The 57,671-nt window shown below is 42.7% G+C and carries 52 protein-coding genes (1 of these 52 running past the window's edge); 19 read left to right on the top strand and 33 right to left on the bottom strand.

Translation table 11 applies throughout. The annotated features are described in order from the left end of the window. Nucleotides 1-673: the 5' portion of a DUF3014 domain-containing protein gene (locus IRQ78_RS16445; RefSeq protein ID WP_166341538.1), read on the bottom strand. Its footprint begins 191 nt before the window's first position; only the first 673 of its 864 coding nucleotides appear in the window; its start codon is at nt 671-673; its stop codon lies off the left edge, out of view. 134 nt (nt 674-807) lie between these two features. Here IRQ78_RS16445 and IRQ78_RS16440 point away from each other — a divergent pair, with 134 nt between their 5' ends. After that, nucleotides 808-1,953, top strand: a complete 1,146-nt coding sequence (locus tag IRQ78_RS16440; RefSeq protein WP_138599329.1) for a patatin-like phospholipase family protein — start codon at nt 808-810, stop codon at nt 1,951-1,953. Nucleotides 1,954-1,960: 7 nt separating this feature from the next. On the opposite strand, the gene IRQ78_RS16435 is transcribed toward IRQ78_RS16440, so the two are convergent. Next, complete coding sequence (locus IRQ78_RS16435; RefSeq protein WP_407681625.1) at nt 1,961-3,925, bottom strand: monovalent cation:proton antiporter-2 (CPA2) family protein; 1,965 nt, start codon at nt 3,923-3,925, stop codon at nt 1,961-1,963. A 147-nt stretch (nt 3,926-4,072) separates the two neighbouring features. Here IRQ78_RS16435 and IRQ78_RS16430 point away from each other — a divergent pair, with 147 nt between their 5' ends. Next, entirely contained in the window at nt 4,073-4,969 is an 897-nt protein-coding gene (locus IRQ78_RS16430; RefSeq protein ID WP_054553099.1) for a GGDEF domain-containing protein, read from the top strand. Between the two features lie 25 nt (nt 4,970-4,994). On the opposite strand, the gene IRQ78_RS16425 is transcribed toward IRQ78_RS16430, so the two are convergent. The 6 genes from IRQ78_RS16425 to lpxB all read right to left on the bottom strand — a co-directional run bounded on the left by IRQ78_RS16425 (nt 4,995) and on the right by lpxB (nt 12,950). Next, a complete protein-coding gene (locus IRQ78_RS16425; protein ID WP_194442696.1) occupies nt 4,995-5,339 on the bottom strand; it encodes a hypothetical protein in 345 nt (114 codons plus the stop codon). After that, nucleotides 5,332-6,642, bottom strand: a complete 1,311-nt coding sequence (gene tilS, locus IRQ78_RS16420; RefSeq protein WP_194442695.1) for a tRNA lysidine(34) synthetase TilS — start codon at nt 6,640-6,642, stop codon at nt 5,332-5,334. Before tilS ends, IRQ78_RS16425 begins: the two co-directional genes overlap by 8 nt. Before the next feature lie 91 nt (nt 6,643-6,733). Beyond that, a complete protein-coding gene (gene accA, locus IRQ78_RS16415) occupies nt 6,734-7,690 on the bottom strand; it encodes an acetyl-CoA carboxylase carboxyl transferase subunit alpha (protein WP_054553102.1) in 957 nt (318 codons plus the stop codon). A gap of 16 nt (nt 7,691-7,706) precedes the next feature. Further along, the gene (dnaE, locus tag IRQ78_RS16410) at nt 7,707-11,198 is read right to left on the bottom strand and encodes a DNA polymerase III subunit alpha (protein ID WP_054553103.1); all 3,492 of its coding nucleotides are present in this window, start codon (nt 11,196-11,198) and stop codon (nt 7,707-7,709) included. After that, a complete protein-coding gene (gene rnhB, locus IRQ78_RS16405) occupies nt 11,198-11,803 on the bottom strand; it encodes a ribonuclease HII (protein ID WP_194442694.1) in 606 nt (201 codons plus the stop codon). Before rnhB ends, dnaE begins: the two co-directional genes overlap by 1 nt. Next, complete coding sequence (gene lpxB / locus IRQ78_RS16400) at nt 11,793-12,950, bottom strand: lipid-A-disaccharide synthase (RefSeq protein ID WP_054553105.1); 1,158 nt, start codon at nt 12,948-12,950, stop codon at nt 11,793-11,795. Before lpxB ends, rnhB begins: the two co-directional genes overlap by 11 nt. Before the next feature lie 421 nt (nt 12,951-13,371). On the opposite strand from lpxB, the gene IRQ78_RS16395 reads away from it, so the two are divergent. From IRQ78_RS16395 to cydC, 5 genes are read left to right on the top strand one after another with little or no spacing between them, the layout of a single operon-like run. Beyond that, a complete protein-coding gene (locus IRQ78_RS16395) occupies nt 13,372-14,958 on the top strand; it encodes a cytochrome ubiquinol oxidase subunit I (RefSeq protein WP_194442693.1) in 1,587 nt (528 codons plus the stop codon). Continuing rightward, nucleotides 14,955-16,094 (top strand): cytochrome d ubiquinol oxidase subunit II, encoded by a 1,140-nt coding sequence (cydB, locus tag IRQ78_RS16390; RefSeq protein ID WP_138599323.1) that lies wholly within the window; start codon nt 14,955-14,957, stop codon nt 16,092-16,094. Before IRQ78_RS16395 ends, cydB begins: the two co-directional genes overlap by 4 nt. Nucleotides 16,095-16,106: 12 nt before the next feature. Continuing rightward, nucleotides 16,107-16,259 carry a cytochrome bd-I oxidase subunit CydX gene (gene cydX / locus IRQ78_RS16385; protein WP_054553108.1) on the top strand — a complete coding sequence of 51 codons (153 nt, stop codon included), beginning with the start codon at nt 16,107-16,109 and terminating at the stop codon, nt 16,257-16,259. Beyond that, nucleotides 16,249-18,009, top strand: coding sequence for a thiol reductant ABC exporter subunit CydD (cydD, locus tag IRQ78_RS16380; RefSeq protein ID WP_194442692.1), 1,761 nt, complete (start codon nt 16,249-16,251; stop codon nt 18,007-18,009). Before cydX ends, cydD begins: the two co-directional genes overlap by 11 nt. Further along, the gene (cydC, locus tag IRQ78_RS16375; RefSeq protein ID WP_194442691.1) at nt 18,002-19,762 is read left to right on the top strand and encodes a thiol reductant ABC exporter subunit CydC; all 1,761 of its coding nucleotides are present in this window, start codon (nt 18,002-18,004) and stop codon (nt 19,760-19,762) included. The genes cydD and cydC overlap by 8 nt, the downstream gene beginning before the upstream one ends. Here cydC and IRQ78_RS16370 read toward each other — a convergent pair. The 14 genes from IRQ78_RS16370 to rpsB form a co-directional block, all read right to left on the bottom strand. Then, entirely contained in the window at nt 19,759-20,127 is a 369-nt protein-coding gene (locus IRQ78_RS16370; RefSeq protein WP_054553111.1) for a septal ring lytic transglycosylase RlpA family protein, read from the bottom strand. The genes cydC and IRQ78_RS16370 overlap by 4 nt on opposite strands. A 109-nt stretch (nt 20,128-20,236) precedes the next feature. Then, complete coding sequence (gene lpxA, locus IRQ78_RS16365; protein ID WP_054553112.1) at nt 20,237-21,007, bottom strand: acyl-ACP--UDP-N-acetylglucosamine O-acyltransferase; 771 nt, start codon at nt 21,005-21,007, stop codon at nt 20,237-20,239. Nucleotides 21,008-21,009: 2 nt separating this feature from the next. Next, nucleotides 21,010-21,462, bottom strand: coding sequence for a 3-hydroxyacyl-ACP dehydratase FabZ (gene fabZ, locus IRQ78_RS16360; RefSeq protein WP_054553113.1), 453 nt, complete (start codon nt 21,460-21,462; stop codon nt 21,010-21,012). Between the two features lie 10 nt (nt 21,463-21,472). Continuing rightward, nucleotides 21,473-22,513 (bottom strand): UDP-3-O-(3-hydroxymyristoyl)glucosamine N-acyltransferase, encoded by a 1,041-nt coding sequence (lpxD, locus tag IRQ78_RS16355; protein ID WP_054553114.1) that lies wholly within the window; start codon nt 22,511-22,513, stop codon nt 21,473-21,475. Nucleotides 22,514-22,522: 9 nt separating this feature from the next. Beyond that, the gene (locus tag IRQ78_RS16350) at nt 22,523-23,041 is read right to left on the bottom strand and encodes an OmpH family outer membrane protein (RefSeq protein WP_054553115.1); all 519 of its coding nucleotides are present in this window, start codon (nt 23,039-23,041) and stop codon (nt 22,523-22,525) included. Between the two features lie 12 nt (nt 23,042-23,053). Next, nucleotides 23,054-25,525, bottom strand: a complete 2,472-nt coding sequence (gene bamA, locus IRQ78_RS16345) for an outer membrane protein assembly factor BamA (protein ID WP_054553116.1) — start codon at nt 25,523-25,525, stop codon at nt 23,054-23,056. A gap of 105 nt (nt 25,526-25,630) precedes the next feature. Continuing rightward, nucleotides 25,631-26,983: a sigma E protease regulator RseP gene (rseP, locus tag IRQ78_RS16340; protein WP_054553117.1), complete on the bottom strand. Its 1,353-nt coding sequence runs from the start codon at nt 26,981-26,983 to the stop codon at nt 25,631-25,633. Between the two features lies 1 nt (nt 26,984). Then, nucleotides 26,985-28,184, bottom strand: coding sequence for a 1-deoxy-D-xylulose-5-phosphate reductoisomerase (gene ispC, locus IRQ78_RS16335; protein ID WP_194442690.1), 1,200 nt, complete (start codon nt 28,182-28,184; stop codon nt 26,985-26,987). Then, nucleotides 28,181-29,047: a phosphatidate cytidylyltransferase gene (locus IRQ78_RS16330; protein WP_054553119.1), complete on the bottom strand. Its 867-nt coding sequence runs from the start codon at nt 29,045-29,047 to the stop codon at nt 28,181-28,183. Before IRQ78_RS16330 ends, ispC begins: the two co-directional genes overlap by 4 nt. Nucleotides 29,048-29,069: 22 nt before the next feature. After that, a complete protein-coding gene (locus IRQ78_RS16325) occupies nt 29,070-29,849 on the bottom strand; it encodes an isoprenyl transferase (protein WP_054553120.1) in 780 nt (259 codons plus the stop codon). A 104-nt stretch (nt 29,850-29,953) separates the two neighbouring features. Further along, on the bottom strand, nt 29,954-30,511 hold the full coding sequence (gene frr / locus IRQ78_RS16320; RefSeq protein WP_054553121.1) for a ribosome recycling factor: 558 nt from the start codon (nt 30,509-30,511) through the stop codon (nt 29,954-29,956). A gap of 14 nt (nt 30,512-30,525) precedes the next feature. Next, a complete protein-coding gene (pyrH, locus tag IRQ78_RS16315; protein WP_138599317.1) occupies nt 30,526-31,275 on the bottom strand; it encodes a UMP kinase in 750 nt (249 codons plus the stop codon). A 151-nt stretch (nt 31,276-31,426) separates the two neighbouring features. Further along, nucleotides 31,427-32,278, bottom strand: a complete 852-nt coding sequence (tsf, locus tag IRQ78_RS16310; RefSeq protein WP_138599316.1) for a translation elongation factor Ts — start codon at nt 32,276-32,278, stop codon at nt 31,427-31,429. Between the two features lie 103 nt (nt 32,279-32,381). After that, entirely contained in the window at nt 32,382-33,110 is a 729-nt protein-coding gene (rpsB, locus tag IRQ78_RS16305; protein ID WP_054553123.1) for a 30S ribosomal protein S2, read from the bottom strand. Between the two features lie 247 nt (nt 33,111-33,357). Between rpsB and map the strand changes: the two genes are divergently transcribed. The 5 genes from map (at nt 33,358) to IRQ78_RS16280 (ending at nt 42,111) form a co-directional block, all read left to right on the top strand. Beyond that, a complete protein-coding gene (gene map, locus IRQ78_RS16300) occupies nt 33,358-34,167 on the top strand; it encodes a type I methionyl aminopeptidase (RefSeq protein WP_228482666.1) in 810 nt (269 codons plus the stop codon). A gap of 12 nt (nt 34,168-34,179) precedes the next feature. Beyond that, nucleotides 34,180-36,798, top strand: coding sequence for a [protein-PII] uridylyltransferase (glnD, locus tag IRQ78_RS16295; RefSeq protein WP_054553125.1), 2,619 nt, complete (start codon nt 34,180-34,182; stop codon nt 36,796-36,798). Between the two features lie 9 nt (nt 36,799-36,807). After that, nucleotides 36,808-37,635, top strand: coding sequence for a 2,3,4,5-tetrahydropyridine-2,6-dicarboxylate N-succinyltransferase (gene dapD / locus IRQ78_RS16290; RefSeq protein WP_054553126.1), 828 nt, complete (start codon nt 36,808-36,810; stop codon nt 37,633-37,635). A 277-nt stretch (nt 37,636-37,912) separates the two neighbouring features. After that, nucleotides 37,913-41,023, top strand: coding sequence for an efflux RND transporter permease subunit (locus IRQ78_RS16285; RefSeq protein WP_194442689.1), 3,111 nt, complete (start codon nt 37,913-37,915; stop codon nt 41,021-41,023). Then, the gene (locus IRQ78_RS16280) at nt 41,020-42,111 is read left to right on the top strand and encodes an efflux RND transporter periplasmic adaptor subunit (protein WP_407681624.1); all 1,092 of its coding nucleotides are present in this window, start codon (nt 41,020-41,022) and stop codon (nt 42,109-42,111) included. Before IRQ78_RS16285 ends, IRQ78_RS16280 begins: the two co-directional genes overlap by 4 nt. 124 nt (nt 42,112-42,235) lie before the next feature. On the opposite strand, the gene IRQ78_RS16275 is transcribed toward IRQ78_RS16280, so the two are convergent. Continuing rightward, a complete protein-coding gene (locus tag IRQ78_RS16275; protein WP_194442688.1) occupies nt 42,236-42,634 on the bottom strand; it encodes a hypothetical protein in 399 nt (132 codons plus the stop codon). A gap of 105 nt (nt 42,635-42,739) precedes the next feature. After that, nucleotides 42,740-43,087 (bottom strand): hypothetical protein, encoded by a 348-nt coding sequence (locus IRQ78_RS16270; protein ID WP_138617120.1) that lies wholly within the window; start codon nt 43,085-43,087, stop codon nt 42,740-42,742. 145 nt (nt 43,088-43,232) lie between these two features. Between IRQ78_RS16270 and IRQ78_RS16265 the strand changes: the two genes are divergently transcribed. Next, nucleotides 43,233-43,475 (top strand): type II toxin-antitoxin system Phd/YefM family antitoxin, encoded by a 243-nt coding sequence (locus tag IRQ78_RS16265; protein ID WP_138617117.1) that lies wholly within the window; start codon nt 43,233-43,235, stop codon nt 43,473-43,475. 211 nt (nt 43,476-43,686) lie between these two features. On the opposite strand, the gene IRQ78_RS16260 is transcribed toward IRQ78_RS16265, so the two are convergent. The 9 genes from IRQ78_RS16260 to pspA form a co-directional block, all read right to left on the bottom strand. Continuing rightward, a complete protein-coding gene (locus tag IRQ78_RS16260) occupies nt 43,687-44,256 on the bottom strand; it encodes a hypothetical protein (protein ID WP_194442687.1) in 570 nt (189 codons plus the stop codon). 120 nt (nt 44,257-44,376) lie between these two features. Then, complete coding sequence (locus tag IRQ78_RS16255) at nt 44,377-44,721, bottom strand: 4a-hydroxytetrahydrobiopterin dehydratase (protein ID WP_194442686.1); 345 nt, start codon at nt 44,719-44,721, stop codon at nt 44,377-44,379. Between the two features lie 9 nt (nt 44,722-44,730). After that, a complete protein-coding gene (gene phhA / locus IRQ78_RS16250; protein WP_054553132.1) occupies nt 44,731-45,528 on the bottom strand; it encodes a phenylalanine 4-monooxygenase in 798 nt (265 codons plus the stop codon). Nucleotides 45,529-45,754: 226 nt separating this feature from the next. After that, nucleotides 45,755-46,936, bottom strand: coding sequence for a methionine gamma-lyase (megL, locus tag IRQ78_RS16245; RefSeq protein WP_063529998.1), 1,182 nt, complete (start codon nt 46,934-46,936; stop codon nt 45,755-45,757). A 134-nt stretch (nt 46,937-47,070) separates the two neighbouring features. Beyond that, the gene (locus IRQ78_RS16240) at nt 47,071-48,105 is read right to left on the bottom strand and encodes a YcjF family protein (RefSeq protein ID WP_194442685.1); all 1,035 of its coding nucleotides are present in this window, start codon (nt 48,103-48,105) and stop codon (nt 47,071-47,073) included. Next, a complete protein-coding gene (locus IRQ78_RS16235) occupies nt 48,102-49,514 on the bottom strand; it encodes a YcjX family GTP-binding protein (RefSeq protein WP_194442684.1) in 1,413 nt (470 codons plus the stop codon). The genes IRQ78_RS16240 and IRQ78_RS16235 overlap by 4 nt, the downstream gene beginning before the upstream one ends. A 62-nt stretch (nt 49,515-49,576) precedes the next feature. Beyond that, complete coding sequence (gene pspC / locus IRQ78_RS16230) at nt 49,577-49,978, bottom strand: envelope stress response membrane protein PspC (RefSeq protein WP_054553136.1); 402 nt, start codon at nt 49,976-49,978, stop codon at nt 49,577-49,579. Next, nucleotides 49,975-50,208, bottom strand: a complete 234-nt coding sequence (gene pspB / locus IRQ78_RS16225) for an envelope stress response membrane protein PspB (RefSeq protein WP_036969793.1) — start codon at nt 50,206-50,208, stop codon at nt 49,975-49,977. Before pspB ends, pspC begins: the two co-directional genes overlap by 4 nt. 57 nt (nt 50,209-50,265) lie before the next feature. Beyond that, entirely contained in the window at nt 50,266-50,928 is a 663-nt protein-coding gene (pspA, locus tag IRQ78_RS16220; RefSeq protein ID WP_054553137.1) for a phage shock protein PspA, read from the bottom strand. A 188-nt stretch (nt 50,929-51,116) separates the two neighbouring features. Between pspA and pspF the strand changes: the two genes are divergently transcribed. From pspF to IRQ78_RS16190, 6 genes are read left to right on the top strand one after another with little or no spacing between them, the layout of a single operon-like run. Then, a complete protein-coding gene (gene pspF / locus IRQ78_RS16215) occupies nt 51,117-52,190 on the top strand; it encodes a phage shock protein operon transcriptional activator (RefSeq protein WP_054562065.1) in 1,074 nt (357 codons plus the stop codon). A gap of 15 nt (nt 52,191-52,205) precedes the next feature. Next, entirely contained in the window at nt 52,206-53,813 is a 1,608-nt protein-coding gene (locus IRQ78_RS16210; RefSeq protein WP_194442683.1) for an ABC transporter substrate-binding protein, read from the top strand. Continuing rightward, nucleotides 53,813-54,847 (top strand): ABC transporter permease, encoded by a 1,035-nt coding sequence (locus tag IRQ78_RS16205; RefSeq protein WP_054553140.1) that lies wholly within the window; start codon nt 53,813-53,815, stop codon nt 54,845-54,847. The genes IRQ78_RS16210 and IRQ78_RS16205 overlap by 1 nt, the downstream gene beginning before the upstream one ends. Continuing rightward, entirely contained in the window at nt 54,834-55,727 is an 894-nt protein-coding gene (locus tag IRQ78_RS16200) for an ABC transporter permease subunit (protein ID WP_054553141.1), read from the top strand. The genes IRQ78_RS16205 and IRQ78_RS16200 overlap by 14 nt, the downstream gene beginning before the upstream one ends. 2 nt (nt 55,728-55,729) lie before the next feature. Next, nucleotides 55,730-56,722 (top strand): peptide ABC transporter ATP-binding protein, encoded by a 993-nt coding sequence (locus tag IRQ78_RS16195; RefSeq protein WP_054553142.1) that lies wholly within the window; start codon nt 55,730-55,732, stop codon nt 56,720-56,722. Continuing rightward, nucleotides 56,722-57,483 carry an ATP-binding cassette domain-containing protein gene (locus IRQ78_RS16190; RefSeq protein WP_054553143.1) on the top strand — a complete coding sequence of 254 codons (762 nt, stop codon included), beginning with the start codon at nt 56,722-56,724 and terminating at the stop codon, nt 57,481-57,483. Before IRQ78_RS16195 ends, IRQ78_RS16190 begins: the two co-directional genes overlap by 1 nt. Nucleotides 57,484-57,671 lie beyond the last annotated feature (188 nt).

Raw genomic sequence — 57,671 nt, 5'->3', positions numbered from 1 at the left:
CAATCGCCTCTTCTAACGTGCCTGTGAATGCATCACCTTCGTAACCAATTTCTGCATAAGCTTCACTGATAAGGGGTTTATATTCATCATACATACGAATAACTTGAGCAGCGCTTAAGCTAGTAAATAGTTTTACGTAAGGTGTATAGCGCTCATAGCTATTTGGGTCGATTGTTAAGATATCGCCCTCAATAACTTTAAACGACTCTTTAGGGCGTTCTACAGGTGCATGGCTAACTGCCACTTTACCTTTTGCGATGTTATCAACGTACACAACACCACGGCGAATAAGATCATCAGTCACCATTAAGCTCATCACTTGGTCGCTTAGTAACTCATCCATACGAGCAACAACCACTTCATCGCTTTCATTTAACGTTGGTAGTGGCTCAACTTCTGGAACTGGCTCTGGAGTGCGCTCTGGTGCAGTATCTACAACAACGGGCTCAGGCTCTGTCACTTCAGGTTCTGGGTCAGGCTCTGGCTCTTGATACTCAACAACTGGCGCTTGTTCGCTAACAATATCTTCAACAACTTGCACTGGTTTATCTTCAGGCTTCAATAAAATAAACGCTGCCACACCCGCAACAAGGATAAGCACAACCACCGCAAAAATCAGGTTGTTATTTGATGAACCCTTTTGTACTTCAGGTTCTGACGAATGCTCTGACATAGACACTCCCTTAAAAATAAAACAGATAAAAATACGAAAAAACCATTTAGCCTTGAGCTAATCTTTGCTTCTTCTAGCTTAAAGACTTACAGTTGATAAATAAAGTAAAGACGCACAACTATTTAAATGCAACCATGAGCAGTAAGTTAAAAAAAACACAACACTCTAAAATCGCTTTATTACTAACAGGTGGTGGCGCGCGAGCGGCTTATCAAGTTGGTGTGCTTAAAGCGATAACTCAAAGCATGCCTCGTACAGCACCGCTGCCCTTTACTATTATTAATGGGACATCAGCTGGCGCAATTAATTCCGCTGCATTAGCATGTTATGCATCCTGTGCACATTTAGCATGCAAAAAACTTGAATGGGTGTGGAAAAACTTTTCGACTTCTCAGGTTTATAAAAGCGACTTTTTAAGTGTGTTTTTGCATATTACCCGCAACATGCTTACAAGTTTTCAATCTGAACATATAAATCACCCACCAGCGAGTTTGCTGAACAATAAGCCGCTGCGAAAACTGTTGCACGAAATACTCGATTTATCACGTATCGAACGAAACCTGCATAAAAATTACCTAGATGCAGTATCGATTACTGCTTCGAGCTATACCACAGGTGACTCTGTGGCATTTTTTCAGTCACTTACACAAAAGCCGTGGCGCAGAGCAAAACGTGAAGGACAGGCAACCCGCATAAATGTTGAGCACTTAATGGCGTCGAGTGCCATACCTATGGTGTTCCCAAGTGTGAATGTGTATAACCACTATTTCGGCGACGGCTCTATTCACCAACTTTCGCCACTGAGTCCGTCGGTTCATTTAGGTGCTGAAAAAATCTTTATTATTGGTGTTGATGAACCAAAAGAATTGCATCCGCCGGGTTATCAGCCTCATTACCCTGGCCTTTCGAATATTGCAGGCCACTTACTCGATAGCGTCTTTACCGACACGCTACAGTCTGATTTAGAGCGTTTACAACGTATCAATCGCACGCTGAGCCTATTACCTGCCCGTGACAAACACCAAGAGCTTAAACAAATTGAAACTTGCGTGATCAATCCATCGCAAAACTTTAATGCAATCGCAGCTCAGTTTTATGATGACATGCCTATGGCAATCAAAGTGTTACTACGCATGATAGGCGTGAAGAAACGTTCGCAATCGAGTTTAACGAGCTACTTACTGTTTGAAAAACGTTATACCCAAAAGCTCATTGAAATTGGCTACCAAGATGGCCTTAAAAAGCTACCTGAAATTCGTAAATTCTTAGAGCTGGAGTAGCTAATAGCTACTCCATACCGTCGAGTAAAAACCGTTCTACCCGCTCTACTCGGCGAGGCTTACCTTGCAACACTAAAATATCACCTGCCAATAAAATAGTTTGTGATGAAGGTGCGTCAATTTCACGGTCTTGTCGGCGCAGCGCTCTAACCGACACACGGCGCTGCTCAAGTTTAAGCTCACTAATTTTCTGATTAACCGCATAAGCGTGTTCTGGCAGAGCTATAACATGTAAATACTCAAGCCTATCTGAACTGGCCTCTTCACCATCGAGTTTATCGCCAGTGAAAAAGCCATTTAAGAACTTATAACGGTTGCGCCGCTCTTTACTAACACGGCGTATGATCCGTGTCATCGGCACACCAGACATATAAAGTACATGCGAAACTAACATTAAACTTGCTTCAAGGGTTTCTGGTACCACCTCAGTAACACCGAGTTCTTTAAGCGTTTCCATTTCGGTATCATCGCGCATTCGTACCAATATCTTTACATCAGGTGCTATTTGTTTGATGGCATCAACAACTATTTGCGTTTGCTCAAAATCAGTAAAGGTAATAATCACCAACCTTGCACGCTCAACGCCCGCTGATTTTAAAATATCTTTTTGATTCACATGGCCAAATATAACTGGTTCACCAGCCGCTTTCGCTTCTTGCAATAAGATAGGGTTACTTTCGACCGCGACGTATTCAATTGCTTCTGGCTTTAAAAAGCGCGCAACAGTTTGCCCAACACGGGAGAAACCACAAATAACGACATGATTTTGATACAAAGGACTACTTGTCGCAGGCTGCTGCCAGTACTGTCCTGTATGGCTTAAAAGGCCAAGTTTTTTGAGAATAAGCGGTGTTTTTTCAATTAAGTAAGGCGTTAGCGCCATCGAAAGCACGCCAACTGCAATTAAAAACGAAGCTTGCTCTGAGCTTATTAACAAATGCTGAGAAGCAAGTGCAATTAACACAAAACCAAATTCCCCCATTTGCCAAAGCATAATACCCGCTGATACCGCATCTTGCTTTCGCTCCCCCATCACTTGCGCAGCAATCGCAAGCACCGCTATTTTAAATAGCAATAAACCAATTAATACCGCGATGATCCAGTACCAACTATTAAGTACATAAAGCACATCTAGCTGCATACCAACAGTCACAAAGAATAGCCCCATTAATATATCGCGAAATGGTCTAATATCGGCTTCTAGTTGGTGACGATAATGGCTTTCTCCTAACATCATGCCTGCTAAAAATGCGCCTAACGCCATCGATAAACCAAATAGGTAAGTCAAGCCTGCGGCAAACAAGGCAACCAATAAAGTCGTTAGCATAAATAGCTCATCGGTTCTTACCAGCGCTATTTCGCTAAACACTTTAGGCAAAATCCATTTACCTATGCCGAACAATAAAATACACACTAAAGCACCTTTAGTAAGTGCAAAAGCCAATGCACCGGCAATTTCTTCAGAGCCACTTTGGGCTAGCAAGGGGTAAACAATGAGCAGAGGGACAACAGCAATATCTTGAAACAGCAACACCCCTATTGCCAACTGGCCGCGGCGCTGGTTTAAATCTCCAGATTCTTTAAGTAGCTTCACCACCACCGCTGTTGAAGACAGCGCCATTAAACTAGCAATAGTAAAACCGTTTAAAAGGCTGTGCTCTAGCAGCAGTAAAATTAGCATAAACACTATGCTGGTCACCACGACCTGTAAGGAGCCAAGGCCAAATACAATATTGCGCATTGCCATTAAACGCGGCAATGAAAACTCAAGCCCTAAGCTAAACAGTAAAAACACAATGCCGAGCTCAGCAACAAAGTGCATTTCATGGCTTTGCGCCATCCAGCCAATACCATGACTCCCTGCCAGTACACCTGTCGCAAGATAAGCAAGAATGGGTGGTAAACCAATTCGCTTGAAAAACCAAACAAATAATACGGCAGCGACGAGCAAGCCAAACACTTGGATCAGCATATTTTGCAAGCAATCAACTCCCTAGACTTGGTGACAAAACTGGTTTCTCTTTTAAATATAGCAACCATCTGTTTTTCGGCCAGTTTAAAAATATGGCACAAATCTCGCTACATGGGGGTATCTAAACACTCCGGGGGGAGAATTATCATGGAAAATGTCCATATTTTGACGCAGCGGGTGTCTGCTCGAGGCGAGTTTCTGCCGTTTTCGGCAGAGCATTACCGAATAAATGAAACAAATAGTCCACACGATTTGGTCGCAAAGTTACAAACCACGTTATCAATCGAAGAAATTTTGACTATTTTTGCCGAGCACGCAAAGCAACTAATCAACTTATCTGGCTTACAGTTCCAATCTGCACTCGGAGTGTCACAAAGCGCAGGCAGCGATACCAGCCAAACACCGTACTCTTTTGATTTAGATATCGAAAGTGAACGCTTAGGGCAGCTAATTTACTTTAGTCAGTTCCCTATGGGTAAAGCGATTGAAGCAAAATTAAAGCAGCTTCATACTGCCCTCGTTTACCCATTACGTAATGCGCTTATGTACACCCGCGTATTACGTTTAGCGACTAAAGATGCGCTAACAGGCTTAAATAACCGTAGTCAATTTAATGACAGCTTGGCACAAAAGCTAGAACGTTGCCGCCGTCAACATCGCCCATTTAGCTTAATGTTGCTTGATTTAGATAACTTTAAACAAGTAAACGATAACTTTGGTCATAAAATTGGCGATGATGTGTTACAAGAATTTGCTAACGTACTGCGCAGTAGTGTGCGCGGCACTGACTCGATTTTCCGCTTTGGTGGAGATGAGTTTGCATTATTAATCGATGACCCTGAGTTTACCACCAATAAGGTGATAGCTGATCGCATTATGAGCTTAGTTGCTAACTCAGGGTTGATGGCTCAATATGATGTAACATCAAGCATTGGTTATACGCTAGCCAACAACCAAGACTGCGAAAACGAAGTGTTTGCCCGTGCTGACAAGGGCCTCTATAAGGCAAAAGCAGCAGGAAGAAACTGCGCAAGAGCTTACTAATTGAGTAAAAGCCTAGCATCCCCCGCTAGGCTTTTTTGTTTATAAGTTTATAACCAAATAATACTAACCAAAAACCAGCGAAGAAGCCGCTTAATAAGTAAAGCAAGGCAGCCATAGTGGTAAGGGGCGATACCATCACTAATGCCAGCGGCGTAAGCACGCCCAATATAAAGAAAATACCGCCTTTGCCTGACCAGTAACCTAGCAGCAATAACGAGCACACTAGGCCGCCAGCTAGTGCATAAAAAAGTGTATTTATTGTCAGCTCTGCATAAGCAAAACCAGCAATAACAGCCACTAACACCGACAGCAAAAAGCCAAGTGGTGCTTTATTAACTAGTGATAAACCAACATGTGGTTGTTCACTCATAAAGTGTCTCCCATAGAATTCCATCATCAACACTGTGCTGCTCACTAACAAAGTAGCCAACAACTTGCACAAGTTGATCGTTATAAAAAATAAGTGGTGTCTGCGCACGTAACCAAGGAGCTACTTTGGCATCTTTAAACCAATGCTTTAAGGTGTTTGAGCCTGGTTTATGCAATGGTTTGATACGCGCTTGCGGCCTATTAAATTCAACCCGTACATGCTCATCCTGCTGTGGCTTTCTAATACCCTTGCCCTGTTTCACGGTCAGCTTTCGGCCATCTGTCAGTACAATGCTCTGCAAAGTTATATCCATCGCCTCAGGTATTGCCTGCTCTTTCACAAAGTACCAATGCTGCTGATGACGACGAACATCACCGCTTTGCAAACAAATTTTTAGCTGGGCATCGGCTTTGGCCGTTAAACCTTGCTCAATAATTTGCTGTAGTTGATTTTCTGAAGGCAGTTGATGGGTAAACTGATTCAGCCACGCACGCACAAGGTTTGCTTGTCTAGGCTGGCTAAAGGGCGCAATTGCCAGGCAACTTAAGCCACCCTGCGCATTTTGACACTGTGCAAGGTCACTTTGCGTATATTCATCAAGTAGCGATTGCTGTTTCTGCAACAGTCGAATACTACGCGCTGCACTTTTTTCAAACCCTTGAAAACGCTCCGTTAAAATCGGCAGAACCTGATGACGTAAAAAATTACGGTCAAAGCGTTCATCAACATTTGAATCATCGGTGATATGGGTAATAGCAAATTCATCAGCAAACTGTTCAATTTGCTCACGAGTAATATTAATCAGCGGTCTAAAACACACACGCCCAGATGCTAAAAAGCGCTGTTGTTGCATTGACGCTAAACCCTGTAAGCCTGAACCGCGTTTTAGCCGAAGTAAGAAGGTTTCAAGTTGATCATTCAAGTGCTGGCCAAGCAGTATTACACTACCTGACATACAGTTTTCGTCGAGGGCTTGGTATCGTGCCTCTCGCGCTTGTGCTTCGAGTGAAGTACGCGAGCGCTGATGAATTTCAACCTGCACCGCTTTAAATGCCACATCGAGTTCTTCACATAGCGATTGGCAAAATCCTTGCCATTCAGAGGCATGCTTACTCAAACCATGATTAACATACACAGCTTCAAGTTTAAGTTCTGAGTGTTGCTGTTGAGCTCGCTTCATTAAATGTAACAATACAACCGAATCAACACCGCCAGATAAGGCAACGCTAAAGCAACTTTGCTGAGCGTTCAGCAAAGGCTGCAATTGTGCTAAAAAATGGTGGTATAAATCTGATGTTTGCATTAAAAACCAATGAGTATACAAGCGTCTGTGTTATCGGCATTATAAAACAAAAAAAGCCGCAAAAGCGGCTTTTTTCAATTTTAAGCTGTGTTTAGCAATAGCCAAACGACATTAAACGTTTGTAACGCTGATCAAGCATTTCATCTAGTGAAAGGCCTTGTAAGTCAGCTAGGTCACGCTTAAGTTGGTTTTTAAGGTTACGCGCCATCGCATCGTAATTCCGATGTGCGCCACCAAGTGGCTCATCAATTACGTTGTTGATTAAATCAAGCTCTTTAACACGTGCAGCTGTTACACCCATGGCTTCTGCAGCTAATGGTGCCTTGTCTGCGCTTTTCCATAAGATTGATGCACAACCTTCTGGCGAAATTACAGAGTAAGTGCTGTATTGCAACATGTTAACGCGGTCGCCCACACCAATAGCTAATGCACCACCAGAACCACCTTCACCGATAACAGTACAAATAGTGGGTACTTTTAACGCAGCCATTACTTTAAGATTACGCGCAATTGCTTCACTTTGACCACGCTCTTCAGCGCCAACACCTGGGTATGCACCTGGGGTGTCGATAAAAGTCATGATTGGCATTTTGAAACGCTCAGCCATTTCCATTAAGCGTAATGCTTTACGGTAACCTTCTGGCTTTGGCATACCAAAGTTGCGTTTAATTTTTTCAGCCGTGTCACGCCCTTTTTGTTGGCCAATAACCATCACTGGTTGACCTTCAAAACGTGCAACACCACCTAAAATAGCTGGGTCGTTAGCAAAAGTACGGTCGCCTGCTAGTTCGTCAAATTCCGTGAAAATGCGCTCGATGTAATCACGAGTATAAGGACGCAACGGATGACGGGCTAACTGAGAAACCTGCCAAGCACCTAATTCAGAGAAAATTTTCTCTTTCATTTCAGCACTTTTCTCTTTTAATCGACTGACTTCCTCTTCTAATCCAAGGTCTAATTCGCCAGCGCGGCTTACATTTTGTAATTCTTCAATTTTTGCTTCTAATTCAGCGATTGGAAGCTCAAAATCAAGATAATTGAGGCTCATGCTCTAAACTACCTAATTAGTTAAATTCTAGTTCTACATCTTGCGCCGCCATCAGCGATAACTTGTGAATTAAGTCATCACTCGGCGTAACACACCATTCGGTTCCTAAAGTAATCTCAGCCAACGCATCCGGACGTTGATAGAATACTTTAATAGGACAAGTACCAAACTTATAAGGTTCCAGCACTTTTTGTAAATTATCGAAGAAGTTCGCCTCGATCTGCACCATATTCAAGGTCATTTTAATCGCTTTTATACGTTTTTCTCGCGCCTGTGCGATGGTGCATATGTCTCTAGCGGTCATTGTAATGCCACCAGAGAAGTTATCAAAGCTGACCTGTCCAGATATTACCAAGATATTGTTTACTTGCAGCAAATCTTGGTACATTTCAAACTGTTCTGGGAATAAGCGTACATCAATACGGGCACTCTTGTCATCTAAAGTTACAAGACCCCATCGATTTCCCTTTTTGTTTATCAAGGTACGAGCAGAGATCACTAAGCCTGCAGCCGTTGACTGCACATCGCGGTTAGTGGGTTGTAAATCGACCAGCCTTCCTGATGTATAATGCTTTAACTCTTTACGATACTGATTAATTGGGTGACCAGTTAAATACAGACCTAAAGTTTCTTTCTCACCGTCTAGCCACTCATTGTCGGTTAAATCTGTGGCTTTAATAAATGCTTGTTCAACTTCATCTGGCTCTGTAGCAAGTAAACCGAATAAATCTGCCTGCCCTAGTGACTCAGCCTTATGATGCTGATCGGCCGCCCGCATGGCATCTTTTAAGCTTGCGAGTAAGGTTGCACGGCCAGGCTGGGTTTTATCTGGGCCAAGTTGGTCGAGTGCTCCGGCATATATAAGCTTTTCAACAACACGCTTGTTTAAACGCTTTAAGTCAACACGGGCACAAAAATCAAATAAGTCCTTAAACGGGCCACCTTCGCTACGAGCTTCTAAAATAGCTTCAACAGGCGCCTCACCAACTCCTTTAATGGCACCGATACCGTAAACAATTTCACCTTGTAGATTAACCGTAAACTTGTACTCACCGGCATTGACATCTGGCGGTAACAAGGTCAGTTTCATGTTTTCACATTCATCTACCAAGGTAACAATTTTATCGGTGTTATCCATATCTGCCGACATTACCGCAGCCATAAACTCTGCTGGGTAGTGGGTTTTCATCCACAGCGTTTGGTACGATACTAAGGCATAAGCAGCTGAGTGAGATTTATTGAAGCCATAACCTGCGAACTTCTCTACCAAGTCGAAGATTTTCATTGCAAGTTCGCCGTCAACTCCGTTTTTAACAGCGCCTTCTTCGAAGGTTGAACGTTGCTTTGCCATCTCCTCTGGCTTTTTCTTACCCATCGCACGACGCAGCATATCAGCGCCACCTAGCGTATAACCAGCCAGTACCTGGGCAATTTGCATTACTTGTTCTTGATAAAGAATGATACCGTAGGTTGGCTCAAGGATTGGTTGCAAGCTATCGTGTTGCCACTGCGCATCTGGGTAAGATAACTCTTCGCGGCCATGCTTACGGTCGATAAAGTTATCTACCATGCCTGATTGCAATGGACCAGGGCGAAATAGTGCTACCAGTGCGATCATATCTTCGAAGCAGTCGGGCTTTAGACGACGAATAAGGTCTTTCATACCACGAGATTCGAGCTGGAATACCGCGGTGGTTTCGGCGCGTAGCAGTAACTCAATACTTGGCTTATCATCAAGTGGAATAGCGTTGATATCAACGGGCTTTTTACCCTCACGAGCTAAGCGCTCGTTAGTCATATCAAGTGCCCACTGCAAGATGGTAAGTGTTCTAAGACCTAAGAAGTCAAACTTTACTAAGCCTGCTGTCTCAACGTCATTTTTATCAAATTGCGTTACCGGGAATTTACCCTCATCATCACAATAAAGAGCGGCAAAGTCAGTAATTGTGGTGGGTGATATTACAACACCACCAGCGTGCTTACCAGCGTTACGTGTACAGCCTTCAAGGATGCGACACATATCAATAAGCTCTTTGACCTCTTCATCACCGTCGTAGGCTTCTTGTAAACGCGGCTCAACATCAAACGCTTTAGCCAAGGTCATGCCCGGATCGCCCGGTACTAGTTTAGAAATACGATCAACAAAGCCGTAAGGGTGACCAAGTACACGGCCTACGTCACGGATAACCGCTTTTGCAGCCATGGTACCAAAGGTAATGATCTGAGATACCGCGTCACGACCATAAAGCGCCGCTACGTGATCAATTACCTCATCACGCCTATCCATACAGAAATCGACGTCGAAATCGGGCATTGAGATACGTTCTGGGTTCAAGAAACGTTCGAATAGTAAGTCAAATTCGAGTGGATCGAGGTCGGTGATCTTCAGTGCATAAGCAACCAATGAACCCGCACCAGAACCACGCCCTGGACCTACCGGAATATTGTTATCTTTACTCCACTGAATGAACTCCATTACGATCAAGAAGTAACCTGGGAAACCCATTTGGTTGATTACGTCGAGCTCTATTTTCAGACGCTCATCATACTCGCCACGTTTTTCTTTTCGTTCTTGCTCATCTGGGAATAAAAACTGTAAACGCTCTTCAAGACCATCTTCAGAGACCTTAACCAAGAAGTCTTCAATTTTTAGCGAACCGGTTGGGTAATCTGGTAAGAAGTAAGTCCCGAGCTGCACGGTCACATTACAGCGCTTAGCAATTTCAACAGTGTTTTCTAGCGCTTCAGGAATATCGCTAAATAGCTCAGCCATTTGCTCAGCCGTTTTAAGGTATTGCTGCTCAGAAAAACGTTTTGGTCTACGTTTATCTTCTAAGGTGTAACCGTCATGGATTGCTACGCGGATTTCATGGGCTTCAAAGTTTTCTGGCTTTAAAAATACTACTTCGTTAGTTGCCACTACAGGTAACTGCTCTTTTGCAGCAAGCTCAACAGCTAGGTGTAAATAGTCTTCTTCTAAAGCACGTTCCGTACGAATAAGCTCAATGTAATAATGATCGCTAAAATGTTGCTTATAAAAGCTAACGACCGATTCTATAAGCCCAGGGTTACCTTTTAATAGGGCTTTACCTAAGTCGCCATCTTTAGCGCCAGATAATAAAATTAGGCCACTTTTGTGCTCCACCAGCCATTCACGGTCAACCACAGGCCGATGAAATAAATGTCCGCGTTGATACGCTTTAGAGATCAACAAGGTGAGGTTTTTATAGCCTTCGTTATCTTTCGCTAAGATGGTAATTCGGCTAGGTTCATCTTCAAATTCAGGGCTTCTGAGCCAAAAATCTGCGCCGACAATAGGCTTAATCCCCGCGCCATGGGCAGCACCATAAAAACGCACCAAACCACATAAGTTCATCTGATCTGTGATAGCCAACGCAGGCATTTGCAGCTCTTCTGCTTTAGCGACAATTGGCTTAGTTTTAGCGAGGCCATCCACCATTGAGAAATCTGAGTGAACACGTAAGTGAACAAATTGCGGCGCAGGCATTACAGTTGCTCTCCTTTTAACGCCAAAATGCGCTGAACCGGTTTAAAGCTCTTACGATGCTCTGCAATTGCCCCGTATTGTTCGAGTGCCGCAAAGTGCGCTTTAGTTGGATAGCCCTTATGACCTGCAAAGCCATAGTCAGGATAACGCTTATCAAGCTCAATCATTTCTTCGTCACGGGCAACTTTCGCTAAAATAGAAGCCGCTGAAATCTCTTCGACTAGGCTATCGCCTTTTACTACCGCCTGTGCTGGCACAGTTAATTGACTAGGCACACGGTTACCATCAATAAAAACAAACTCTGGCTTTACACTTAAGCCTTCAACCGCGCGACTCATCGCGAGCATGGTGGCATGTAAAATATTTAGCTCATCAATCTCAGTTGGGCTACAACGCCCAATGGCATAGCACAGGGCTTTTTCTTTTATTTCTGACGCTAATAATTGACGTTTTTTGTCTGATAACTTTTTAGAATCGGCTAACCCGGCAATTGGCTGATTTGGGTCCAGTATTACCGCAGCAGTAACAACATCACCGACCAATGGACCACGGCCAACTTCATCTACACCAGCAATATAATTAACATTCGGTCGTTCAATTTGCATTTAGTAACTCCGCGACTGCTGCTGCAGCTTGTTCATTGGCATTTAATCTAATGTTTTTATGTATGGCTAAAAAGCGCGCCTTTAGTTCGCTGTTATCGGTATTAAGCATAGGAGTTAGCGCAGCCGATAGGTTTTCAACATTACACTCAGTTTGTAGGTACTCTGGGACGAGTTCTTCATCGGCTAATAAATTAGGCAACGAGAAATACTTAATGTTAAACGTGAATAAGGTTTTGAAAATCCAGTAACTCAATGGCTTAATTTTATAACCCACAACCATCGGCTTTTTATACAGCATACCTTCAAGTGTTGCGGTTCCTGAGGCAAGCAAAATGGCATCAGCGGCTTGCATTGCAAGATTTGACTGACCATCCAATAATTGCAGTTTTAGATCAGGGGCTGTTTTTTCTAAAATCTCACAAAACTGTGCTTTTCGTTTTTCATTGACTAACGGCACCACAATTTTAAGATCAGGATTTTGCGCTTGTAATTTCGCCGCTGTTTCAATGTAAGTTTCGCTTAAAAGCCCTACTTCAGAACCTCGACTACCAGGTAGTAATGCAAGCACTTTATCAGTTTGTGCCAATCCAAGTTGATTACGAGCCTCGGTTTGGTCGTGCTCAAGAGCAATATCATCAGCCAGAGTATGACCCACAAACGTACAAGGTACATCGTGCTTATCATAAAAGGCTTTTTCGAACGGCAATAATGCCAACACTAAGTTAGTGGCGGCACTGATTTTATGAATGCGTTTTTCGCGCCACGCCCACACTGACGGGCTAACATATTGTACTGTTTTAATACCCGCCTCTTTTAGCGGCTTTTCAACACGTAAGTTAAAGTCAGGGGCATCGATACCAATAAATACATCTGGTGGGTTATCGATAAAATGCTGCACCAATTGTTTGCGTATTTTTAGTAGGCGCGGTAATCGGCCAAGTACTTCAACTAAGCCCATTACAGATAATTCGTCCATATCGAATAATGTTTTACAGCCAGCCGCTTGCATACGCGGGCCTGCAATCCCCTCAAATATGGCATCTGGAAAACGGCGTTTAAGTGCTTTTACTAGCCCTTCACCTAAAATATCACCTGATAACTCACCTGCCACCAAGGCAATACGTAACGGCTTTGTTTGTTCTTTCATTCGTTGATAATTCGCAACTTTTGGCACTAATAAAAATGAGTTTACCGTGTTTTAGCAGTCGGATAAATGTCACACGAGTAATTAATACTAGAATTTAAATAAGTGCTTATTCATTAACCTAGGTAACCAGCTAAGAAAGTAAACAATTAATTTTTTAGCCGAGAGAATACCTATAAGTGAGTAATCTTTTTGTTCTATAAAAACTGGCTAAAAGTTTTTGATAAGGTAATTAATCGATTGAAAAGTTAAGCTTTAATCTCTAATCTGTAGAAATGATGAACAATTATTTAATCTTATTTTCTTATTTTTCTATTGACTAAAATGGATACAAGGTTAATATTCACAAAGTTTCAATAATTACTGAAACTTCATAACCAATAATTTGTCGTGTCTACCGCACTCGCTAACAAGGAGCTAAACAATGATAGATGAAACATTTGTGGATCTATCGCGATTGCAGTTTGCAATCACTGCCCTCTTTCACTTCCTATTTGTTCCCCTTACTTTAGGTATGACGTGGATTTTGGTGATCATGGAATCCGTTTACGTGATGACTGGTCGCGAAATTTATCGTGATATGACTAAATTCTGGGGTAAGTTATTTGGTATTAACTTTGCGATTGGTGTGGCGACAGGTCTAACCATGGAGTTCGAGTTTGGTACCAACTGGTCTTACTACTCTCACTACGTGGGCGATATTTTTGGCGCTCCACTGGCGATTGAAGGCTTAATGGCATTCTTTTTAGAGTCAACCTTTGTCGGTATGTTCTTTTTAGGTTGGGAGCGACTAACAAAACGTCAGCATTTAGCTGCAACTTTCCTTATGGCTCTAGGTACTAACCTATCAGCTTTATGGATTTTGATTGCCAATGGTTGGATGCAAAACCCTGTAGGGGCTGAGTTTAATTATCAAACCATGCGAATGGAAATGACCAGCTTTGCTGAACTGGTATTCAACCCCGTCGCACAAGTTAAGTTTATTCATACCGTTTCGGCAGGGTATGTTGCAGCATCTATGTTTGTACTGGGCATTAGTAGCTGGTACATCCTAAAAGGTCGCGATCTTGCTTTTGCTAAACGCTCGTTTTCGGTTGCTTCTGGGTTTGGTTTAGCGTCTATCCTTTGTGTTATTTTACTTGGTGATGAATCTGGCTACGAAGTTGGCGAGGTACAAAAAGTTAAACTCGCAACCATTGAAGCTGAGTGGCACACCGAAGAAGCCCCTGCTGCATTCACTCTGGTCGGTATTCCTGATTCAGAAGAGCAAGTCACTCACGCTGCTGTTAAAATACCTTATGCACTGGGCATTATTGCTACTCGCTCTATTGATGAACAGGTAACGGGTATTAAAGATCTAGAAAAGCAACACGAAGTACGAATTCGTAATGGCATGGTTGCATACGAATACTTAGAGAAGCTTCGAAGTGGTGAAGACACTCCAGAAAACATTGCAAAATTCGATAGCTTAAAAGACGACCTTGGCTATGGTTTACTACTAAAACGCTATACGCCTAACGTGGTAGATGCCACAGAAGAGCACATTCAAAAAGCAGTGAAAGATTCGTTCCCTAAAGTTGGTCCTATGTTTTGGTCCTTCAGAATTATGGTCGGTTGCGGTGTGATCATGCTTGGCGTATTCGTGCTTGCATTTTATTACAACGCGCACCGCATTATTGAGCAAAAACGCTGGTTATTATGGGCTGCGGTATGGAGTATTCCACTGCCGTGGATTGCCATTGAATTTGGTTGGATTGTTGCTGAATATGGCCGCCAACCATGGGCTATTTCAGAGATTCTACCAACCTTCTTGGCAACCTCATCTCTGACGGTAAACGATTTACTTATCAGCATTACTGGCTTCATTATCTTTTACACAGGACTTGCTGCTGTCGAAGGCTGGTTAATGCTGCGCTTTATTAAACAAGGTCCAAGCTCGCTTCATACTGGTAAATATCACCATGAACTTGCTAAAGCAGATTCACTTGCAAGCCAAGGAGCTCAGTCATGATTTTTGATTACGAAACATTAAAACTAATCTGGTGGCTGTTAATTGGTGTATTACTGATTGGCTTTGCAGTGACCGATGGCATGGACATGGGTGTGGCAATTTTGCTTCGCCTAGTTGGTAAAACCGATGTGGAGCGCCGTACTGTAATTAACACCATAGGTGCTCACTGGGATGGTAACCAAGTTTGGTTCATCACCGCTGGGGGTGCACTATTTGCTGCTTGGCCTATGGTATACGCGGCCGCGTTCTCTGGCTTTTACTTTGCTATGATGCTGGTGTTATTTGCGTTATTTTTCAGACCGCTTGGTTTTGATTACCGCTCAAAAATAGACTCACCACGTTGGCGAAACAACTGGGATTGGGGCTTATTTGCAGGCAGTTTTATTCCTGCTTTAGTATTTGGTGTGGCATTTGGTAACTTATTACTGGGCGTGCCTTATCATATCGACGACCTACTGCGTGTCAGTTATCAAGGTTCATTCTTTGCGTTATTAAACCCATTTGCCATTGTTGTTGGCTTAGTAAGCGTACTGATGTTGGTTGGTCATGCAGGCATGTGGCTACAACTTCGTACGGATGCAGAGGTTGCAAAACGCTCAGCACAATACGGTCAATATGCGCTGATGGCGTTTATTGTGTTGTTTGCCTTGGCCGGTGTGTGGGTATCGCAAATTGACGGTTATAAAATCGTTAGCATGGGTGATACTCAAGGTTTTGCAAACCCGCTTGGTAAAACAGTCACGCAGGCACCGGGTGCATGGCTTGATAACTATACAAAAATGCCATTAACAATGCTGTTCCCTGCCCTTGCATTCGTGATGGCGGCACTGGCGATTGTGTTATCTAAATTACAAAAACCTGCAATGGCCCTGATTGCATCAAGCTTAATGCTTGCAGGCGTAATTTTAACTGCGGGTATGTCAATGTTCCCGTTCGTCATGCCTTCGAGTAACAACCCAAATATTAGTTTAACTATGTGGGATGCGGTTTCGAGCCATATGACTCTCAACGTGATGTTTATTGCAGCGGTTATTTTTGTACCACTTATTCTTATTTACACAACGTGGTGCTATGTGAAAATGTGGCGCAAAGTAACCATCAGTGAAATCGAAAACAACACGCACGGTAGCTACTAAGGAGATTTAATTATGTGGTATTTTGCCTGGATTTTAGGTGTTCTATTAGCCTGTACCCTTGGGGTGATCAACGTAATGTGGTACGAATTTCACCAACATAAAGATTCGATTGCTGATGATGAGCTAGAGCTTTACGCGAGACTCAAAAACACCGATGACAACTAAACCCCGACCAAATCGCGCGCAGCAACAAACGCTGCGCGCTTTTTTAAAGCAATATAGTCAGTCCGCTTCAGGGCTTCTTAAATTAAGCATTAGTTTGGGCACACTCAACGCCCTATTAATGATTGCCTCTTGTTATCTTCTTGCAAACGCGGCTCATCAAGTCATGTTTGAACAAGCAAACTTGCAAGCCGTAAGCCCATTATTATGGCCGCTGGCTGGGCTAATTTTAGTTCGTGCTTTGTTGGTTGCCCTAAGTGAACGCGTAAGTAACCGCGCCGCGTTAAAAATAAAAAACGTGATGCGAAATACATTGCTAGAAAAGCTCAGCAAACTTGGGCCAGCCTACAGTGAACAAAAAGGTCATGGCGCAACACTTAACACCTTACATAATGGGGTTGAAGCACTGCATCAATATTACGCTAATTACATTCCAAGTGTGGCTTACAGTGCGCTTATTCCACTAGCGATATTAGTGGTGATTTTTCCAACCGATTACAAAGCAGGCCTCATATTCCTTTTAACAGCCCCGCTTATCCCCTTTTTTATGATTTTAGTGGGCCATAAAGCGGAGCAGTTAAACCAAGATCGCTGGCAACAACTTGCGGTACTTGGTAATTACTTTTTTGACCGATTACAAGGCCTGACTCAACTCAAGCTCTTTAATGCAACCAAACGTGAGCTAAATAGCATCAGTCAGATTTCTGATGATTACCGTGGAGCAACCATGGGTGTATTGAAAGTCGCCTTTTTATCGTCTTTCGCCCTTGAGTTTTTAGCCACCATTAGTGTGGCACTTGTTGCCGTGATCATTGGCTTTAGATTATTTTTTGGTACCCTCGATTTTGCCACTGGATTTGTGGTGTTACTACTGGCCCCTGAGTTTTACTTACCACTTCGACAAATGGGCACTCATTATCACGCAAAACTTGAAGGGATCAGTGCCGCTGCTGATATGGTCGACATAATCAATCAAAGCGACGCCGATGAACATTTGGGTACATCTAAACTTGAGTTACCGCTAAAAGATATACAGCTGAATGCGCTTACCTTTCACTACCCAGAAACAAACGAAGGGGTGACTGATATCAACTTAACCCTGCCAAGCACAGGCTTAATTGCCTTTGTGGGTGAAAGTGGCTCGGGTAAAAGTACCTTGTTTGATTGCCTATTGGGTTTTCATCATCAAGCCAACAATGCCATTAGCATTAATGGACAACCTCTAAGTGATACTGCATTAGCTGATTGGCAAGCACAGCTGGCGTGGATCCCACAACACGCCACGTTATTTTATCGGAGCGTTGCAGAGAACCTGCGCTTAGCTAAACCCGATGCAAGCCAAGCAGAGCTCGATGAAGCAGCAAATAAAGCTGGCGCACTTGAGTTTATTACTGCACTACCTGATGGCTTTGATACCTTGCTCGGTGAACAAGGAGAAGGCCTCTCTGGTGGGCAAAAACAGCGCATAGCCCTTGCTCGTGCATTTTTGAAGAATGCCCCTGTGCTAATGCTAGATGAACCTACCGCTCACTTAGACAGCCAAACCGAGCATTTAATCAATCAAGCGATCCGTGAGTATGCAAAAGATCACTTAGTGCTAGTTATTGCTCACCGACTGAATACGGTTAAACACGCCGATAAGATTTACGTTATGCAACAAGGTCACATTGTTGAATCTGGTCAGTACCAGCAACTGACTGAGCAAGCTGGCCTATTTGCTAAACTGGTAAGCCAAGGTGACGCCCATGCATAACTTTATACGTCTATTAAAACTGTGCAAACCTCATACTGGCATGCTGCTTTTAGGAGCTTTTTTAGCAAGCTTAACGGTACTTGCTAATGTAGGCTTGCTCGCTATATCGGGGTGGTTTTTAGCAGCCATGGCAGCGGCGGGCATTGCTGGTGTGCAGATGAATTACTTTACCCCAGCTGGAGTGATCCGCTTTTTAGCTATCGTGCGCACAGCGTCTCGTTACGGTGAGCGGATGATAACTCATAATGCTACCTTTTTATTACTGAGCGAAATTCGCGTAAACATGTTCAAGACTTTGAGCCAACTGAACAACGTTGACTTAGCAATGAGTCGTAGTAGCGATTTATTTAACCGGCTACAGAATGATGTCGATGCGCTGGATAAGTTTTACCTAAATGTACTGCTGCCTATTATTGTCGCCCTTTTCAGCATTCCTATAGTAATGGCCTTCATGGCCATGTATAACGCTGACGTTGCATTAGTGTGCTTTACTTCACTGATGATTATTGGCGTACTGCTTCCCACATTGTTAAGCCATAAGCTTCACCAACAAGCGGATAACGAAACCCAGCTCTCAGCCGAGTTAAGATCTGAACTTGCCGATACGTTATCAGGTGCTAGAGAGCTTGCTGTCTATCAAGCACATGCGGCGCAATTAGCGCATTGTGATTCACTCAGTAAACAATACAACAACCAGCTCTACAATCGTCACAAGGCCATAGCAAATAGTAATGGCTTAAACACTTTGGTGATACAAGTCACCATGCTAGCCAGTGTATTTATGATAATTCCACTGGTTGCAATAGGGAGTATGAAAAACGTTGAACTGGCGATGCTCGCGTTATTTGTATTAGCAAGCTTTGAAACCGTGCTCACTCTGCCTACGGCATTTATTGAATTGCCGCTTACTTTAAGTGCCGCAAAGCGACTGTTTGATCTTGAAGATAAACACAACAGCTTAGCCGAAAAGCCAAACAACTTAGATGATCAGCTAGCAAACCAATTAGCTGACAAATCAGGGCTTGGTCTTGAGCTAAGCGAGGTCAATTACCAATACTTGGGGGCAAAAAGTAAAGCCCTTAGCAATATCAATTTTGCGATTACACCCGGCAGTAAAGTTGCCCTAGTCGGTGCCAGTGGCAGTGGCAAAACCACTCTAGTTAACTTACTCACGGGCCTTTGGCCGCTGCAATCAGGCTCATTAAAGCTCACCACCAAGCAAGGTAACTTTGAACTTGAAAGCTTGAGCACTGCAACACGCTTTAAGCAGCTAACGATAGTTGCCCAGCAGCATCATATTTTTGATGGCACGCTACGTGAAAATCTTCGTTATGCAGCTTTTGATGCGACAGATGAGATGCTTATTGAAGCCTGTGAAAACGCTGAACTTGGCTCTTGGCTTAAGAACTTAAAAGCCGGCCTTAATACCCGCTTAGGAACCGCTGGCAGAAAGCTTTCTCATGGTCAGTCACGTCGTATTGCCATTGCTCAAGCCCTATTAAGGCAAGGTAATTTAATCATTCTTGATGAGCCAACAGAGAGTCTAGATAACCACACTAAGCAAAACTTGCTGACTACGCTTGAGAAAATATGGGCAGATAAAACCATGCTGACCATTACTCACGACCCAGCAATGCTAAGTCGTGTTGATAAGGTTATTTGGTTAGAACAAGGACAAGTAAGAGCCTTTGCAAGTCATGCTGAATTGATGGCTAATGAAGCCGACTACGTAGAGCTTATTACCCGTTTTTAATCGAGCTGCTCAACAGTAACGTCAATCACACCTTGCTTGACTGAGGCAATTTGTGAAAACGCCTTTTTTGATAAATCGATAATACGACCGCGGATAAATGGGCCGCGGTCATTAATGGTAACAATCACACTTTTATTGTTACTAATATTGGTGACCCTCACTCTGCTGCCAAAGCCAAGCGTTTGATGAGCCGCGCTCCATGCCTGTTGATTAAACACCTCACCACTTGCTGTCATTCGGCCATGATATTTATCAGCGTAATAACTGGCTTTGCCTTTTTCTATTGCTCCTTTTGATACTGAAGGCGCACTACTACAACCACTTATTATTAAGCTTAACAATGCAAAGATGATGAGTTTATTCATATTACTAGATCCTTTTTTGTCGTGAAGATAACAAGCACTGACTTAGCAAAACCTGAACTATAAAAACAAAAAAGCCACCTTACGGTGGCTTTTAGTAATTAGCTTTTGATTAGCGAATAATTCCGCGCTCAGAGCTTTTCACGAAGTCTATCATCAACTGAACAGCTGGATACTTCGCAGCATCTTCACTTAGCTCAGCGATTGCTTCTTCAACACCTAAACTCTTACGGTAAAGCGTTTTATATGCACGGCGTGTTGCCATGATTTCATCGCTTTCAAAACCACGGCGTTTCATGCCTTCAGTATTGATTGCTACAGGGCCTGCCGGCGTGCCAATGGTCGTTACAAATGGTGGCACATCTTTATTAACACCTGAGTACATACCAACAAAGGCATGTGAACCAATTTTACAGAACTGGTGAACACCTGAATTACCAGCAAGGATCACCCAGTCACCTACGTGTACGTGGCCAGCAACAGAGGCATTATTAGCAAAAATAACGTTATCACCCACTACTGCATCATGCGCAACGTGTGTGTAAGCCATAAATAAGTTGTTGCTACCAATTTTTGTTACACCTTGGTCTTGAATCGTACCACGGTGAATGGTCGCACACTCACGGATCACATTGTTGTCACCAATGATCAAGGTTGTAGGCTCATTCGCGTACTTTTTGTCTTGGCACGCTTCACCGACCGAAGCAAATTGGAAAATATGGTTACCAGAACCAATCGTCGATGGGCCTTTTACAACCACATGAGATTCGATGATACAGTTATCACCAATAGTAACATCGTTACCGATGTAGCTATAAGGGCCAACTGATACGTTATTTCCAAGTTTTGCACCTGGTTCGATTATCGCCGTAGGATGGATCACTATTAAAACTCTCTTCTCGCACACATGATTTCGGCAGTACACACTACTTTGCCGTCAACTTTTGCTTCTGCTGCAAACTTCCATATATTGCGGCGCTCTTTTAAAAACTCTACATGTAAATGCATAGTATCGCCAGGTAATACTGGCTGTTTAAATCGCGCATTATCAATCGCAGCGAATAAATATAGTTCGTTATCGCTACGATTTTCAACTGTCTTAAAGCCAAGTAAGCCAGTTGCTTGGGCCATTGCTTCTAAAATCAACACACCTGGAAAGATAGGTTGATTAGGAAAATGACCCGTAAAAATAGGTTCGTTCACTGTTACATTTTTAATCGCATGTAACGACTCGCCTGGCGTGTAATCTAGAACACGGTCAACAAGTAGCATCGGGTAACGATGCGGAAGTAAACTTAAAATATCTTGGATATCAAGACTATTTAATTCATTTGCCAAAATAGCATCCTTATTTGTCTTCAATATTGAGTGACTTAGTCAGTGACTCAAGAGCTTTAATGCGGTCTTTCATATCGCCAAGATTGCGGATGTGGGCAATACTTCGGCGCCATTCTTTGTTAGTTTGATGAGGTAATCCTGATGAATAGATTCCAGGCTCTGTGATTGCTTTCGTCACCATACTCATGCCGGTGATTATAGCACCATCGCATACGCTAAGGTGACCATTAATTGCAACCATACCACCAATCTGACAATTCCTACCGATCTCGACGCTTCCGGCAAAAACCGTGCAACCGGCAACCGCTGTGCCTGAGCCGATCTCGACATTATGCGCTATTTGACATTGATTATCGATAATTACATTACTATGGATGATCGTATCGTCTAATGCACCACGGTCAATCGTAGTAGACGCGCCTACCTCAACCTTATCACCGATGATTACTCGGCCAAGTTGCGGTATTTTCACCCATTCCCCACGCTCATTAGCGTAACCAAAACCATCGCTGCCCACGACTGTATTCGCTTGGAATAAACAGTCGCTGCCAATCTCAACTTCATGGTAAATGCTTACATTTGCCCAAAGCTTAGTGCTTTGACCAATTTTTGCATGCTCACCAATGAAACAGTTTGGACCAATCTGCACATTGTCAGCAATAACAGCACCAGCTTCAATCACCACATTGGCGGCGATCGCGACATTATTACCAATCGAAGCTGAATCATGAATGACTGCACTAGGGTGAATACCCGTCACTGCTGAGCGCGGTGTGGTGTCCATTAGCTGAGCAAGCTTGGCGTAACAAACATAAGGGTTAGCAACAATGAGCTTATTACCCGAAAAGTACTCAGCGTCTGCTGATGATAAAATCACCGCACTTGCTTGAGTATCATCTAATTGCGAGCGATATTTCTTGTTCGCTAAAAATGCAATATGCCCATGTTGGGCATTTGCAAGTGTAGATATTTTTTTAATCTCTGTAGCGCCGTCACCTTGAAGGTCAGCGCCCAGAAGATCCGCTATCTGCGAAAGCGTGTAGTTTTGCATATATGATTTCTATTGCTTACTTACTTTTTCAACAACTTTGCTTGATAAGTCATCGACAGTTTTAGGGTTAACATAAATCGTTGTTTCTTTAACTTTAACTTCATCGAATTTGCCAGCTTTCGCTACTTCTTCGATTGCATCTAAGATTAGCTTTTGAACTTTAGCTAGTTCTTGGTTTTGACGCATTTTGATTTCTTGCTCTAAAGGACGACCTTTTTCAGCAAGTTGCTGCTGCATACCTTGAATCTTAGTACGTAATTCTTCTTTTTGCTTGTCGCTCATAGTTGTCGCTTCACGCTTGAACTTTTCAGCTTCAAAACGAATATCACCTTGAAGTTTTTCTAGCTCTTGACGACGCTCAGAGAATTCAGCTTCTAAAGTTTGCTCTACTTTCGCCATTTGTGGGATTTGTTTGTAGATTTCTTGCATATCAACAATACCTACTTTGTGGGCAAATGCGTTAGTAGATAGGCCCATAGATAAAGTAGCAAGTAGTGCAAAAGCTGTTGATTTAATTGATTTATTCACGAAAAAACTCCTTTAGAATGTATTACTAATGTTAAAGCTGATGGTCTTCGTATCGTCATCTTCTTCTTTTTGCAATGGATACGCAAAACTGATCAGCATTGGACCCATCGGAGAGATCCATTGTAGAGAAAGACCGGTTGAAACCCTAAAGCGCATCGGATCTGAGTAATCATCCAATTTAGCACGCTCATCTGTTGACAGGTTTTGATAACGGTCAATATTAAACTCTGTATCCCATACGTTTGCTGCATCTACGAAGAAGCTGGTACGTACAGAGCTAGTGTTTTCTTCATCTAAGAAAGGTGTTGGAACAATAAGCTCCATCCCTGCGACCGCTTTGGCGTTACCACCAATTCGGCCTGCTGTGTAAAGCTGGTCAAACTCTGATGCACCACCAATGCTACCTGTCGGTGCACCATCATGTGATGGCGTGCCAGGGATAGTTTGCGGAACACGTGATACAGCACGTGGTAAAATCGTATTACGGTCAAAGCCACGTAGTTCCATTTCAGTTATTCTGAAGAACTCTTGGAACGGTAGTGTTTGGTCATAACCATTGGTTGTACCATAACCATTACCATATGCAAGCGCCGCACGCGTTGAGAATACCCAGCTATGGTCATTACTGATTGGCCAATAAAAACGTGAATCGTAATTTAGCTTAAAGTACTGTAAATCAGAGTTTGGCGTTGTTGCAGTTAAGTTAAGAGATTGGCGCGAACCTGCTGTTGGGAATAAACCACGGTTTACAGTAACGCGTGACCAACCTGCACTTAGCTCGTACTTAGTAAAGTCAAAACCTGCATCTGGGTTATTTGGATCTAAGAAGGTTTCACGAATAACACGTGTTTGCTCGTACTCAGCAATATCTGACAGTTCTTCTTGTACCCAACGAACACCAAAGTTAATACGGTTTACTGCATCGATTGGGAAACCAATGTTAGTACCAATACCATAGCTCTTCGATTTATAGTCGATTAGGCTAAACTTACTCGCATCGTAGTTACTGTAGAAAATGCTACTACCTTGCGATACACCATCAGGCGTAAAGTAAGGGTCAGTATAAGACACACTAATACGCTCAGAACCACGTGAGGTATTGATGTTGAAACCAATTTGGTTACCGGTCCCTAAGAAGTTTGATTCACTGACACCAATGTTAAATTGCAGACCTAAGTAAGAACCATAGGCAAGGCCTGCGTTAAAGCTACCTGCAGATTGTTCTTTCACAGTAAAATCTACATCAACTTGGTCATCTACACCTGGTACTGGCACCACATTAAAATCAACGCTTTCCATGTAGGGTAAACGCTGAATTTGCAGTTTAGAGCGCTCAAGGCTTTGATTGGACAACCACGCACCTTCAAGCTGTGTCATTTCACGGCGCACTACTTCATCAGAGGTATTTTGGTTACCACCCACAATGATACGACGAACATAAACACGCTTACCCGGATTAACCGATAGCGTTAATTGAACTTCTTTATTTTCATCATCAATTTCTGGGATGGTACGCACTTCAGCATTAGCATAACCAAAACGCGCTAAGTAGCTTTTGATAAACTCTTCTGAAGAGGTCACAACGGAGCCATTATAAAGCTCACCTGTTTTCAGCGGGATAACACTTCTGATGAGTTCTTCACGGCCTAACAAGTCACCAATAAAGTCAAAGCCTTTCACTTTGTATTTAACGCCTTCGGTGATATTTGCTGTTACATAAACAGAGTCACGCTCAGGGCTTACAGATACTTGTGTTGAATCGATATTAAAGCGCAAGTAGCCACGGTCTAGGTAGTAACTGCGAATTTTCTCTAAATCGCCTTCAATGGTTTGCTTTTGATAACGGTCGCTCGACATGAACTTCCACCACGGCAAATCTTGCTGTGACTCAGCTAATTTAAGTAGCTCTTCATCAGAGAAAAGTTCGTTACCAACGAGGTTGATTTGACGAATTGATGCAGCATCACCTTCATCAAATTCAAATAATAGTTTTACACGGTTTCGAGGTAACTTTGTGATACTAACTTCCACCTTTGCATTGTACTTACCAATACTGTGGAAGAATTCAACTAGACCTTTTTCAATGTTATCAAGAACTGTTTTATCAAGCGGCTCACCAGTACGGATATCCTGCTGGTCTAGCGACTCATTTAGCTGCTCATCTTTGATATCTTTATTGCCATCAAATTCGATCATACTGATCGTTGGGCGCTCAGTCACTCGGAAGATAACACTGTTGCCATCACGTAATGCTTTAATATTGTCAAAGTGACCAGAACGATAGAGAGCCTTTATGGTTCTTGAAATTGTGTACTCATCAATATTATCGCCCACATTGATCGGAATATGCGTTAACGCAGCACCCAGTGCAACACGCTGTAAACCTTCAACTTTTAAATCTTCTACAATAAAGGAGTTTTGGCCTAGGGCTGCAAAGCTAGCGCCTAATAAACTTGAAACTGCCAAATGTTTTTTTATAGCCATTTTGTTATCTTTATCCTTTACAACTGTATTACCGCTCAACACCTTTTTAAATAAACTTTTTGGTGTTTTACAATCGTGTTCAAATTGGAATTTTTCGCTTATTTGTTATAAACGCGATACATCATTGAACAAAGCGAAACATGTTAAAAATAGAAGCAGCAAGGCCCCCACTTTAAAACCAAATTCTTGCGTCTTCTCAGAGACCGGCTTTTTGCGAAAAAGTTCAATTATGTAATACATTAAGTGCCCACCATCTAGCACTGGCAGCGGCAATAAGTTAAATACACCAAGGTTTACACTAATTAATGCTAAAAAGCTTAAAAAGGCAACCAAGCCATAGCTTACGCTAGTTCCCGCGCCAACTGCAATGCCCACCGGACCACTTAAATTTTTAACCGACACCTGACCAGTAATTAAATTACCAATCATGTCAAAACTAAGGGTAATTAAACGCCATGTTTCTTGTATGCCCAGCACAATACTATCGACGGGGCCATAATGTCTAGTTTCAATATAGTTTTCTGGCCATGGCTCGACCACCGGAGACACACCTAAAAAGCCCTGAGCAACGCCTGTATCATTGGTTCTGCTTTGTGGCGTTACTGTCAGTTCTTTTATACTATCTTGCCTTTGTACACTAAATTGTAAGGATTTGTTAGGTGATTGCTGAATTAATGAAACTAACTTGCTCCAACTGCTGATATTTTCACCATTTACAGCAAGTATTTTGTCGTTAACCTGTAAACCTGCAGCTTCTGCCGCCGAGCCTTTACTGATCATGGCTACTTCTAAAAGTGCTTTAGGGCGAAACGGTACAATACCTATCGAGGTTAATGGCGGAACGTCTTGTTGATCTAATTTCCAACCATCTAAATTAAGAGTACGTACATGTTTTTGATAATTTTGATCACGAAGCGTTACCACAACACTTTGCTCACCTAAGCGACTCATAAGTGAGAATGTGGCATCTTGCCAAGTGTTAATGTCGTCTTCACCAATTTTAATAATTTGCTGGTTTGGCTCAATCTTAGCAGCAGCGGCACGGCTGCCTTGAGTCACCTCACCCACCACAGGTTTTAATGACTGCACCCCCACCATATACATCACAGCAAGTGCAAAAATAGCGAATAAAAAGTTTGCCATCGGGCCTGCAGCCACAATCGCAATACGTGCTTTTACTGATTTAGCATTAAATGATAAATGACGCTGCTCTGGCGGCACTTCGTCAACACGCTCATCAAGCATTTTGACATAACCACCTAGTGGGATTGCAGCAACCACATATTCGGTTTGCTGTTTGTCGTACCACTTGATCAACGGCTTACCAAAGCCAATTGAAAAACGTAGCACTTTCACGCCCGCTTTTCGCGCAACCCAGAAATGACCATATTCATGCACAGTCACTAAAATACCTAAGGCGAGAATAAATGAGCCAAGATTCCAGAAAAAATCAAACATGCTAGTTGATGCCTCTTTTTACAAACTCAGTCGCTTTTACACGTGCAGCTTGGTCGCAAGCTAAAATCTCATCGAGAGTTTGCACGTTGATGTTTTGTGTTGCGTTGAGCGTTTCAGCGTTAATTCGATAAATATCTGTAAAGCCGATTTGACCATTTAAAAAGGCAGCAACGGCAATTTCATTCGCCGCATTTACTGTGGTGGTTGCACCTTGCCCCATTTCACACGCATCAATGGCAAGTTTTAAATTAGGGTAACGGGCATAATCTGGTTTAGTGAAAGTAAAATCTGCCATTTGTGAAAAATCGAGCGGTTTTACACCCGCATCGACACGCTCAGGAAAAGCTAAAGCATGCGCTATTGGTGTGCGCATATCTGGATTGCCCATTTGCGCAAGCACTGAGCCATCTTGATATTGCACCATAGAGTGAATAATACTTTGTGGGTGGATCACCACTTCAATATCACTGGCACAGCAGTTAAACAACCACTTGGCTTCTATAAACTCTAGGCCTTTATTCATCATAGTGGCTGAATCAACAGAAATCTTTTGTCCCATCGACCAATTAGGGTGTGCCACCGCTTCTGCAACAGTCACTGATGATAATGTCGCTAAATCACGCTTTAAGAAGGGACCGCCAGAACCAGTCAGCAAGATTTTGCTCACGCCATTGTCAGCAAGTAAGCCAGATGTATTTTGTAGCGATGCAGGCATACATTGGAAAATCGCATTATGTTCGCTGTCGATAGGCAGTAAAGTGGCGCCATGTTGTTTTACTTTATCAATAAACAACTGACCTGACATAACGAGCGACTCTTTGTTAGCGAGCAAGACCTTTTTGCCAGCTTCAACTGCACTTAAAGTCGGTAACAGACCTGCTGCACCTACTATCGCCGACATCACTGCATCAACATCTGTATGTGCAGCAAGCTCACACATCGCATCAACACCTGCTAGCACCTGTGTGTTACACGAGCTATTTGCAAGTAAATTTGATAGCGCACTAGCGGCTTGTTGATCAGCCATAACAGCAAACTTAGGCTGATGTGCGATACACAACTCAGCCATTTGCTCGGCATTTTTACCCGCCGCTAAAGCAAAAACCGCGAAACGCTCTGGGTTTCTAGAAACAACATCTAAGGTGCTTAAACCGATTGAACCAGTTGCGCCCAGTACGACAAGTTGCTCTACTTTGCTCATAAACTCAGTGTCCATGCGTAGCAAAGTACAAAGATTGGCGCAGCTGCGGTTAAGCTATCGATACGGTCTAAAATACCACCGTGACCTGGTAAACACGAACCGCTGTCTTTCAAGCCAACCTCACGTTTGAACATACTTTCGAGTAAATCGCCTACCGCTGAGAATAACGCGATAAATGCAGTCATTACGGCATAGATTGGCCAAACACTCATATCAACATTAGTGAAGTGGCAAAATGCTAAAACAAAAACAACCGAAGCTACTACACCACCTAATAAACCTTCAATCGTTTTATTAGGACTTACCTTTGGCATTAGTTTACGTTTACCTAAGTTTTTACCAGTAAAGTAAGCACCAATATCAGCGCTCCATACAATACCAAGTACAACTAAAATTAACATTGAACCAAAGTGAGTAGATTCACCATACCCTGCGCTACGTAGTGTATTTAGTGCAAGCCAAAGTGGCACTAGCGTTAAAAAGCCTGCAATGGCACGCATTACAATGCCTTCATTCCAAGCCTTTGCCATAGCTGGGTAGCGCCAAACTAAATAAGTTGCCACAATCCACCATGCAAATGACAAGGTAAATAGATAGTTTGCATCACCCACTAATTGACCATTTTGCCAAAGTGATTCAATGGGCCAATGCCAGTTGAGTAATGCCAAAAATGCAGCCGTTGCTGCTACAAATCCAAAGCGTTTAACTTTATCGCATAGGCCCATAAATGCAGACCATTCCCACGCACCGAGCAAAACAATACCAGCGGCGATATAACTAAATAGTGTTAATGGGGTATAAAAAACCAAAATAAGTGCAAGTGGTGCCAACACGAGCGAGGTTAAAATTCGTTGTTTTAGCAATGTGTGTACCTTCAACTAGTAATTAGGTCTCGGCGAGTAATTGTTTTATTTGTTCGCCTGTACAACCAAATCGTCGCTCTCTGGCAACGTAACATGCGATAGCATCAGCAAATGCAGCTTCATTGAAGTCTGGCCAAAGCGTATCGGTAAAGTAAAGCTCAGCATAAGCCGCTTGCCATAAAAGGAAGTTACTGATGCGTAAATCTCCACCGGTGCGGATCATTAAATCAAGCTCACCTTGGTCGGCCATACTCATTTGTTCAGCCATTAGCTCTTCAGTAATATCTTCTGCGGCCATTTCACCGGCTGCGACTTTTTTCGCAAGCGTTGTTGCGGCGTTAGTAATATCCCAACGTCCACCATAATTAGCTGCCACGTTTAACTGTAGACCCGTATTATTACGAGTTAATTCATGGGCTGCATCAACTTTATTGCGCAAACCTTCTGAAAAGCGTGATAAATCACCAATTATGTTTAGCTTTACATTATTTTTATGAAGTTTTTTAACTTCTTTGCCCAGTACAAATAAAAATAGCTCCATGAGCGTATTTACTTCGTCTTCTGGACGTCGCCAATTTTCGCTACTAAATGCGAATAGTGTTAACGACTGTATACCTAAGCGAGTACAAAATTGCACTGATTGACGAACCGCATCAACGCCCTTTTTGTGCCCATAAACACGTGGGCGATTTTTCGCTTGTGCCCAACGTCCGTTGCCATCCATGATTATAGCGACATGCTTAGGCAAACTTTGCTGGGAAATTTTATCAGCGTTAAGAACCATAAATATCGAGTATTCCATAAAAAAACGCCGTCTAGTATACCCTAGACGGCGTTTCAAAACTAATAAATTTAGTTACGCCTGTTTACTTACAGAATCAGTGTCTGAAAGATAAACAGCAGCGATTAGATTTCCATTAACTCAGCTTCTTTTGCAGCTAGTTGTGCGTCCATCTCTTTGATGAACTTATCAGTAAGCTTTTGGATCTCGTCTTCTGCTTGACGTGCTTCATCTTCAGAAATATCTTTTTCTTTCAATAAGCTCTTAATGTCGCCATTTGCATCACGACGGATGTTACGTACAGCAACACGACCGCTTTCAACTTCGCCACGTACGATTTTGATAAGGTCTTTACGACGCTCTTCTGTAAGTGGAGGAAGTGGAACACGAATAACAGTACCTGCAGACATTGGGTTTAAACCTAAATCTGAAGCCATGATCGCTTTTTCTACTGCTTGCGCTAGTGACTTATCAAACACGCTAATTGCAAGTGTACGAGAGTCTTCAATTGTTACGTTAGCAACTTGGTTTAATGGCGTGTCAGCACCGTAGTAAGACACTTGAATACCGTCAAGTAATGCTGGGTGCGCACGGCCTGTGCGAATTTTAGATAATTGACTGCCTAGTGCCGCAACACTTTTTTGCATACGTTCTGACGCATCTTTTTTGATATCGTTAATCACGGTTCAATCCTAATCTATTTGCTAGTTTCGTCTGAGGCTTGTGAAGAGATAAGCGTTCCTTCATCTTCGCCCATAATAACACGCTTAAGCGCGCCTGATTTATTCATGTTAAATACGCTTAATGGCATGTTGTGGTCACGCGCCAGCGTAAATGCAGCTAAATCCATAACCTTAAGCTCTTTTTCAATGATTTCATTGTAGCTTAAGTGGCGATATAGTGTAGCGTCTGGGTTTTTCACTGGATCATCAGAGTAAACACCATCCACTTTAGTCGCTTTGATTACAGTATCTGCTTCAATTTCAATACCACGTAAACACGCTGCTGAGTCAGTCGTGAAGAATGGGTTACCTGTACCCGCTGAGAAAATTACAACGCGGCCAGATTTTAATAGGCTGATAGCTTCTGCCCAGTTGTAAGCATCACACACACCGTTCAGTGGGATAGCAGACATTAAACGACAATTTACAAATGCACGGTGCAGTGCATCGCGCATTGCCAAACCATTCATTACAGTGGCAAGCATACCCATGTGGTCGCCAACTACGCGGTTCATACCCGCTTCTGCTAATGAACCACCACGCAAGAAGTTACCGCCACCGATAACTAAACCTACTTCTACGTCGAGCTCTACAAGTTCTTTAATTTCTTGAGCCATACGGTCAAGTACTTTTGGGTCGATGCCGAAGCCTTCGTCTCCCATTAATGCTTCACCGCTAAGTTTAAGAAGAACACGTCTAAAAATAGGTTTACGATTGATAGTCATAATATTTGGGCCAGCCTTAGTAATGAGATAAAAAATAACCGCGCTATGGTTACACATAAAACGCGGTTATTTTAAAGAATTTTCATCAGTGACGCAAAAGCTAATAGCAGATTAATTTCATCTTATTGCCCTACGTCACTAAGTTAGAAAATTACTCGCCTTTTGCAGCAGCGATTTGTGCAGCTACTTCAGCAGCGAAGTCTTCTTCTTTACGCTCGATACCTTCACCAACTTCTAAACGGATGAAGTTAGTAACAGTTGCGCCTTTCTCTTTAAGAATTTCGCCAACTGATTTTTTAGGTTCCATGATGAAAGCTTGACCAGTAAGAGAGATCTCACCAGTGAATTTCTTCATACGACCGATAACCATTTTCTCAGCGATTTCAGCAGGCTTGCCTTCGTTCATCGCGATATCGATTTGAACTGCTTTTTCTTTTTCAACAACGTCAGCTGGTACGTCTTCTGGGTTTACGAACTCAGGCTTAGACGCAGCTACGTGCATAGCAACTTGCTTAAGTGTTTCTTCGTCAGCTTCACCAACTACAACAACACCGATACGGTCGCCGTGGCGGTAAGAAGAAAGCTTGTCACCGTCGATGTACTCAACGCGACGAACGTTGATGTTTTCACCGATTTTAGCAACTAGCGCAACACGAGTTTCTTCGAATTGTGCTTTAAGTGCTTCGATGTCTGCTTTAGATTCTGCAGCAGCGTCAAGAACTTGGTTAGCGAAACCAAGGAAGTTAGCGTCTTTAGCAACGAAGTCAGTTTGACAGTTAACTTCAAGAAGTGCAGCGAAACCGTTACCTTCTTTGATTAAGATTGTACCTTCAGCAGCGATGTTACCTGCTTTTTTAGCAGCCTTTGCAGCACCGCTCTTACGCATGTTTTCGATCGCTAACTCGATGTCACCGTTAGTTTCAGTTAACGCTTTTTTACAATCCATCATGCCAGCGCCAGTACGCTCGCGTAATTCTTTAACTAGGGCAGCAGTTACAGCCATTAGAATATCCTCAATTGAATTCTGTTATAGGGAAGCGGTATAGGCCGCTTAACAAGAATAACAAGTCTTCATCTTAATTAGATGAAGACTTGATGACAGCTAATTACTCAGCTTCTACGAAGTCGTCTTTCTCAGCTTGAGCAACGATGTTGTTCTCACGACCTTCAGTGATCGCAGCTGATACAGCGCCTGTGTAAAGTTGGATAGCACGGATCGCATCGTCGTTACCAGGTACGATGTAATCAACACCGTCTGGGTTAGAGTTAGTATCAACGATAGCAACAACTGGAATACCTAGGTTGTTAGCTTCACGGATAGCGATGTGCTCGTGGTCTGCATCGATAACGAAAAGCGCGTCAGGAAGACCGCCCATGTCTTTGATACCACCAAGGCTCTTTTCAAGCTTTTCCATTTCACGAGTAAGCATTAACGCTTCTTTCTTAGTTAATTTCTCGAAAGTACCGTCTTGGCTTTGCGCTTCAAGGTCTTTAAGACGCTTGATTGATTGACGAACTGTTTTCCAGTTAGTCAACATACCACCTAACCAACGGTGGTTTACGTAGAACTGCTCGCTTTGAAGAGCGGCTTCTTTAACTGCTTCGCTTGCTGCGCGCTTAGTACCAACGAAAAGTACTTTACCTTTGTTAGAAGCTGCGTTCGATAAGAACTTAAGTGCTTCGTTGAACATTGGTACAGTTTGCTCTAGGTTGATGATATGAACACGGTTACGAGCGCCGAAGATGAAAGGCTTCATCTTAGGGTTCCAGTAACGTGCCTGGTGACCAAAGTGAACACCAGCTTGAAGCATATCGCGCATTGAAACGTTTGCCATTTGTATAATCCTCTATAATTTAGGGTTAGGCCTCCACATATCCCATAGCACCAACACCGTAGTTAATTTGTAACTTAAGTGCACCCAAGTGTATGTGACGATACGTGTGTGTGTTAAAATAAAATTGTGTTTGCCTTAAATACAAAAAATCAGTTAAGAATTTATTTGTAAAAAGACGGCGCGCTTTATACCATATTAAAATTGAAAACTCAACGTCTAGTGCAAAATTTGTGCACTAAAAACTGACCTGAAAAACAACTTTGGAGCCTCAATGAGTGCTGTGATCAAGACCCCTGAAGAAATCGAAAAAATGCGTGTTGCCGGGCGCTTAGCCGCCGAGGTACTAGAAATGATAGAACCGCATGTGGTGCCAGGTGTAACCACAGATGAACTAAACACAATTTGTCATGATTATATTGTTAATGTTCAAGATGCTATTCCAGCACCGCTTAATTATCACGGTTTCCCAAAATCAATTTGCACCTCAGTGAACCATGTAATTTGTCACGGTATTCCAAATGACAAACCACTTAAAGAAGGCGATAGCGTCAATATCGACGTGACTGTGATCAAAGATGGCTATCACGGTGATACATCGAAGATGTTCCACGTTGGTACGCCTAACATTCAAGGCAAGCGTCTTGCAGATATCACCCAAGAAAGCCTTTACCTTGCAATTAAAATGGTAAAACCAGGCGTACGCTTAGGTGATATTGGTGCTGCAATTCAAAAATACGCAGAGGGCTTTAGCTATTCAATCGTACGTGAATACTGTGGCCACGGTATTGGTGCTGAGTTCCACGAAGAACCTCAAGTAATGCACTATGGTAAAGCAGGTACTGGTGAAGTATTAAAAGCAGGTATGTGCTTAACAATCGAACCTATGGTTAATGCTGGTAAACGCCAATGTAAGCTACTTAAAGACAACTGGACAGTTGTAACAAAAGACCGTTCATTGTCTGCACAGTGGGAACATACACTGTTAGTGACTGAAAATGGTGTTGAAATTTTAACGCTCCGATCAGATGATACTATTGACAGGATCATCGAACACTAGGAGCCAGCCCCAGTGGCATTACCCAATAAAGTAAAAAAGTTGCTCAGCCAAGCTGAGCAACTTAGCGATTATCGCGACTGTTCTAGTTATTTTTATAAATGGCTACAGAACGAATTCTCAAAACAACCCGTTAGCAACTTAATTAATGCCCGCGCTGAGTTTATCGACCGCTTATTAATTAAACTGTTTCACGATTACGACCTTGCTCATGAAAGTGACTTAGCCCTGATTGCTGTGGGTGGTTATGGTCGTGGCGAACTACACCCCTATTCCGATATCGACTTTATGTTGCTGGTAAGCGAGCAGCCAAGTGAAGCCGTGTGCGAGAAAATTGGCCAGTTCGTTACCATGCTTTGGGATCTAAATTTAGAAATTGGTCACAGCGTTCGCACTATAGAACAAGCATTAGAACAAAAACGTGAAGATGTGACATTTGCCACCAGCTTACTCGAAAGCCGATTAATTTTCGGTAACCATATCGAATTCGAAAAATTAAAAAATCATTTAATTGATACGCCGATTTGGCGCTCAGACGAATTCTTTTTGGCAAAAGTACAAGAACAAAGTTTACGCCATAAAAAATGCCATGGTACAGCTTATAACCTTGAGCCGAATATCAAAGAGAACCCGGGTGGCCTGCGCGACTTACAGACCATTATTTGGGTTGCTAAAAAGCACTTTAGAGCCGAGACATTACAAGAACTTATAAATCACGGCTATCTTACTCACGAAGAATACCAAGAGCTGTCTGAGTGTTTAGAAAACCTATGGAACATTCGTTTTGCGCTACACATCGCTGCGGGTCGCTCTGAAAACCGCTTATTGTTCGATCATCAGCCTAACGCCGCTGAAATCCTCGGCTTTGGTAGTGATGGTAAAGCCTCGGTCGAGCGCATGATGAAGCGTTTATTTAGGATCATGAGCCGCGTACGTGAGCTTAACCAAATGCTGCTTTCATACTTTGAGCAAAGCATTTTACCGGGTGCTGGTGAGTTACCTGTGATTGAGCTTGACCGTAACTTTGAGCGTATTGGTCATCAAATTCGTGTTAAGAATCCGTCTGTGTTCTTCCGCCGTGATCAGCTATTTGTATTGTTCGAGCATATTGCTGATAACCCAGAAATCACCCATATTTACCCAAGTACTATACGTACAATGCGCCAAGTTCGCCGTCGTTTATTGGGTGATTTACAAGATTACGCCGCCTGTCGCGAAGCATTTTTGCGTTTAATCAAACACCCTAACGGTATGGGGCGCGCATTTACGCTGATGCACAAGCACGGTATTATCGCTGCCTACTTACCACAGTGGCGTAATATCTTTGGGCAAATGCAGTTCGATTTATTCCATGCCTACACCGTGGATGAACATACCCATAAACTCATCAACAATATTTATAAGTATTTTGATAAATCAAAAGTCAGCGAATTTCCGTTATGTAGTGAAATTGTCACTCGTATGGACAAGCCTGAGTTACTTTATTTAGCCGGTATTTTCCATGATATTGCTAAAGGCCGTGGTGGCGATCACTCTGAGCTTGGCTCAGTTGATGCAATCGCGTTTGCTAAACTACACCGCTTCCCAGCCTCAGATGGCAAGCTTATTTCGTGGTTAGTGGCTAATCACTTACTTATGTCGGTTACAGCGCAGCGCAAAGATATTAATGACCCAGATGTGATTAAAGACTTTGCAAGTAAAGTGAAAAACGAGCGTCAGCTTGACTACTTGTACTGCTTAACCTTGGCCGATATTCGCGCAACTAACGATAACCTGTGGAACGATTGGAAAAATACCCTACTACGTGAGCTGTATTTACACACCCAGCGAGCGCTTCGTTTAGGGCTTGAAAACCCAATGGACCAACGTGACCAAATACGTGATAAAAAACAGCAAGCCAAACAGCGCTTACTGAACCACGGTTGTAACGAAGATCAAATCGACTTAATTTGGAGTCGCTTTAAAGCCAATTACTTTACCGCTTTTAGTGAGCAACAGATTTCGTGGCACACAGAGCACCTACTAAGCTGTGACGATTTAAGCCAGCCTAGCGTTGCCGTGTCTAACACCGCAATGCATGGTGGTACACAAGTATTTGCTTATAGCCCTTACTCGGGCAGTTTATTCTCACGTTTAGTTAGTGTGATTGGTTCGAAAAAAGCGCAAATTCAACATGCGCAAGTACTGACCACAAAAGATGGCTACGTGCTATTTAGCTTTGTTATTTTAGAGGTCAATGGTGACCCGATTGCGAGTAACCGTTCGCAAGGCATTAAACGTGCTTTAGATCTTGCAATTAGCGACCCGAAAAAGAAAATTCGCCTTAAAAAGAATCGCTCTCAGCGCTTCAAAGACTTTAATATCAAACCAAAAATTGTGCTTAGACCGCATGCCCGTAAAGACCGCAGCTTAATTGAAATTCAAGCGGTGGATATTCCGGGTCTATTAACAAAAATTGCGGAAGTATTTCAAGCGCACTTATTACATATTCATGCCGCACGGATCACCACAGTTGGTGAGCGTGCAGAAGATTTCTTCGTGGTATCAAATAACGAATACCAAGCATTAACAGACGAAGAACAGGCTAAAATTCATCAAGCATTGCGTAAAAAACTCAACGCAGAAACCGAATAAGAGGATCTTATGTCAGATTTAAAAACCATGATCGAAAACGCCTGGGACAACCGCGATAGCATCAGCCCAAGCACGGTATCAAGTGAAGTTAAACAAGCTATTATCGACGCGCTTGAATTACTTGATAGCGGCGCTGCACGTGTTGCTGAAAAAATCAGTGGTGAGTGGGTTGTACATCAATGGTTAAAAAAAGCGGTGCTATTGTCTTTCCGTATTCGTGATAACCAACCAATGAGCGATGGTGTTAATCAGTTTTACGACAAAGTACCCCTTAAATTTAGCGACTATACACCAGAGCAATTCCAACAAGGCGGCATGCGTGTTGTGCCTAATGCTGTGGCACGTAAAGGCAGCTTCGTAGGTAAAAACGTGGTGCTTATGCCATCTTATGTCAACATTGGCGCCTACGTTGATGAAGGTACCATGGTTGATACATGGGCAACGGTTGGCTCATGTGCACAAATTGGTAAAAACGTTCACTTATCTGGCGGTGTAGGCATTGGTGGTGTGCTTGAACCACTACAAGCTAACCCAACTATTATTGAAGACAACTGCTTTATTGGCGCACGTTCTGAGATTGTTGAAGGCGTTGTAGTTGAAGAAGGCGCTGTTATCTCAATGGGTGTTTACATCAGCCAAAGCACACGTATCTATGACCGTGAAACTGGCGAAATCCATTACGGCCGAGTACCAGCCGGTGCGGTTGTTGTTCCAGGTTCTTTACCGTCAAAAGATGGTTCGCACAGCCTATATGCTGCCATCATAGTGAAAAAAGTTGATCAGCAAACTCGCGAAAAAGTAGGTATTAATGCCCTACTTCGCTCGATTGATGAATAATAAAGCGGAGCTTTAAGCCGTCAGCTTTAAATTTTAGATATAAGAAGCGCGATGCTAACTAGTTTCGCGCTTTTTTGTACTTAGAGCTTAAAACTTAGGACTTAAGGCTTTTAACTTAAAGCTCCTCCGCTAAATTGTTACATCTTATTTCAAATACACACTTTATCGCGAATTAACGGCTATTCAGCGTTACTTCTGACATACATTTCATTTACCTCACTGGCACTTTTTTTACATCGCACTACAATGCACACAAACTGATTTTGGAACACACACAATGAACCTGACACGTAGTTCGCTGAAAAACCCTGCGAGTGTTATTGTCATCTTGGTGTTGATTATGTTGTTTGGCATGTTGAGTATTTTTAAGCTGCCAATTCAGCTCACACCAGATATCGAGCAACCGCAGATCACTATTTTCTCTGGCTGGCGCCAAGCTGCACCTGAAGAGATTGAATCGGTGATCATTGAGCCGCTCGAGAACGCAGTAAAAAACACCCCGGGTGCCTTAGAGGTTAATACTTACATTAACCGTGGCAATGGCTCTATCACGTTAACTTTTGCTGTTGGACAAAACATGCAACAGGCCATGCTTGATGTGTTAACTAGCCTTAACCAAGCGCCGCCCCTGCCGTTAGATGCATTTGATCCTGTGGTTTTTGCTGGCGGTAATAATGGCGAAGCCGCTGCAACGTTACTGGTCACCCCGAAAGATTTTAATAGCGACAGCCTAGATTTAGACATGGCACAGTTCCAAAAACAAATCGATGAATTTGTTGAGCCCCGTTTGGCACGTATCCCTGGTGTTGCCCGCGTTGATTTAGCCAGTGAGCGACCAAAAGAGTTACGTATCACCTTTGACCCCCACAAAGCCGCCGCACTTGGCGTCAGCCTTGACCAAATCAGTAACGTATTAGCCAGCTCACGAGATACCTCTGGTGGCCTTGCTAATGTTGGCCGTCGTCAATATACCGTACGCTTTACGGGGCAATATGATTTATCAAGCATGGCACAAATGCGCGTTGGTTATTCAGGCGATAGACCTATTTACCTTGGCGATATTGCAAGTGTAGAGCGCACTTTTTCTGACCGTTTAGGGATGAGTGGTCGAAATGGTAAACCCGCGTATTACATTCGTATTTCGCGCGCTAACGAAGCCAATACCGTTGCCCTGCTCGACGACATTAACCTTGCCATTAAAGAGCTAAACGAAGGGCCGCTGGCCGAGAATGGCTTATCGATTGAATTAAGTTTTGATGCCTCTGTGCATATTCGTAATGCTTTGTCGTTGGTTAAAAGTAACTTAGGCCTAGGTGTTCTGCTGTCGTGTTTAATCTTGTGGCTGTTCTTTAGAGGCTTAAAGGCCACATTTGTGATTGCAGCGACGATTCCTGTCTCTTTGTTAGTCGCGTTTTTAACATTGAATATTTTTGACCGCAGCTTAAATGTTATTTCACTGGCGGGTCTTGCCTTTGCTGTTGGCTTAGTACTTGATGCCGCCATCATAGTGCAAGAAAACATCGCAAGGCTCAGAAGCGAAGGCTTTGATAGTAAAAAAGCCGCGCTAAAAGGTGCAGCTCAAGTAACAGGCGCGTTATTTGCCTCAACCACCACCAGCGTTGCTATCTTCTTGCCAATTTTATTTATGGCAGGTATTGAGGGGCAGCTATTCTCTGACTTGGCGCTCACCTTATCTATTGCAGTTATTGCCTCTATGATTTGCGCAATTACACTTATTCCGTTGGCTAACCACTTTTGGCCAGACAAAGAGCTCAAAGCGGATCCTTATAGTGAATATTGGCATAAGCTAACTAACTTCATCATGTCGCTTACCAATACCCGCGTTAAACAAATAGTGTGGATAACAGCCTTATTAGGTGGCTCAGTCGTCGCGACCATGACCATGCTCCCGAAAACTGATTTTATGCCGCGCGCACCAACCGATGGCTTTTTCTTTAACTTGAACACCCCGCCTGGCGGCAATGTGCAGTTTATGGAAGAAGAGCTGCTGATGCGTATTAAAAAGCGTTTAATGCCTTATTACACAGGTGAAAAAGAGCCGGGGATTAAAGATTTTAACTTTTATGCTTTTGGCGCGAATGCTGGCGGTTTTATTTATTCTGCCGATCCGCAACGTGTTGAAGAACTAATGAAGGTTGCCCGAGAAGAAATCTTCATCGATTTACCCGACACCCAAGTATTCTTCTTTAGAGGGTCGATGATCCAAGTTGCTAATGGCGGTGATGGTCGTAATATCAATATCGATTTAACGGGCCCAAATATGGACGAGCTAATCGCCGGTGCTAATGTGGCGCTGCAAGCTGTCACCGACGCAATGCCGAATGCCACTGCAAGGCCACAACCACGACTCGATATGGCAGAGCCAGAACTTAGGCTCACACCCAATGACCGCCGTATAACCCAAGCAGGGCTAACTCGTCGTGATGTATCTCAAGCAGTGCAAGCCTATACAGGTGGGTTATTTGTTAATGAATACTTTGATGGCAACGAACGCATGAACGTGATTTTGCGCGGCATACCGTGGCAAACTCCAGAGGAGCTTAAAGCACTGCCTATTGTAACCCCGCAATCAGGTATTCAAACTTTAGGTGAGCTTGCCAATATTGAGCGCACCGTGGGGCCAACACAGCTTAGACGTGTTAATGGCCGCCGTACCGTGAGTATTGTTGTCACGCCACCAGCAGACATGAGCTTGCAACAAGCGCAAACTATTCTCTCTGAGCAAGTTATGCCAAAAGTTCGTGCAAGCTTGCCTGACAGCTCTGGTGCGATTTTGGCGGGGAACGCACAAAAGATGAATTCGGCCATGCAAGAAATGACAATCAACTTTATCTTGGCTCTGTTTATTTTATTCTTGCTAATGACCGCATTGTTTAAGTCAGCCAAAGACAGCGCGTTAGTTTTACTGGTCATGCCATTGGCAATTGCAGGCGGTGTCCTGGCCCTATTCGTACTTAACTTATTTACCTTCCAATCACTCGACTTACTGACCATGATTGGCTTTATTATCTTGCTGGGTCTGGTGGTAAATAATGCCATTTTATTGGTTGACCAAACCCGTGTCGCAATGGCCGCTGGGCTCAGTCGAGAAGACGCCGTTCGCCAAGCAGTGCTGCTGCGCGCAAGACCCGTTTACTTAAGTACCTTAACCAGCTTATTTGGCATGCTGCCACTGATGCTAATGCCGGGGGTAGGATCAGAAATTTACCGTGGCCTTGCCACTGTGATCGTCGGTGGCATGGCCATTAGTGCCCTATTTACCCTGATATTAATGCCAAGTTTATTGCAACTTGGCAGACAACTGCCGCCCGCTAATAACAAACAGCAACCAGAAAAAACGCCTTTAAGCTTGGTATCGAATCAATGAGTATTAAAACAATGAACACACCTTTTCGTAAATTAACCGCTCGCTTTTGTGCGCTATTCAGTCTTATCGCATTTAACGCCTTTGCAGTCGTGCCGGTTACGGTAGAAACCGTCACACAAGCTCCACTGACAAGCGAAATTGAAGTCAGCGGCACTTTGTATGGCAAAGACGATGTAACCCTAACAGCAGGCGTTAGCGGGCGTTTATTATATGTTGTTGAGCCAGGTACTCTGGTGAAAAGTGGCGACACCCTAGTTCGTATGGACACCTTACCGCTTGAACTGGAAAAAGCACGCCAGCAAGAAATGCTCAATCGCGCCAAAATAAACCTACGCTTATATCAACAAGAGCTCGCTCGTTTACAAAAACTCGCCAAAGCCAGCAGTGCTGCAGCAAGCCAAGTCGATGATATGCAAAATAAGCATGACCTTGCGTTATCTGATATCGCACTGGCTAAGGTTGAATTAAAAGTGATAGACGATCAGCTTTCGCGTGCAACCGTTCGCGCTCCATTTGATGGCGTGATCAGCGAGCGTTTTAAACGCGCTGGTCGCGAAATAAATCGCGCAGATGAACTGATCACTCTGCTCGATATTAATAACTTAGAAGTGCGTTTGTATGTACCTGTTAAATACTTAAAGTTTTTACACAAAGGCATAGAGTTACCAATTAAAGCTGGCGACTTATCAGCCCCTGATATGACAACAGCCACCGTAACAGCGGTGATCCCATCAACCGATCCGCGTTCACAAACCGTAGAAGTACGTGCTTTACTAGCAAATGATGCTGAGCAAACATGGGCAATTGGCCAACTGGTTGATGTAGCCGTGCCACTAAAAAGCAAAGGGGATGTACTACTGGTGAATCGCGATGCGCTGATCTTACGCAAAAAAGGCACCCATATCGTCAAAATCGACAACGACAACAAAGCCCTGCAAATTCCCGTAAAAGTCGGTAATGGTAAAGACAAGCTTGTTGAAGTCACCCCGACTTCTAACATCACTTTAAATGCGGGCGATAAAGTGGCAGTACGCGGCGCCGAGCAACTACAAACCGGGCAAGAAGTCGAAGTTCAGGTAAAGCAATAACTGCAAGGCTTGAGATGACTGCCAGCTATTAAATATTTTAAGAGCTGGCAGTTATGATAAAGGGTAGTAATGATTATTAAGAGTTGCGCTTGTTTTTGACTTTCTAGGAAGCAAAAAAGCAAGATCAGGGCCCTTCGACTTCCTTACTATCCTGAGTACCTAATTTAATTCCGATGACAGTACCAACAATCGCAAAGGCTATACTCAAAGGCACTTCTACAAACCATAAAGGTGGGATAAATAACGTTTGTAATAGTATCGATACAATTACTGTTCCCACTATAAAGCTCAGTAAATATACACTTAGGGCATAATTCCAAGCTTTTACAACATTGCGCTTAGCCAGAACGGTATAGATACCTGCATTCAATAAATAAGATGGTAATAACTGGTATGTAAAATATTTGCCGAATGAGAGTGAAGCTAAGTTATCACTTCCAATTATTAGAGTGATAAAAGTATTTAATACGGTACCTAAAACCAGCATGACTAAAGTGTATTTTACTATCCTTAAACTGTTCAATTTGTCTCCATATGTTATGTCACAATTATGATTTAGAAATGACCAACTAGATACACTAACGCAGAACTAAGTTTACAGCTACGATTCGCGTTTAAAATACTCGCCTTATAATGCTTTAAAATAGTGAATCATTCTAATAACCTCTTTTATTTTATAGCAATAAAGAGGTTCCCAGCGAAAGCTTAGTGGCAAACACCACCAAAGCATTGAACCTGTGTAAAATTTTGTCTCTTGCTTACTAAATTTAAACTTACATCCTTTGAGGGCTGAACCAAATTTTAAGCTTTTTGGCCTTCCACCTGTTGTAAGTGCTTCATTTGCTTGAGAGATAGATAGCATATCTACTTCTAAGTCAATATAACCATGGCTACAGCCAACCTTTCCTACTTTTATTGAAATAGGATCAGAGTTTTCAATATGCTCGATTACTATGTCATCTAATATAAATTTCATAATTCTTTTATATATGTTACGTGCCTTATAATCAGTGCCTTGTAAGTAAAACTACAGAACCCAAACTAATCGCGCGATTTAATTATTTCGACCATTTCATGCTTTTTACTATAATTCCCCTATCACTTTATTTTAGAGCTCAGCCATGAATACACTAACAGCAAATGATGCAAAACGTAATTTTGGTGAACTACATTTAAACGCCCAGCGTGAGCCTATTAAAATTAGTAAAAACAACGAGGACGTCGTAGTGGTCATGTCTATAAGGGATTATGAAGAATTAGAAGCTATGAAAGTTGACTATATTAAGCATTGCTTTGAAAACGCAACAAGAGACTTAGCTCAAGGTAATGTAGTTGATGGTAAAGACTTCTTGGATACTTTATAAAACACTTTGCAAAAGATAAGTTACAAAAAATCCAGAAATTAGGCGTAGCTGTAATGACATTTATCCAAATGGTTTTTACTTTCCTATTGGTAAACACACTGCTTATTTTATTAAAGAAGATGGTTTTATAATGATTGTTGCCGTACTAAACCAATCTCAGCTTCCTGAAAACCACTTATAATTGCACCACCTTCCACAAAGCCAACACCTCTCACTGCAAACAGCCAAACCCTTTTAATGAAATTTCTTGAGTATTCGCGCCGCTTTGGTTCTTATGTTGAATGATCAAGCGTGAATCTTGGCTAGTAAAGGTAAAGGTTCCGAGCCAAGGTAGCTGGGCTATGGGTTGCATGTGGTAAAAACCATTGGCATCAAAGCATATAAATGAGAACTCATGATGTACCGGGGCAAATACGCCATAATCAGCGGTAAATACAGCAATGTTGTCTTGCAACATAAAGTGTTTCGCTTGCGTGCCCGCTACTAAATACCAAAAGCATATTGCTGTCATTATCACCACTTGTAAGCCGCCAAGTAAAAAGACTGAAAATTTAACAATACGGGTCGATTTACTGGCTTCCATATAAAGGCGCTTTGCTTTGAGTAATAACCAAAGCCCAATGGCAACCATAGTGAGCTTTACAATCATTAGTGCTACGCCTATTTGATACATCAGCTTAGGGCTATGCCATTGAATGCCAAATGTTTGCGGAATAAACAAGCTATCAATTAAGGGCAGTAAAATGAGTAGGAATGGCAGAATAAGCGCTTTGTTTTTCATTATTTACTTTTCTAGTGTTCTCGCAAAGATAAGAACCTAATGTTAATTCTTGGGCTCTAAAAAAGCAAAAAGGCGCAACCTGAGGTTACGCCTTTTATCGTTCTGGGCAGAACTTAAAATTTACAGTGCAGCGAATACATCGTCTGTTTTAGCAGCACAGATAAAATCATTTTTGTGTAATCCTTTGATAGAGTGGCTCCACCAAGTAACGGTTACTTTGCCCCACTCGGTTAACAGACCTGGGTGGTGACCTTCTTCTTCAGCCATAGCGCCTACTTTATTAGTGAACTCAAGTGCTTGTTTGAAGTTTTTAAACTTGTAAACACGCTCTAATTGCATAATGCCGTCGCGCACTTCAGGAACCCAGTCTGGGATCATTTTGATCAATTCTGCTAATTCAGCATCAGATACTTTAGGCGCATCCGCACGACACGCTTCACACTTTTGTGTGCTTAATGAAGACATTATAAATCCTTAACTTGCTAATTTTTCTTTAGGAGGAAACTTTGGCTCATGTAGCCCTAATTCTTTTGCTTTACTCACCAGCGACATGATATCCATTTGTGAAATATCAAATAAGTCATTGATTGAGTTAATGGTGTAGTACACAGGCTGCATAATATCAATACGATAAGGTGTACGTAATACATCAAGCACATTCATCGCATTGATTTCTGGCTTATCTGAATACACATACTGTGTTTCGCCTGGGCTTGATAAAATACCACCACCATAAATACGCAGACCTTGTTCGGTTTGCATTAAACCAAACTCAACGGTAAACCAGTAAAGGCGTGCTAAATAAACACGATCTTTCTTTTCAGCGGCATAACCTAACTGACCATATTTGTGTGTAAACTCAGCAAATGCTGGGTTGGTAAGCATCGCACAATGACCAAAAATCTCGTGGAAGATATCTGGCTCTTGTAAGTAGTCAAACTCTTCACGGCTGCGAATAAAAGTCGCAACTGGGAACTGCTTATTTGCTAGTAATCGAAAGAACTCATCAAAATCGATCAATGCCGGAACAGGCGCAACTTGCCAGCCCGTTGTTTCGAGTAACACTTCGTTGAGTTCACTAAGTTGTGGAATACGATCTGTTGGTAAATTAATTTTCTTAAGACCTGCTAAATATTCATCACAGGCTTTACCTTCTATGCAAGCGAGTTGGCGAGCAACTAGCTCAGACCATATTTTATTTTCTTCTTCGCTCCAATGGATAACCCCATTTTCATCAGGTTGCTTGGAGGTGTAATTACTTGCTTTAGCCATAATAACCTTCTTCGTTAAATCTTGATCAGCATTGATCAGAATCTCATTAACTTGTTAAGCCGATACTATTTAAAAGTAAGCGAAATTTTAATAGTTAAGGCTGTTTCTAAGGTTTGCAGAAACAGCCTTAACGTAAAGTTAAAATTACACCAAAAGATCAAAAAGTTTACACACCGCATTTTTAGAGGGATAAAAGCAACCGCAACCGTAAACTTTAAATTACATCCTAACCAATGAATGTAAATGCAGTTTTAAGATCGTTAATAATGTCGTTAACATCCTCAAGACCAACTGATAATCGAATTAAGCCATCACTGATCCCAGCAGCTGCTCTTTCTTCAGGTGTATAAGGCGAATGTGTCATCGATGCAGGATGTTGAATGAGGGTTTCAGCATCCCCTAAACTCACAGCAAGCGTGCAAAGCTGGGTGTTATTTATAAATGTTTCGCCATCTTCAAGGCTGCCTTTTATCTCAAAGGCAATAACACCACCAGCGGCTTTCATCTGTGAGCCAATAAATTGATGACCCGGATGTGATTTAAGCCCAGGGTAATAAACTTGGCTAACTAACGGGTGTTGCTCTAAATATTCAGCAACTACTTGGGCACTCGCACAGTGGCGTTCCATGCGTACAGCAAGGGTTTTTAAACCACGATTAATTAACCATGCATCATGGGGGCTAATCGTTGCACCAATATCTTTTAGCACCGTCATTTTTATCAGGTTGATATGCTCCTCTGTGCCGCACACAAGTCCTGCTACCACATCACCATGGCCATTTAGGTATTTAGTTGCGCTGTGTACCACAATATCAATACCAAACGAGGTAGGTTGCTGTAGCAGAGGCGTTAAGAAGGTATTGTCGATAACGCTTATCAGTTGATGCTGTTTGGCAACATCGGCAATTAAACTTAAATCAAGCACCGCCATGGTCGGATTAATTGGTGTTTCAGCAAAAATCATTTTTGAATTGGCTTTAACCGCGCCGCGAAGTTCAGCCTCGTTGGTCATATCAACAAAAGTAACTTCGATACCAAAGCGCGGCAACATGTGAGCAAAAAATGCAAAAGTACAACCGTATAACGCGCTTGATGCAACTAGGTGGTCACCTTGTTGTAAAAAGCTAAGCACAGACGCAGACACCGCCCCCATACCCGTTGCTGTAGCAGCCGCTGCTTCACAGTTTTCTAACTGAGCCACTTTTTGTTCTAGCTCTTGGGTTGTCGGATTACCCAAACGGGTATAAATAAAGCCTTGCTCTTCACCAGCAAATCGGGCTGCACCTTGGGCTGCATTAGCAAAAGAGAAGGTAGAGGTTTGATAAAGTGGCGCACTCAGTGCGCCATGTGGATCATTTGGTTTTTCTGGACCATGAATACATTGTGTATGTAAGTGATGCTTAGTCATTGTGTGTTCTCGTTTTTATTATCAGTACTTCATACTCGTAAATAAAACGTAGATACCCACAATGCACAAGCATGCCGGATGCTCAGATGGCTAAATATCACTCAGCCGTTTTTATTAACTGTACACAAAAGTTGTCATTTTGTATTTTCGGTCTCTTTGTCGCTGGTACGTGAGGCAATTTTACGGGCAATACTATTGGCGGTTTCTTTTAGCAAGCTGCGCTTATGCTCTAAGCGAGGTAACGGGCGACTAAGCTCCATCGCTTTATACCCTATACGCGCGGTAAAAATACCTGCACTTAGCCCTTGCGCTGCACGGCCCGACAATTTCCCCAGTAATTCAGCGCTTAGTGCCGTTGCTGCTAAATCTGAAACTAACTCTGCACTACCAACAAACAACACTTGTTTCACTAATAAGCGGTACAATTTAATACGGCTTGCATAACCAAAACCAATACCGTAAATACGGCCAATTTGCTCAATGAGCTTAGTGCCACGCCATAGCACCGCCATCATATCGACTAAAGCCAGTGGGCTTAACGCAACCAATAAACCAGACTCAGTGGCAAAACGGTTAATCAGTTTTTTCGCTTGCTGATCTTGGCTTACCAATAAGCTATCGGCGTATAAGGTCATGATTTCTTTATCGGTATGATGACTCGCTATTTGCTGCTTAAACTCTTCAAACCCAGTAAGCGTTTGATGTTTATTAAGCTTTTCTAGCCACGGTAGTGCTTCACCTACTTGCTCGCTATTGAGTAAGCGGTCGGCCTCGGTACGATGTAATTGATTGCGCTTTAAACTTCTTAGCATGCGGTACTCGCGCCAAATAACACGGGCAATCAGTAGCGCACCACTGAGAACAGCCGTTAAATACACCGAACCTAAAATAATTGATTGCTGAAACGTCACAAACAATGACAGCGCAAACTCAAGTAACACTAAAACTAAAAAGCTAACAACAAACACTCCTTTTAGGGTTTGCCATTTCGACTTTTTATACACGGGCTCAAGCTCAATGCTATCTTGCTGATCTTCTTCAGTGTCGATAAATTCGGCGTTTTCTATCACTTTAGCAACAGTTAACTCCTCTGCAGGAGCTTCGTTGCTTGCAGAGCTTGAAATACGGCGACCTGCCTGAAAGTTCATCTCCTTTGGTTGCTCACTCATGTTAGTTTATCTCCTATCAGGTACTGCATGACATGATCTAAACGAATATGCTTTAACCGTTTATCAGGGCATGGCAGTGGCGAAAACGATAAGAACTCAAAGCCCTGTTTTGGCCACTCTTGTTTGTTGAGCAGGCGTGACGGTGGTTGCGGTGGTAAATACGTTAGCCATTCTTGTTCGCCTAAAGGCTTGCCATAAATACAAGCTAACTGTTGGCCTTTTTCAGCCACTTGGCGCGGCTCTGTAGCGCAGATAGATGACATTGCCATGGTTTCGATTTGCACGCCTTCGAACTTTAAATGATTCGTTTGGTCATGCACGATTGAATCAAGCAATAGCGCTAAGTCTTTATGATATTGCGCACTAATATGATCTGACTTATTGGCCGCAAACAGTAGCTTGTTGATGTTTGGTTTAAACAAACGTTTAAAGAAGCTTGCTTCACCATAATTAAAATGGGCCAACAATTGGTTAATAACACGGCTTTGCTCATGCAGGGTTTCGCTGCCTTCATTCAAAGCACTGAGCACATCCACTAGCACAATTTGTCGGTCAAAATGACGAAAATGCTGCTCGTAAAAAGGTTTTACAACCTCTTTTACATAGGCTTTATAGCGCTTTTTAAGGTGCGCTAGATTCGACCCTTCGATTATTTCGTCAGGCACATTCGCAACCGGAAAAAACTGCAGTAGCGGCGCTCCTTTAAGCTCGCCTGGCATCAGCATGCGACCAGGTTGCAGCATGGCAAGTTTGGTGTCTTTTTTAAGGCCTACTAACAACTGCTGATAAAGCGCAGCGACATCAGCAAGTTGGCTCTCATCAACACTGGCTGATAGATCAAGTTCAGCAAGGGCGGTTAAAAATGGCTTCGCTTTTTCGTTGCGTGCTGTTTGTTGCAAGAGTGAGTATTGTGACTCACACCAATCAGCAAATGATTGCTCTAGCATTGGCAAATCAAGTAGCCATTCACCTGGGTAATCAATAATGTCTAAATAGAGCGTTGACTGCGGTGCAAAGTGACCGCGTAGTCCCGAATTACTTTGGTACTTAATTGCCAAACGTAGCGTATTTATACGCTCGGTAGAGGCAGGCCATGCGGGCTCACCTTCAACAGGTAATAACGCTGATAATGCATTTGTGTATTCAAATGTCGGTATTGTCAGTGCTTGCTGCGGCACTATTTTTGTGGCGATATGACGCTTTTCGCGCATCACATCAAAAAAAGGTAAGTTTTTATCGTCAGCTTGGCTGGTTAAATGTTTAACCAAGGCGGTAATAAAAGCGGTTTTGCCGCTGCCACTTAAGCCTGTAACGGCTAACTTCACGTGTTGATCTAAACTACGGTGAAGGGCTTTTTCCGCTTTATTTTTTAACGAATTAAAGGTGTTCTTTGCAAATGATTGGCTCATAAAGTGTCTAGCACCTTATTTGCGCTGGGTATCACGAAGCAAACAAGGTGCGTATATATCCTTTAAAGTTTGTTGATTTCACGGCTAACCGTAAATTCTGTTGATGTGACATAGCGTTCCATCTCTTGTAAACGACCATCAACTCGAGCAAGACGATCTTTTAAGTCTTGCAATGCACGGCGAGGTGGTTCCCCTTTTTGCCATACTTTAAATTTTACTTCAAGCGGGTCTTGGTGAATGCTGTCTGTGCTTTTCTCTGTTTTTTCTGTCGGTTTTTTATCTAAAATAAACCAAGCAGCAATGTAAGCAACAACAATAAATTGACCACCTGATAATAACGCTGCCGAAACAACTAAGATACGTACCAGCCAAAGCTCCATGTTAAAGTAATCACTGATACCTGCACATACACCACCTAACTTGCCACGTTCAGGATCTTTATATAGTTCGCGTTTGATACTCATACTTTACGTCTCCACTGCGGAGCCTCTTGATCAAGTAAGGCTTCTAATGTTTCAACACGCTCTGCCATTTTATCTGCTTTTTGTGCAAGCTCTAATAATTGGCGGTGCTCGTGTTCACTTAAACCTTGGCTCACTTGTTTTTTACTACGGTAATGTAAAATTAGCCAAAGTGGGGCAACAACCACCATAAAAACAATAATCGGTGCCATCAAAACTTCTGCGTCGAACATGGTACTCTCCTGTCAATCCGTTATGTGTTTAAGCATTGGGGGACATGCCCCCATTTATTATTTTTTATCTGCTAGTTTTTTCTTAAGCTCAGCGAGCTCATCATCAATCTTTTCGTCTTGCTGAAGACCAGCAATTTCATCAGCTAATGATTTTTTACCAAGATCATAAGACTCTATTTGTGATTCTAGACCATCGATCTTAGTTTCGTAACGTTCGAAGCGGTTTAAAGCGTCTTCAACTTTAGAGCTGTCGAGTGCTTTTTTAACTTCAAGACGTGACTCAGCAGAGCGTTGACGTAAGATGATTGCTTTTTGACGCGCTTTTGCATCAGCTAGCTTCTCTTGTAACGTGCTCACTTCTTGCTGTAGTTTCTCGATGTGAGACTCTACATGCTCAAGCTCAGTTTCAACCGCTGCGACTGCATCTGCTGACTTTTGCTTTTCAATCAGTGCTGCACGCGCTAAATCATCACGGTCTTTACTTAGTGCTAATTCAGCTTTTTCTTGCCAGTCTGCAACTTGAACTTTTAAAGTTTCAACGCGACGTACTAGCTCTTTTTTCTCAGCAAGTGTTTTTGCTGATGTAGAGCGAACTTCTACTAATGTATCTTCCATCTCTTGGATGATCAGGCGAACCATTTTTTCTGGGTCTTCTGCTTTATCTAAGATGGCATTGATATTAGAATTAACGATGTCTGCAAAACGTGAAAAAATTCCCATAACATTTACCTCTTTGGTGTTTTAACTTAATCAGTTGGTATATCTAGTATCAATATGCTTGCCAACTTTTATAAACTTAGAATAACTTAATACATTCAAACAGTTAAACTAAATTTATAAATTTCTTTAGTTCTCATAGATAATGAAATACACTAGATCTTAGTAAAAATGACTAAGAGTTAGGGAATATGAGCCAATTTCGCCAACAGGATAATTTACTCGGCCAATCTGACAGTTTTTTAAGTGTACTTGATCAAGTTTCGCAACTAGCTAGTTTAGAAAAACCGGTCCTTATTATTGGTGAGCGCGGTACGGGTAAAGAACTCATTGCTGCCCGTTTGCACTTCTTATCTAAGCGTTGGGATCAAAACTATATAAAGCTTAACTGTGCAGCGCTTAACGAAAACCTGCTCGAAAGTGAATTATTTGGTCATGAAAGTGGCGCATTCACTGGTGCCAGTAAACGCCACGAAGGCCGCTTTGAGCGTGCTAATGGCGGTACGCTATTCCTTGATGAATTAGCCAACACCTCGGCGATGGTACAAGAAAAACTACTACGCGTTATTGAATACGGCGAGTTTGAACGCGTTGGTGGTAAGCAAACCGTTAAAGTCGATACCCGTTTAGTCTGTGCGACTAATGAAGACTTACCAACCCTTGCTGAGCAAGGCGAATTTAGAAGCGATTTACTCGACCGCCTCGCTTTTGATGTTATTACCCTGCCCCCGCTGCGTGAACGTCAAGAAGATATCATGTTACTAGCAGAACAATTTGCAATTAACATGGCTCGCGACCTTGAGTGGGAACTATTTAGTGGCTTTACGCGTAGCGCCATCGAAACGCTGCAATCTTACGAGTGGCCGGGTAATATCCGTGAATTAAAGAATGTGGTTGAACGTAGCCTCTATCGTCATGGTAACGAACATATTCCCGTTCACCAGATTATTTTAGACCCATTTGCGAGTAAATTTAGACCTAAACAGCGCGTAAAAGCTGCAGTTAGCAGTGCCCCAGTTGCAAATGTCGAAGCTGCGCCTATCGCCACAACACAAAATCAAGACGTTGTGACACTCAATAAGCCCGACATTCAATTTCCTTGTAATTTAAAGCAGCTGTCTAACGACTTTGAAATTGATGTCATTAAAAAAGCACTTGAACATAGCCAATTTAACCAAAAGAAAACTGCAGAACACTTAGAATTAACGTATCATCAATTACGTGGCTATTTGAAAAAATACAATTTATTAGATCAGCAGCAATAGTTAGAGGCTAATCAGGTGTTTAAACCGTTACTTGCTTTGTCTTTGGTGTGCTTAGTAGGCTGCCTAGATAACGAAGAAAAAACCACAGAACAAAAAAACCAGGGCTTAGTCTATTGCGCTGAAGCAAACCCTGTGTCGTTTAATCCGCAAGTGACAACGACAGGTTCGACTATCGATATTATCGCCAACCAGTTATATGATCGCCTGTTAAGTATTGATCCGGTGTCTGCCGAGTTTAAAGCAGAGCTGGCAACTGATTGGAAAATTAGCCCAGACGGCAAAGCAATTACCTTTACCCTGCGTAAAGGGGTTAAGTTTCACACTACAAAATACTTTACCCCAAGCCGTGATTTTAACGCTGATGATGTAATTTTTACTTTCAGCCGCTTATTTGACGTTTATAACCCTTACCACTTTGTTGGCGATGCCAGCTACCCTTATTTTCAAAGTGTGGGTATTGATCAGCTTATTCGTCGTATTGTGCGTGTTTCTGATTACCAAGTACGGTTTGAGCTTTATAATGCTGAAAGCAGCTTTTTAGCAAACCTTGCAACCGACTTTGCCGTGGTGTTATCGGAAGAATACGCCATGCAGCTTAAAGAGCGAAAACAAGAAAACTTATTTGACCAATACCCAGTGGGTACTGGCCCTTATGTATATAAAGAATATCGTCGCGACCGTTTAATTCGCTATTACCGCAACCCAGACTACTGGAAACATCCTGTAACACTTGAACAACTGGTGTATGACATTACGCCAAACGGCACCACACGCGTTGCGAAAATGCTCACTAAAGAGTGTGATGTGACTGCGCACCCAAGCAGCGCGCAGCTAAGTATTTTATCGCAACGTGAAGACATTAAAGTTCAAAAAGAGCAAAACTTAAATATTGGTTACTGGGCCTTTAATACTGAGCGCCCGCCTTTTGATGATGTACGTGTACGCCAAGCACTCGCCAGCGCCATTGATGTCGATAAAATCATGCAAGCGGTGTATTACGGTAACGGCATTAAGGCACAGTCATTACTGCCTCCGGCTTCGTGGGCATTTGAAGCGCAAAAAGCCATGCCTGAATTTAACCCAGCTCTTGCCAAAACCTTGCTCGCAGAAGCTGGCTACAAAAATGGCTTTGATATGAATATTTGGGCTATGCCGGTAAGCCGTATTTATAATCCAAATGCCCGTAAAATGGCTGAGCTGATGCAAAGTGATTTACGCAAGATTGGTGTAAACGTTAATATCGTCGAGTATGAGTGGAACACCTTTTTACAACGCGTTGGTGAGCATAGACACGATAGTGTGTTACTTGGTTGGGCTGCGGATACGCCAGACCCTGATAATTTTATGAGCCCATTGTTAAGTTGCACCGCAACATTTAGTGGTAAAAACCCTGCCAATTGGTGTCATCCTGAATTTGATTTATTACTTACTCAAGCCCTCGACACCACAGATCTTGAAAAACGAAAACAATACTACAATCAGGCACAGCGGATCATAGTGCAAGAGCTGCCTATTTTGCCGATAGCCCATGGTATGCGCTTTCAAGCAGCAAGTAGTGACGTAAAAGGTATAAATTTAAGCCCGTTCGGCGGCATTTCACTAGCTAACGCGAGGAAAGAATAATGATCCTTGATTATATTCTTCGTCGTCTAGCGTTGTTAATGTTTATGATGCTGACGCTGAGTATTTTTACCTTTTCATTGAGCTTTATGTTCCCGGGTGATGCGCTAACTAACTTAAGCGGTATTACTAATAGTACGTTCTCGCAAACCAGTGTGTTAGAGGAAAAGTTTCACTTTACCGACAACTACGTGGTGCAATACTTTGCCTTTTTAGAACGCATTATTCAGGGGGATTGGGGAATTTCTTTTGCATCTGGTGAGAGTGTATTTCAACATATAAAAGACTTATTTCCAGCAACACTCGAATTGAGTCTTTATGCGCTCATTGTATCCGTCATAGTTGGCGTACCAAGTGGTATTTTAGCCGCTGCCTACTACAAACGTTGGCCTGATAAACTGATAAATTCCGGCACACTTTTTGGCTATTCAATGCCCGTTTTTTGGTTAGCATTGTTACTAATTATGGTGTTTTCCCTGCAACTAGGCTGGTTTCCTATGTCGGGCCGAATGGGCCTTCTTTACGAAATAGAACCAGTTACCGGCTTTATACTTATTGATATCTTTTTAGCTGATTTCCCCTATGATGGCATGGCATTTTTAGATGCAATCCATCATTTAACACTACCTACCATAGTACTTGCTATGTATCCGACCACAGTACTAGTTCGCTTTACCCGTGATTCAATGCTGAAAGTACTCGATCAAAGTTATATTAAAACAGCGCGCGCAAAGGGCTTAAACCGTGCGCAGCTGATTATTCACCACGCTCTGCGTAATGCGCTGCTACCGGTGATTAAACAAATAGGTCTACAGTTTAGTACCTTGATCACCCTTGCGATGATCACCGAGGTTATTTTCTCATGGCCGGGCATTGGTCGTTGGCTTATCGATAGTATTTATCAGCGTGACTACCCTGCAATTCAAGGTGGCTTACTCGCTGTTTCTATGTTCGTTATTTTAGCTACCATTATTGCTGAGCTCACTTATACCTTATTCGACCCATTATCGCGGAACCAAGCACATGGCAAAGTTTAATTTATTCTCTGAAGAGTCGAATAAATCGCCGTTAGCGCGATTTTGGAAGAAATTTAAAACCAATCACCCTGCCCTTGTCGGCTTATGGTTGTTTATTGCTTTAGTGTTACTGGCAGTGTCTGCACCACTCCTTGCACCTTATGGCGTGAACCAGCAACACAGCGATGCACTGCTATTACCGCCATCGTGGCATGATGCAGGTGACGTACGCTTTTTATTAGGCACCGACGATTTAGGCCGAGATGTATTGTCACGTTTAATGAATGGTGCAACTTACACCTTTGGTTTATCGGTTGTCGCAGCTTTGATCACCACAGTGATAGGTGTGTTAGTGGGCACCTTTGCTGGCATTAGCAAAGGTATTCGCTCAAGCTTTTTAAATCACTTGCTTGATATTACCTTATCAATTCCATCATTATTACTGGCCATCATTATTATTGCGATTCTTGGCCCTGGTCTAATGAATACAGTTTGGGCGATTATATTAGCTTTATTGCCTCAGTTTATTCACTCGGTGCGTAACTTAATTGTCGAAGAGCTGAACAAAGATTACATAACAGCATTCAAGCTTGATGGCGCATCCAATTGGCATATTCTTGCTCGTGGTATTTTTCCGAACATTTACGAGCATATTGTGGTTATTTTTACCATGGCGCTTTCTACTGCGATTTTGGATATCTCGGCACTTGGCTTTTTAAAATTGGGCGCCCAGCCCCCCACCACAGAATGGGGCGCTATTTTGGCTGAAAATCTAGGTTTAATTTACCTTGCCCCTTGGACTGTTGGCTTACCAGGCGTATTATTATTTTTAGCAGTGCTGTCTACCAATTTAGTAGGTGACGGTTTACGCCAAGTGCTTAAAGAACGTAAGGCCGACTAATTATGCAATTACTCGATATTCGTAACCTCACTATAGAGTTACGCACTTCAGATACCGTGATTCGTGCGGTGGATAGAGTCAGCATGACCTTAAAAGAAGGCGAAGTACATGCTTTGGTTGGTGAGTCTGGCTCAGGTAAAAGCTTAATTGCAAAAGCCATTGTTGGAGTTTTAAACAAACGTTGGCATATCACTGCAGACCGCATGCATTGGCGTGGCGTGGATTTAATGCGCTTATCTAACGAGCAACGCCGTAAACTCGTAGGTCAAGACATTGCTATGATCTACCAAGATCCAAGCCGCTGCCTAGATCCAACTGCCAAGATATTCGACCAAATTGCCGAGACCTTACCTGAACAAGCAACCAGTGGTTTTTTCTTAAAACGAAACAGACAACGAAAAGACAGAGTAAAAGCGTTAATCCACAAGGTTGGTATTAAAGACCATAAGAAGGTGCTAGACAGCTACCCTCATGAGCTCTCTGAAGGTATTTGTCAAAAAGTGATGATTGCCATGGCCATTGCGCGTACCCCAAAACTATTGATTGCCGATGAGCCAACTACCGCTCTTGAGAGCACCACGCGTGCGCAGGTATTTAGACTGCTAAAAAGCTTAAACCAGCTAAAGAACATGTCGATTTTGATGATCTCTCACGAGCTTGAGGAAATTGTAGAGTGGTCTCATGGCATGCATGTTTTATACTGCGGTCAGATGGTTGAAGCTGGGCCGACTAACAAAATTTTTAGCCAGCCGCGACATCCTTATACCCAAGCACTGTTAAAAAGTTTGCCTGATTATGAGCAAGGGCTTGCTCACAAAGAGCCGTTTTATGCTTTAAAAGGCACCATTCCAACTTTACAACATTTACCTATTGGCTGCCGCTTAGGCCCACGTTGCCCACAAGCACAAAAAGAGTGTGTCGTTACCCCGAAATTGACCAAGCATCATAGCCAGAGTTACGCCTGTCATTTCCCATTAATTAAGGCGATGAAATAATGCAGCCCCTACTCAAAGTTCAAGCATTATCAAAGAGTTTTAATTTACGTGCCGGTTTATTTTCACGTAGAAGCTTTACTGTATTAAAAGATATTTCGTTTTGCTTAGGGCAAGGCGAGACGATCGCCATTATTGGCGAAACTGGCTCAGGTAAAAGTACTCTCGCCAAATTGCTTGCTGGGGCTGATAACGCAGATAAAGGGCAAATTCTACTTGATGGCAATATCATCGAAAATGATGGCTTGCGTGATAACGACTGTCGCCATATTAGGTTGATTTTCCAAGACTCTGAAGCGTCTTTGAATCCAGGTTTAACCATTGGCGATATGCTCAATGACTGTTTACAGTACAACACTGATTTAAACAAAGAAGAGCGTGAAGATAAAATAAAGCAAACCCTCGCAAAAGTGGGCTTGCTTTTAGATCACCAGCACTATTACCCGCATATGTTTAGTAGTGGTCAATTACAACGTATAGCGCTTGCACGGGCTTTAATTTTAGACCCTAAGGTTGTCGTGCTCGATGAAGCGTTATCGTCCCTTGACCCGTCTGTACGCGCACAAACGGTAAACTTATTGCTACGTCTACAAAAAGACACAGGCCTTAGCTATGTACTTATTACGCATCACCTAAGTTTGGTGCGTCATATTAGCGACCAACTTGTGGTACTTGATCACGGTGAGATTGTTGAATACGGCCAAACCGAAGCGATTTTCCAAGACCCCCAATCGGTGGTAACGCAGAAGTTGTTGAACTGTTGATAGTGAGCTGTCAGCTATCAGCCGTAAGCTGTCAGTTTGATTCGGCGTTAAAACGCCTTATATGGACTCCTCCTATTGCACAATACCCTTCGTTAATTTTGTCAGACTGCGTGCTTATATGCGGGCTCATAATGAGGAGCTACCTCGGCCCTTTGATGTATTCGCGCCCTTGTGCCTCTTCTCCTACT

The organism is Pseudoalteromonas simplex (assembly GCF_015278155.1).
Lineage (GTDB): Bacteria > Pseudomonadota > Gammaproteobacteria > Enterobacterales > Alteromonadaceae > Pseudoalteromonas > Pseudoalteromonas simplex.
This window is presented reverse-complemented; position numbering and strand designations above follow the sequence as displayed.

What these genes read in the sequence shown, in the direction of transcription:
- IRQ78_RS16440 (WP_138599329.1), top strand. Translation starts at nt 808, where the DNA reads ATGAGCAGTAAGTTAAAAAAAACACAACACTCTAAAATCGCTTTATTA.
- IRQ78_RS16435 (WP_407681625.1), bottom strand. Translation starts at nt 3,925, where the DNA reads ATGCTGATCCAAGTGTTTGGCTTGCTCGTCGCTGCCGTATTATTTGTT.
- IRQ78_RS16430 (WP_054553099.1), top strand. Translation starts at nt 4,073, where the DNA reads ATGGAAAATGTCCATATTTTGACGCAGCGGGTGTCTGCTCGAGGCGAG.
- IRQ78_RS16425 (WP_194442696.1), bottom strand. Translation starts at nt 5,339, where the DNA reads ATGAGTGAACAACCACATGTTGGTTTATCACTAGTTAATAAAGCACCA.
- tilS (WP_194442695.1), bottom strand. Translation starts at nt 6,642, where the DNA reads ATGCAAACATCAGATTTATACCACCATTTTTTAGCACAATTGCAGCCT.
- accA (WP_054553102.1), bottom strand. Translation starts at nt 7,690, where the DNA reads ATGAGCCTCAATTATCTTGATTTTGAGCTTCCAATCGCTGAATTAGAA.
- dnaE (WP_054553103.1), bottom strand. Translation starts at nt 11,198, where the DNA reads ATGCCTGCGCCGCAATTTGTTCACTTACGTGTTCACTCAGATTTCTCA.
- rnhB (WP_194442694.1), bottom strand. Translation starts at nt 11,803, where the DNA reads ATGCAAATTGAACGACCGAATGTTAATTATATTGCTGGTGTAGATGAA.
- lpxB (WP_054553105.1), bottom strand. Translation starts at nt 12,950, where the DNA reads ATGAAAGAACAAACAAAGCCGTTACGTATTGCCTTGGTGGCAGGTGAG.
- IRQ78_RS16395 (WP_194442693.1), top strand. Translation starts at nt 13,372, where the DNA reads ATGATAGATGAAACATTTGTGGATCTATCGCGATTGCAGTTTGCAATC.
- cydB (WP_138599323.1), top strand. Translation starts at nt 14,955, where the DNA reads ATGATTTTTGATTACGAAACATTAAAACTAATCTGGTGGCTGTTAATT.
- cydX (WP_054553108.1), top strand. Translation starts at nt 16,107, where the DNA reads ATGTGGTATTTTGCCTGGATTTTAGGTGTTCTATTAGCCTGTACCCTT.
- cydD (WP_194442692.1), top strand. Translation starts at nt 16,249, where the DNA reads ATGACAACTAAACCCCGACCAAATCGCGCGCAGCAACAAACGCTGCGC.
- cydC (WP_194442691.1), top strand. Translation starts at nt 18,002, where the DNA reads ATGCATAACTTTATACGTCTATTAAAACTGTGCAAACCTCATACTGGC.
- IRQ78_RS16370 (WP_054553111.1), bottom strand. Translation starts at nt 20,127, where the DNA reads ATGAATAAACTCATCATCTTTGCATTGTTAAGCTTAATAATAAGTGGT.
- lpxD (WP_054553114.1), bottom strand. Translation starts at nt 22,513, where the DNA reads ATGCAAAACTACACGCTTTCGCAGATAGCGGATCTTCTGGGCGCTGAC.
- bamA (WP_054553116.1), bottom strand. Translation starts at nt 25,525, where the DNA reads ATGGCTATAAAAAAACATTTGGCAGTTTCAAGTTTATTAGGCGCTAGC.
- rseP (WP_054553117.1), bottom strand. Translation starts at nt 26,983, where the DNA reads ATGTTTGATTTTTTCTGGAATCTTGGCTCATTTATTCTCGCCTTAGGT.
- ispC (WP_194442690.1), bottom strand. Translation starts at nt 28,184, where the DNA reads ATGAGCAAAGTAGAGCAACTTGTCGTACTGGGCGCAACTGGTTCAATC.
- IRQ78_RS16325 (WP_054553120.1), bottom strand. Translation starts at nt 29,849, where the DNA reads ATGGAATACTCGATATTTATGGTTCTTAACGCTGATAAAATTTCCCAG.
- pyrH (WP_138599317.1), bottom strand. Translation starts at nt 31,275, where the DNA reads ATGACTATCAATCGTAAACCTATTTTTAGACGTGTTCTTCTTAAACTT.
- tsf (WP_138599316.1), bottom strand. Translation starts at nt 32,278, where the DNA reads ATGGCTGTAACTGCTGCCCTAGTTAAAGAATTACGCGAGCGTACTGGC.
- rpsB (WP_054553123.1), bottom strand. Translation starts at nt 33,110, where the DNA reads ATGGCAAACGTTTCAATGCGCGATATGCTTCAAGCTGGTGTTCACTTT.
- dapD (WP_054553126.1), top strand. Translation starts at nt 36,808, where the DNA reads ATGTCAGATTTAAAAACCATGATCGAAAACGCCTGGGACAACCGCGAT.
- IRQ78_RS16285 (WP_194442689.1), top strand. Translation starts at nt 37,913, where the DNA reads ATGAACCTGACACGTAGTTCGCTGAAAAACCCTGCGAGTGTTATTGTC.
- IRQ78_RS16280 (WP_407681624.1), top strand. Translation starts at nt 41,020, where the DNA reads ATGAGTATTAAAACAATGAACACACCTTTTCGTAAATTAACCGCTCGC.
- IRQ78_RS16270 (WP_138617120.1), bottom strand. Translation starts at nt 43,087, where the DNA reads ATGAAATTTATATTAGATGACATAGTAATCGAGCATATTGAAAACTCT.
- IRQ78_RS16265 (WP_138617117.1), top strand. Translation starts at nt 43,233, where the DNA reads ATGAATACACTAACAGCAAATGATGCAAAACGTAATTTTGGTGAACTA.
- IRQ78_RS16260 (WP_194442687.1), bottom strand. Translation starts at nt 44,256, where the DNA reads ATGAAAAACAAAGCGCTTATTCTGCCATTCCTACTCATTTTACTGCCC.
- IRQ78_RS16255 (WP_194442686.1), bottom strand. Translation starts at nt 44,721, where the DNA reads ATGTCTTCATTAAGCACACAAAAGTGTGAAGCGTGTCGTGCGGATGCG.
- phhA (WP_054553132.1), bottom strand. Translation starts at nt 45,528, where the DNA reads ATGGCTAAAGCAAGTAATTACACCTCCAAGCAACCTGATGAAAATGGG.
- megL (WP_063529998.1), bottom strand. Translation starts at nt 46,936, where the DNA reads ATGACTAAGCATCACTTACATACACAATGTATTCATGGTCCAGAAAAA.
- IRQ78_RS16240 (WP_194442685.1), bottom strand. Translation starts at nt 48,105, where the DNA reads ATGAGTGAGCAACCAAAGGAGATGAACTTTCAGGCAGGTCGCCGTATT.
- IRQ78_RS16235 (WP_194442684.1), bottom strand. Translation starts at nt 49,514, where the DNA reads ATGAGCCAATCATTTGCAAAGAACACCTTTAATTCGTTAAAAAATAAA.
- pspC (WP_054553136.1), bottom strand. Translation starts at nt 49,978, where the DNA reads ATGAGTATCAAACGCGAACTATATAAAGATCCTGAACGTGGCAAGTTA.
- pspB (WP_036969793.1), bottom strand. Translation starts at nt 50,208, where the DNA reads ATGTTCGACGCAGAAGTTTTGATGGCACCGATTATTGTTTTTATGGTG.
- pspA (WP_054553137.1), bottom strand. Translation starts at nt 50,928, where the DNA reads ATGGGAATTTTTTCACGTTTTGCAGACATCGTTAATTCTAATATCAAT.
- pspF (WP_054562065.1), top strand. Translation starts at nt 51,117, where the DNA reads ATGAGCCAATTTCGCCAACAGGATAATTTACTCGGCCAATCTGACAGT.
- IRQ78_RS16205 (WP_054553140.1), top strand. Translation starts at nt 53,813, where the DNA reads ATGATCCTTGATTATATTCTTCGTCGTCTAGCGTTGTTAATGTTTATG.
- IRQ78_RS16200 (WP_054553141.1), top strand. Translation starts at nt 54,834, where the DNA reads ATGGCAAAGTTTAATTTATTCTCTGAAGAGTCGAATAAATCGCCGTTA.
- IRQ78_RS16195 (WP_054553142.1), top strand. Translation starts at nt 55,730, where the DNA reads ATGCAATTACTCGATATTCGTAACCTCACTATAGAGTTACGCACTTCA.
- IRQ78_RS16190 (WP_054553143.1), top strand. Translation starts at nt 56,722, where the DNA reads ATGCAGCCCCTACTCAAAGTTCAAGCATTATCAAAGAGTTTTAATTTA.